The following is a 43,026-nucleotide window of genomic DNA, read 5'->3' as shown; positions in this document are numbered from 1 at the left end:
TTTTTTTCGTCATACAAACCCTTATGTTATACAATCCAACTTTCAATTTACATTAGACCTACAATCAGATTCTTTTCTTTCGTCTCCAAAACCACACGACTGCCAATGCTGCTAATAAAATGACTGTACCGTATAAGATAAGATAGACAGGTCCACTTCGCCCGCCATCACTGGTTTCTCCAAAATCTTCTTTACTTACAACCTTGCCTGCGCCCAGCAATTTCAAGTCATCTCCGGCTTGTTCCACAAGAACATTGCGACTGCACAGATTCGTATGCAGCTTATGATCCAGTTCAGATTGATAAGCATAGATCAGGTAGGACTGATTCTTTTCAAATTGAATACCACATGATTCAGACCCACCGTCACTCGCGATGATTTTCATCTTTTTGGCGTTAACCCCCTTCCATGCCGTATCTACATCAAAGGTATACTCTCTTAACATGCCATCATTCTTCGATTGCTGCGATGGTCCTTTCTTTACCACTTCTCCTGTAAATACAGTTGTGTTTGTCTTCAATCTCTCTTGGACACCACTCTCCACACAACCGCAAGCATACACTTTCTCTCCGGGAAATAGAGCTAACCCCGACGTAACCAACAGTAAGACCAACATGCACATCACCAACCGTTGTTTCATTCCGACCGCTCCCCTCCTACATTCTCTGCTTGAACAAACGTTGTAAAGGTTACATATTTTTATTGCTGCTATAATTATTGTAAAATTATAGCACAATACAAATATCGTTATGTCCAACATACGCAAGGAGCCAACATACGAAATTAACGTTCACGGAGGATCTCAACATTTGATGCACAACTGGAAAAAGAACTTCTCATTCCCGCTGCTCGTTGCAGCGTTATGCATGATCGCTTTTATAAGCATCGCCCTATCCATCAGCGATAACCAGATTCATCGATTTGATGATACGCTGATCGGCTGGATTCAGGGCTTGGAATCCCCCGGCATGACACAATTCATGCAGTTTTTCACCTGGATCGGCAGTGAAATGCCTGTGGTTATCATTACAATCATTGCCATGATTGTGTTATACGTTTGGCTGCGACACAAACGCGAACTACTCTTCCTCGCTTGCGTGCTCGCAGGTTCAACCCTGTTAAATGCATTGCTCAAGTTGGTATTCCAGCGTGCCAGACCTACCATTAACCGGATCATTGAAGTGAGCGGCTATAGCTTCCCCAGTGGGCATTCTATGGCAGCATTTAGCCTATACGGTGGACTGGCCTTTCTAATCTGGAAACATGTACCCACCGTCACCGGACGTGTGCTGATGATTGTTGCCAGCGCCGTATTTATACTGACCATTGGTATAAGTCGTATCTACTTGGGGGTGCATTATCCAAGTGATATCGTAGGCGGATACTTCTTAAGTGGTTGCTGGCTCTCCACATGCATATGGTTTTATCGACGACATTTGGAGCGCATGTCCCAACTGCAAAGCAGAAGGCTGGCCTAGGCGGCCCGCTATTGAACTACACAAAGAAATACCCGGCTTTCCTTAACTGAAGGATAGCCGGGTATTTTTATATTCATATATAGTAGTCCTGAATTCGTTCAGGACCACATGGACCGCTTGTCCCATTTAAGGGAACAGGCGGATCTGGTTTTTTTCACACCAATTTATAACTCTTCACCATTCGATTCAATAACTTTTTTGTACCAGTGGAAACTCTTCTTCGGTGTTCTGCTCAAATCTCCGTTACCGTCGTTGTCCTTGTTGACATGAATGAAGCCATAACGCTTCTTCATCTCTCCAGTGGATGCACTAACCAGGTCGATACATCCCCACATCGTGTAGGCAATCAGATCTACGCCGTCAGCGACCGCTTCTTTCATCTGTTCAATGTGACCTTTCAGATAATCAATGCGATAGTCATCTTGAATGGTGCCATCTTCCTCTACCACATCGACAGCGCCCAGACCGTTCTCAACCACCATCAGTGGAATCTGATAACGATCATACAGATGATTCAGCGTGTAACGCAGTCCTTTTGGATCAATCTGCCAACCCCAGTCGGAAGCTTCGAGATATTGATTTTTGATACCGCCCAGCAGATTACCTTCTGCTCTCTCAAGAGACTCGTCCGCACTTTCAACCAAAGACATATAATAACTGAAGGAATAGAAGTCTACGCAGCCTTCACGCAAGGTCTGCTCGTCTCCCGGTTGCATCTCGATCTGGATACCTTCTTCGGCGAAGAAACGTTTGGCGAATCCAGGATATGCTCCACGAACCTGTACATCACCGCAGATCATATTGGAGATTTGGTCTTTTTTCTGTGCAAGCAACATGTCGTCCGGGTTACATGTGTTTGGATAAGTTGTCATGAAAGCGACCATACAGCCGATCTGGAAATCAGGGTTAATCTCATGTCCCAGCTTCACCGCTTTGGCACTCGCAACGAATTGGTGATGTAATGCCTGGAAACGAGTCTGTGGATCATCCACTCCGTCGACCAGTGTCTCTTTGCCTTCAAACAGAATACCTGCAGCCATATAAGCACCCATCGGCATCGTCAGACAGTTGATTTCGTTGAACGTCAGCCAGTATTTGACCTGATCCTTGTATCGATTAAAGAGGGTTGTACAATAACGGATATAACAGTCGATGACTTCACGGGAAGCCCAGCCATTATACTTCTGTGTCAGACCGAATGGTGTTTCATAATGGGAGATCGTTACGAGCGGCTCAATATTGTACTTTTTCAACTCGGCAAAAACATTATCGTAGAACTGCAATCCCTCTTCGTTTGGCTCCAGATCGTAACCGTTCGGATAGATGCGGGACCAGTTGATGGACATGCGGAACATTTTGAAGCCCATCTCTGCCATCATGGCAATATCTTCTTTGTAATGTCCGTAAAAATCAACCGCTTCATGGCTCGGATAATACGTGCCCTCTTCTAGTACAGGCGTAATCCGGCGTGGAATCGTGTGGGTTCCTCCTGTCATCATGTCAGACGTGCTTGGCCCCTTGCCACCTTGGTTCCATCCACCTTCGAATTGATTGGCAGCCGTTGCGCCACCCCAGTAAAATCCTTCTTTCATTGTCATGACCAGTTCCTCCTTCATATCTCAACAAGACTATGTAACCAGTGTACCACCCATACCCTGACACCTATTGTCATGGTATAATCAGAGCATGGAAAATAACCGATTATTTCGAATGTTGCTTTTGTTATTGGAGAAAAAGAAGGCCACTGCACCCGAACTCGCCCGTATGTTCGAGATTTCTGTACGTACGGTGTACCGCGATATCGATCGGCTAAGCGCTGCGGGCATCCCAGTCTATACCACGACCGGAAAGCATGGCGGTATTCATCTGATGGACAACTATGTCATGGACAAGTCCCTGCTGTCGGAAGAAGACCAGAATGAAATTTTGATGGGACTATACAGCATCAGTGCAATCCCACACCTTAACAGTGCCCATATGCTGCAACGGCTGACCGCCCTGTTTGATCACAAGCTGGATTGGATCGAATTCAATTTCTCGCCATGGGGCAGCATTCCTCTGCAAGAGAGAGAACTGTTCAATCAGGTGAAACAAGCCATATTAACGAATCAACTGATTACGTTTCATTATGTTAATTCGGATGGAGAGAAGAGCATTCCAACGGTGGAACCACAGAAGCTTATTTTCAAAAACAGTACTTGGTACTTCAAAGGGTATATTCATGATGATCCTGACCGGAGAGAATTCGAGACATTTAAGATGAAACGAATTACCCAATTAACTTTTCTAACGAGAAAACACGATCACCCTGTTGATGCGGGGTCAACCTACCCTGAATCAGAAGCAGCTCCTATCCTGACTCCTCTTACAATCTCGTTCTCCAGCAATATTGCATACCGAGTGTATGATTTTTTCGAACCGTCCCTCATTATAAAAGAGCCTGCTGGCAGGCTCCGTGTGTCTCTCGAACTGAATGTAGGGGAATGGCTCTACTCTTTCCTGCTGTCGTTTGGTTCGGAGCTGACCGTAATTGAGCCTGTTCATGTTGGACAGGAATTGCTGAGACGTCATATCCAAGCCGTTGAACATTTGCAGAACGTCATGAACAAACTACCCAACAATGAATGATATAATATAGGCCTATACAACTTTTGATCACAGCTGACTCTCCATCATCCATCAGACCGAAGGAGGTTTATCCATGCAAGACATTAGACGCAACAATGTGGAACGTTTCAAAGGTTTTGGTACGTTATACGATCAGAACCGACCAGCTGCTCCCACTGAAGTGGTGGATATTCTAACGACATATCTTGGCAGCACACCACGCATGGTCGCAGATGTTGGCTGTGGCACCGGCTTATCTTCGTGGATCTGGCTTAATGAAGCTGAACGTATCATCGGCTTTGAACCCAGCGATGACATGAGGTCTGTAGCAGAATCCAAGTGGGAATCTGCCGGGAAGCCGGATAACCTGCGGTTTGTGTCCGGCTTGTCTCACGACCTTGGATTACCAGATGGCAGTGTAGATGTGCTTACCTGCTCCCAATCATTTCACTGGATGGAGCCGCAACCTACACTACGCGAGTTTGCACGTGTACTTCGTACAGGCGGCATATTTGCTGCCTATGATTGTGACTGGCCGCCAATGTTAGACTGGCAGTTAGAACAAGCCTATCTGCAGCTGAATAAGGAAGCAGATCAACGAGCAGCCAGTCTGGCTCCCCAGGATAGTCAGGCACACAAATGGAGCAAGGATGGTCATTTGCAGCAGATTCAGCAGTCCGGGCTGTTCCGATATGTTCGGGAAATCGTATTTCATCACCACGAGACATTCACAGCCGATCGATATGTCAATCTCGCCCTGAGCCAAGGCGGCCTGCAAACGGCGTTGAAGCTCGGAGCGGATGATCTATTAACAGCGGCTGACGAGTTCAGATCGCTGGCTAATCGTGTATTTGACGGAGAATCCAGAAAAGTCCTCTTTTCTTATCGCATGCGCCTCGGTATTGTCTGAAAGTAGTACGTTGCTTGCATCTCTCCTACATACCAAATGCCAAAAGGAGGTCGTACATGTCATGTATATGACGTGTACGACCTCCCTATTGTCTATATCGTCAGGAAGAGAATAAGTCACTTAATTGTCGCTCCTGTACATTCAATGCCAACACCAATTTTGTCGGGTCTTGTCTTAAATAAATGACGTTAATGATATGGCCTTGCTGCACCTGCGGCAGCGCAGATGACAAAATTTCTTTTTGCGTTGTCACATTGAACGTTTCACCGTTCGCCTTTGTTATGCTGAGTTTGAGCTGAAGCTTGATCTTATTACTGCCTCCACTGCCAAGTGGAGTGACATCGAGGATCTTGGCCATCGCTTTTTCGCCTGTTCTTGCAATATCCATCATCTCAGGGGACACTCCTTGTTGTACCATCTTTTCATCCAGCAATTGCTGCATATCCTCCTGTGATAACTGTCCTTTCATATCAAGCCCTACCTTGCGTTCATCCTTCACAGAGACCACTAACGGAATGAAGCTGCCCGGCTGAAACTGTGCCATGGATGTCAGGGGAATAACGGTTTTCATTTCCGTATCGTATTTCTCACGCCCCTTACGCGACACCGTTAGACCCAATCGAACCTCCGGCTGTTCGTTTATATACGTGCCAGTCTGTTGTATGCTCTTAATGACACCCACTGCCGGTAAACCTGTCTTGACTCGACCTACGCCAAAAATATTACTCAAAATCGCAGGAACAAAGATCAACCCGAACCCGGCAAAGATCGCCGGTTTATACCACCAGGCTTCCATGATGATAAACGGATCATCCCACATCTTCTGTGCCAGAAATGGGGAGAACCCCACTCCAAACACAGTTAATACGCCAATGAATCTCAGAAAACCTACCATATGGCCCACCCTCTCTTCATCCTTCTCTTCATATCTCTATCCAAACCTCTAATGATATGTCTGCAATCAGTTGTTATACGTATTGTATAAATGGAGTATCACTGTCCTCCAAGCAAAAACCTTCTAGATGGAAACCAGTCCCATATAGATCAGTTCGGACGGATTCGCTGGATTCTGACCCAATCCCACCCGATCTCCAACTCGTGGAATCTGCATTTTGGACACCAGTGTCTCCAAGGTTCGCTGATACTGGTTACCGTTTGTCTCTGTCACATCCAATACAAGCACAACAATCGGATCAAAGTTGATCAGTTTGCCTGTATCGGTGATTGTCACCACCGTTGCTGTTGCCGTTAATGGAAGCGAACCACCCGCGGCCAATTGTGCCTGTTTTGCCGAATCCAAACTTTGGTTGATCGCCTCCCGATGTTCCTTGGATACGAAACCTTTCATCATCATGCCAGTGAGTCCTTTATTCATCATTTTATCCGCTCTAGCAATTGCATCTTCCTGTTTGTTCTTTTTACCAAACCATCCCATATCAAGCACCTCATTTGTTTTAGTTTTGATTATAGTTAAATTATAAACACGGCAGCTTGTCCTTGAATACCCTTCTGAGGGCATACAAAAAAAACGAAAAATCCGGCAATTGAATTACGGGATGATCGTTTCTTTGGTAAGGAATTATGCTTATTTCGCAAAAAAGATCTGCTAATCCGATTTCCATTTCACCATTGACTGCTATATTTTGTGCCTAAACGTGTTCTGTTAGATATGACTTAGTCACTCATCTACCATCGGATCAAACAAAAAAGGAGCAACCTACACTCATTCCATCACACTCTCTTTACTTCATTATTGTTCGGTATTAATTCATACAGGGTACGAACATCACAACCGATGGAATCGGCGATCGATATGGCAATTTTGAGTGGCATCACTCTTTTGTTTTCAATAAAGTCGTAAACTCGTTCCGGTTTAAAAAGTAAGTCTTTTGCCAACCATTCCGCTGACTTTCCGGATTCCATCAATCGTTCATTCAGTAAGCAATGTCCTAGTTCAAATTTCAAGAAGTGATCCTCCCGTATATGATGATATTTAACTTTAAGCGTGGTCCATTGCAAGCATGAATATACTTCATAAAGCGAGCCGTAACGATGAACCGCCAAGAAAAGGTGCAGAAGTGGCCGATCATAATGTTCAGCTTCTTCCTAGTTTTTATCGGGCTAACGTTTCCCGTTATGCAAGTATTGCGCTACACTTCCACCCAGATCGATTAGATCCGACCATGAAAAGTATTGCTGAAGCACTACTTGAGCAGAGAATAAAGTCAGCCACGTTTTGGATCATATTTCCTTGCTTGTTGCCGCCCCATCATTTAAGGGCACCCATCCAGGCCGATCCTCACTCTATTTTTTGCGTAACAAATATACCAACTTCCGATAATACATGGCTGCTTCCTTGTATTTGCGCTGATCCTCGGATACTACGGCCATCCCCTCATATAACGGTTCAAGTCGCATGACATGCTGTGCGGATTCAAAATAAGGCAGACACGCAAGCGCCTGCTCCATGAAAACTTCGCGTTCTCCATGCGCAAGAGCCAGATGGCTCTGGTAGAAGGTTGCGCTCATCTGCTGGTCCTGTGTTATTGCACATTTCAAGAGTTGATCTACACTCTGCGCGAGCACGCCCCAGTTCTTCCGCGCCAGAGCCACTTCGCATCGATATACATGGATGAGCGGACGCATCGCGAGCTGTGTTTCTTCCGTTTCCTGCTGCAATAGTGACTCAAATCGTTCAATCTCCGCCTGTGCCTGATCCAGTTCACTCGTCATCGTCAGCATGACAATTCGATTGTTGGCAATTGCCGTCACCAGATCTCCCTGATTGCCCGCATATACAAGGTTCGCCTCCGCCATCGTTAATGCCGAAAGGGCCTCCTGAACCAGCCCCATTGCGAAGCAATAGCCACTATATGCCACATATAACCCAGACAACCGATGGAACATCCGCTGATCATAGACATGACGCATTGTAAGCTCGAATACCTGTTTTGCCTCTTCATACTGTTTGACCTGAATGTAGGCTTCCATCTTGATATTTTGCAAAGACAACCAGAATTCACTGCCAGGAAGCGCCAGCTCACTGAGCCTGGTTGCATGAGTTAATACATCCACAAAAGCCATTTTGGAGCGATAATATTGTATTTTATAGAATAAAAGTGCCTTGACTAACGGACGTGGCAGATCAATATCGTCTGGACGACCGTATTTCTCCAGGTAAAAATTGAGGTAGGACGTATGTATATACTCATGAGCCGTTGCATCGTTTAATTGTTGATAATAGACCGCCTTCATCAAGGCCGTTGTCAACTCTATGGTCAACGTGTCATCCCGATCTGCCAGTGCATGCACCGTATCTTCGGATATCGCCGACGCTGGGACCGACATTTGTTCGAAAATAACCTCTGCCCGTTCGAGTGTTTCCTCGTCCTGAGCCGCAGCTTTTAGAATATAGGAAGGGGATACCCCAAGACGCCCGGCGATGGCTTCGGCCAAGTCCTCAGGGAGCGGATAACGATCCGCCAGGATATTGGCAAAGTGGGCCTGCGTGACCAGACCTTCCACAAGGTCTTTACGGGAGATTTGTTTTCTTTTGCTTAGCAGTTCAATGCGTTCCTTCAGCATGGTATCCCTGTCCTTTCTATCCTAACAAGCGAGTACATTCTATTCACATCATCGCAAAATTAGAGATATAACGCCACCCTTCCGGCGAAATCAAACGAAACGGTTTCCGTTTCCGAGGTAATTGTTTTACAATAAGAAAGTATGTGTCAGAGCATTTTATCAAAATGCTGAAACATGAGCTGAATATGAAAGGATGCAAATAAATGATTATTAAACCAAGAACACGTGGTTTTATTTGTACCACTTCCCATCCTGTAGGTTGCGCTGCACAAGTGCAGGAACAGATTGATTATGTGAAATCCCAGCCTGAGCTGAACGGACCGCGTAATGTGCTCGTGATCGGTGCTTCCACCGGATACGGTCTGGCGTCACGCATCGTTTCTGCTTTTGGAGCGGGAGCGAATACAGTCGGCATTTACCGTCCGAGCAGTTCTACAGAAAAACGTACGGCGTCAGCAGGTTGGTACAACTCCGCTGCATTCGAAAAAGCCGCTGAGGAAGCAGGCCTGAAATCGTACAGCATTACAGGTGATGCATTCGCAAACGAAACACGAGACAAAGCCGTTGAACTGATTCGCAGTGAACTCGGTCAAGTGGATCTGGTCGTATACAGCGTAGCCTCCGCACGCCGTACCGATCCGAACACAGGTGAAGTATTCAACTCTGTGCTGAAGCCAATCGGACAATCCTACACGAACAAAACGGTAAACTTCCACACAGGCGAAATCAGCTCTGTTACTCTTGAGCCGGCAACCGAAGAGGAAATTCGTCAGACGGTAACCGTTATGGGTGGAGACGATTGGGAACTATGGATGGATGCCCTGCAACAAGGCGGCGTGCTTGCTGACGATGCAACAACAATCGCTTTTTCCTACATCGGTCCTGAACTTACCCATGCCATTTATCGTGATGGTTCCATCGGTCAAGCCAAGAATCATCTGGAAGCGACTGCGCATAAGCTGAATGATCGTCTGAGCGCCAAAGGTGGACGTGCGTACGTAACTGTAGCCAAAGCGCTAGTGACTCAATCCAGCTCCGCGATTCCAGTCGTGCCGCTGTACATCTCAGCATTGTACAAAGTCATGAAAGAAAAAGGCTTGCACGAAGGCTGCATCGAGCAATTGCAACGTTTGTTCGCTGATCGCCTGTATGCGGGGGGAGAAGTTCCAACCGACGCTGAAGGTCGCATTCGCATTGACGATTGGGAGATGAGAGCTGACGTTCAGGAAGAAGTGGCGAAGCTCTGGAATGAGTTGACCACAGAAAACATCTACGATCTGTCCGATTTGGAAGGTTACCGTCGCGAATTCTTCCAGCTGTTTGGTTTTGAAACCGATGGTGTGGATTATGAAGCAGATGTTGATCCAAACGTTGAAGTACCTCATCTGGTGAACTAAAGAAGTTTTTGCGTGGACGTGAGCTCAGGTTTTCGTTAGAGCTAACTTGCGGATATCATGTTAAAAATATGATTTTAAAATAAATGAAGGAGGGGCTCTCTGGCTCCTCCTTTTTTGTCCTTTTTAGATCCTTTATCCCCTCAACAATTCCATTTTTCCGTATCCATACATTCTTTCGTATATCCCCTAATCAAATCGATTTAAGCAGCTTTTTCAGCTCTTTTGGTACCGTCTTCTCGATAGTAATGGAACGTGCTCCATGCATGGACGCAAAGAATTGAAGTCCCTCCCGAAAATCCGCCATCCATTCCTCCACAGGTGGAGCAGTCTCTTCCATAGATAACAAACGAACGGTAAGTACTCCAGTTTTGCGATCAAGTCGTGGGTCCATACGCCCAATCAACCGATCGCCGTGAAGAATAGGCATGGCATAATAACCGTAGGTTCTTTTCACCTCTGGGGTATAAATCTCCCATTTATAATGAAAATCGAATAAATCAACAATACGTTCTCTTCTCCATAACAGGTTGTCCAGCGGCGGCAGGAAACGGACCGGGCCTGACGGATCATAGTGCGGCTCTTCCCTTTCCATATGCATTAGCAAATCCTCATCTTCAGCACGAATATAATAAGGCGTGGCCACGTCCTCCACCTTAAGCGGGATCATTCGCCCATCTGACACACGGGCAGCAATATCGGCGCGTCGTTCAGCCGCTGTAGATTTCAGCCAACCGAGACGGGGATCACGGGCATCTACGACACGATACGCATAAATGTATTTATCCAGCAGAGCCTGTCTCTGGGCCAACACATCCATGTCTTCTTTCATCGGAAGTCCCTGTTGCTGCAATCCGGATTCGGTGATATGGAAATAACGTTCATTCCCCTGCCTCGCCACCACACGAATTACAGCGGAGTCTAACAGTAAATTCAGAGCAAGTGTGGTATCCTTCGTCTTTGGCACATCCGCACTGTCCCAATAACCACTTACCCGCTCAACAGCACGAAAGGCTCTTGAAGGTAAAGGTCCTTCTTCCTTCAAACGCTGTAACACATGCTGCACTGTTTTCTCCAAACCTTGCAAGGACGGAGCCAGACGCTCCCTTAATCGGGCACGCACAGGTTCAAAGAGAGCATAGTCTTCCATCGGAATGACACAGGCAGCATTTGCAAAATATTCAAACACCTTGTGATCACTCAGCAGCGTATTTAAGCTGTCAGCCGTATAACCAGGATCACGAGCCCCCAACACCAAATGCTGGTTTCCGGTTACAGCAGCCACAGGATCGATCTGCACGCAACCAAGGGAGCGAATCAAACTCAAAACTTGATCGGGTCCCGAAGGTAAGGAAACTGCAGGCCACCGTCCCAGTAAAGCTTGCGTTTGCAGCAAAAAACGCCGAACGTTTTTTTTATTCATGTGCAGCGCTGTTGTCATATGTATAGGTTCTCCCCTTCATTATATGTACAGAATTTATAGCCAATTTATAAGATTGATTCTAACAGTCCACATGATTACTTTCCAACCAAAGAAAGAATCTACCGTCTTACTTATCCAGCAATCCGTTCCTCATAGACAAAATAAAAAGAAGCACCACCATCCTGGATGATCTGCTTCTTGTGTTTGACCTTTTGCAATTTTTCCTGCTTCGTAGGCATGAGCCGTACATGCTGGGATAACGCACCATAATCTCCGTTAACTCTTCGGCTCTGTTCCGAGCACCACTTGCCTGACCGCTCTGCTTTGCGTAATGCTTTTTGTGTTTGTGTACGTGCCATAATGGATCACACACTCCTTTGGTTGATATACACTCAATATATCATGTGCAGCTACGCAAGTGAAGGTGCTTCCTACTGGAATGGGCTATACATCATAAAAAAGCTTCCACCCAAGCACTTAGCGGGATTGTCGCTTTCGCCGGGACTGCCACGTCTCGATTGGTTCGTGATCATCTTCTTCGATCAGTTCCAATGCTTCTTCTACTCTTCTGGCTTTGAATAATAGGATTAATTCCATCAGGTCTTCCCGGTCCAGCAGCTTCACTCCATTAACCGCTGCAAGCGTCCGACAGGCTTCGGTGTAACGAGCGGACGTTAATACAATTGACCGGTCGGCTTCATAATAACGCATGGATGTATATATCTCCTGCACTGCACTCAATCCTACGGGATGGTTCGCACCATATCGCTTTGCTTGTATAACACTTCGTCTGCCGAGTCTATCAACAAACACCAGATCGGCCCCGAAATCCCGGCTACTCGTTGTCTTATGCACCTCATCGTACCCGAGCTCTTCGAATAAATGATAGAGATATAATTCAAATTCCGAACCATCCTCCATCTTGTCGATGTCCTTTATTGTGATCTTACGAGGATTGGCTTCACTTCGGATCCGCTGCCCGCGCCCGATAACTCGCCGAATAATCCAGGCCAGCAGCAACAATATGATGATACATCCGATGACCCATAGGGTCACATTTTCACTCCAGTTCATAGCTATTCTCCTTGTTTCATTTCCTATGTTCTATCCAACGTCTTACGCAGATATGGCTTGTCACCGCACTAAATATATCAGACTTCCACCTTCATCGAAAGAAGATGAATTCCCTGTAACCGTCACACTTCTCCAAACATGGTTATTTCGACAAATCAATGATAAAAGGTTACAGTGTGTTCGGTTGAATTCAGCTTGACTTTAATGGTAAAATTCAACAATCGGTTCTGTTATGAACCGAAGAAGAAAGGTGGTTTATCACTTGCATACATTGACCAAACACAAGTCCAAAACATGGGCTGCCCTCATTCTCAGCGGCATGCTCCTCTTCACCATGAATACAACAGGTTACGCCGCTGCTTCAACCGAATCCATGCCCAAACCGGCGTGGACGTCATCTTCCCTGATGTTATCTGAGGCTAATACAGAGAAAGATGTCCTGATTAAGGGAATCCATGCCGTGCCATCCAAAAATCTTGTATATGTACATGCCTTCCAGCCCGTGACCAAAACAAGCAGCAAAACAACACTCGACTGGCAACTGGACTCTCTCCAAGCATTCGATGTTACAACTGGACAATTGAAGTGGAATACGATATTCCATGAGAAAAGCGGTCCTTATACCACCTACTCCGATTCGGTATATGCCAGCAACGGTACAGCTTATGTGTATATGGAATATTCGGACAAAACCAAAAAATTGTACTCATTCAATACATCCGGTAAAACCAACTGGATCAAAACGGTGAATTCACCTGCAAGCATATCCCTATTGGATAACGATACGCTGATGGTTGCTTCAAGTCAGGGCGTACAATCGAATGGTTCGGTTCGCTCCGCCATCTCGTTATATGACAAAAAGGGCACGCTGATTACCGAAAAGACCATCAACGGCAACGTGCTTAAGGCTGATCATGGTCGAATTGTAGTGGATGCCAGTAAACAAACCAAGGTAGGCAACTTCTGGCAGCAAGCTGCGAATCCAAAAGTGGAGATCTATGATCGTACGATGAATCGTCTGTCCTTCTACCAATTCCCTGCCAATGCGAATACATTAGGGGATGGAGGCGGTGAATCACTGGCCATTCTCGACGATGGTTCCATCATTATGCGTGCCAATTTTGAGAACACAGGTAACCGGCTGATGGGCTTTGGCATCGATGGCAAGCTTGCTTGGGGACGTGCCATTGCTGGTGATGCCTACATTCAGACGGCCGGCAACGGTTATACCGTCTTTACAGGGCAGAAGCTGGAACTGTACACGATGAAAGGCAAAGTGACTGAGCGTACATTCAAGGACGCACAGCCTGCATTGATGCATGTCGACCAGACACAGGATGGTCAGTATCAGCTTGATTTTGCCAAAACAGGATACATTCTTGATCCACAGACGCTGGATGACGTGCATATCTACACTACCAGTGCCTCGGTTCCTTCATTAGAAGGTGTTTCAACCTATGTGGATGATGTCATCTATTCCATGAACGATGAGAAATTGTCCAAATATGTATTAAAGGCTGCTGCAAAATAATGAACAGAGCGCTTCTGTATGACCGTCTAAACGGTTGACAGGGCGCTCTTTTATTTCAAATTCGCCTGGCTCCCCTTACTTGTCATTTCTTCTCATCCTGTTATACTAGTAACGTTCTCTTGCTTCACCCTAATCTTGATAGGCAAAAGGAGCTTAACCTTCCTATGATTATTCAGTTCATTCGATATAGATAACTTGGGGCATAGCCATAAACCTCTTTTTTGAATTTCGTGCAGAGGTTTATTTGTTATGCCCTTTTCTTCAGTTATCCAAATCTGAATGAATGGGGTGTTATTCCATGTCAGTCCATCGCAGAGAACGTAGCGCTGCGCTTATTAATCCATACATCCATATGTTGAACTGTCCCATCTGTCATAGCCCTATGGCAACCATTAACTCAGGGAGCATTCAATGTGTGTCCAGGCATAGCTTTGATTTTGCAAGACAAGGCTATATCAATTTCATGACACGTTTTTTCAAGGGCAACTATGACAAACGTTTATTTACTGCCAAAAGGAATATCTTATCGGAAACCGGTATTTATGCTCCTTTGACCGAAGTACTACGCAGGTGGATCTCACGTTATTCGGTTGACATCAGCTATCCCGTGCATATTCTGGATGCAGGCACAGGAGAGGGAACATTTCTGCAGCAGATTACGCAGAATACTCCAGCCGTTGGCTGGGGCATCGACATTGCCAAAGAAGGCATTGCCATGGCTTCCTCTGCCTACAACCAGCAAATTTGGTTTGTCGGCGATCTGGCATGCAGTCCGTTTGCAGAAGGTCAGCTGGACATCATCCTGAATATATTTTCTCCTTCCAACTATGAAGAGTTTGGACGAATTCTGAAGGATGGGGGATGGATCATCAAAGTCATCCCCCGTGAACGATATTTAATTGAACTAAGAGAAATGCTGTTCCTGAATCGACCTGATCGAGCAGACGGCCGGGAACTTACGCTGGACCGATTCCGCAAACATCATCATCTCATCGCCAGCATTCCGCTGACCTACACGCTGCCCGTCACCGCAAACATGCTGGATTCACTCGTTCATATGACACCACTTTCCTGGCATCGGTCGGGATCATCCCTGGTGAGCATTCAAACTTCCTTGTCGAAGATTACCATTGACGTAGAAATACTGGTAGGAACAATCAGATAACCGTTATGGCTGATTTCAGCCTCCATACAGCCAAAAAGCCGGGCGAGTTCCAACTGGAACTCGCCCGGCTTTTCATGTGATCTGATGCATTATTTCCAGTTCTGCTCGATAAATTCGTCCCGTCCGGATAACGCACGGTCTTCCTTATAATGTTTCTCGTTTTTCTTGTGGTAATCCTGATGATAGTCTTCAGCCGGATAGAACACGACGGCATCCCGAATTTCCGTAACAATCGGTTGAGTGAATCGTCCGCTGGCTGCCAGTTCCTGTTTGGACTGTTCAGCAAGCTCACGTTGACGTTCATTATGCACAAAGATTGCCGTACGGTACTGTGTTCCCCGATCCTGGAACTGACCTCCGTCATCCGTGGGATCAATCTGCGGCCAGTAGAGCTCCAGCAGTCGTTCATAAGGGAATACATCTGGATCAAATGTAATCTCAACCACTTCGACATGACCGGTCTCCCCGGTTTTGACCTGCTCATATGTTGGATTCTCGACGTGACCGCCGGCATAACCCGATATAATGCCATGAATGCCCGGTTGTTCTTCAAACGGTGTAACCATGCACCAGAAACATCCGCCGGCGAATGTAGCTTTTTCCATTCCGTTCATCCCCTCTTATCTAAACTACCTTTTACACTTACCACTCCGATGACAGAACAACCTTCTGATCGCTGTTATCCCCAGATTTTTTATATTTGGCTTTACAAGGAGAAAATCTGGTGATAAAGGCGAGTGTATGCTTTCGAAGCAGCTTTCTGTAAGAAAGCTTTTAGCCCCGCTTCTTCAGGTTATTTCTGTCCTCTACGTTCTCGTGTAAATGTTTAGTCCAATTTATATAGATAGCTATTACGCATATCTTTATATATTTTAAAACAACAAGAGGTTGATTGAAAGCCATGGTTATGGCTCTCAATCAACCTCTTCATTGGTAAAACATTTAGCTGACAACTAATTCAAGAAATATCTTGATTAAGTTACCCGCGACTACGTCCCATCGAACGGAAGATCAAGCTTACGATGGCTACAAGAACGATCGCACCAATCAATGCAGGTACAATGTAGAATCCGCCCATCTCAGGACCCATATCTCCCAAGATTACTCCACCTAACCATCCACCGATGAAACCAGCAATGATGTTACCAATAACACCACCTGGAATGTCACGACCAACGATCAAACCTGCCAACCAACCAATGATACCACCGATAATTAATGACCATAACCAACCCATATCATTCACCTCTAATTAAAGTTTTTGTTGTTGTCTGTCTACTATTAACCGCTACAGAAGCATTTAAACAATTGGCATAAAAATTTTTGCATATTACCTTTTGTCCCCATGCATCTTTCTCTGCAAAAAAAGCCTTAGTCAGGTATGGAAACAGATCGCGTTACTTTCCGGCATCTCACCAGCTCAGGGCTGTGTTATGTACCTCCCGAAAGTCATTGTATGTTAGAGCAGACAAGGTTAGTATCACCAATTGAGGTAGGATTATTTATAAAATTGCGTCATATTATAGGATGGATGGGTCAGGTCAAATCAATAAAAGCCTGCACGGCCCTTTCCTGGCTGCGCCAGCCAAGTATGTTTGTGACTCTTGTCCAGCTCGCCCCGCATCGACTGAATGACTTTCACAATGTCTGTCTGTCCATTCTGATGCCATTCCAGCGCAACGCTCACATACAACTCACCCAGCTGCGCAAGAGAAAACGTGTCGGTCAGACGTGCAGCTTCAATTGTTCCTTCTTCACCAGCAAATATGGTGAAGCCCCGCTGGCGCAAATATTGCAGGCGCAGCGCTTCATCTGGCAGCGGAATTTCGTAAGCTCGGTCAAACCGTCCAGCTCGGTTCATGAGGCCCGGATCTATTTTCTCCGGATAATTCGTTGTCCCTATCAGGAAAATGCCTTCTTTTGACGTAGCTCCATCCAGTGTATTCAGGAAAAAGGAACGGACTTCATCCGGCATCGAATCGATGTCCTCAATGATCAGTACCATCGGTGCCAACCGCTTGGCAGCCTCGAACACTTCACGCACCGATTCACTGTTGGTATACTCCGTAATCTGCCAATACGCGGCCGGGCCCGGGATACTTCCCGCAATGGATTTCACCAACGTGGTCTTACCATTCCCTGGATGCCCATACAATAAAATGCCCCGTTTGTACGGAATATCGTAATCTCTGTAAAAAGAACGATCCGCTTCGAAGAACTGATCCAGTGAGCGGAAAATATCCTGCTTGATCTGTGCCGAGAGAACAACATCCTCTCGTCCCACGGAGCGAGTGATGGATTCCACATGGCGATCGCTGCCATTCCGGGCATCGGTATACACCGTTACTTTTTTCATATTTTGCTGACGTTCCCGTTCCCGGACACTTCCCAGAAATTGCTTCATCTCCTCATCACCGACGGCAAAGACAAAGTCTTCACTGTAGATCCCGTTCTCTCGGAAAAACGGAACCCGCACAAGTGCTACGCCCCATTTCGGATAAGCAAATACGTTATTGCGAATGGAGTAATGCACACCATAAGTGGGTATATCTCCATCATCGTCGTAGTGCAACGTCTGAAGCTCCAGATCCTCGAATATACGGGCTACCAATTCCACTTCGTCACTCCCATTTTGCAGGTCTTCCCGGAGTAACTCCCAGTATTCATTGTTCGGGTCAGAACTGGCATAAAGCTTGTACTCAACTCCATAGCGCTGAAGGAGCGCCTCACTGATTCCACGAATCAGCCTTGAATAGATGGCGTATCCTTCCACTCGAATTCGGGTATCATGTTGTTCGTCATAGGTATAGATCGCCTGGGTTGGATCTGTTTGTTTTTCGTTTATTGTCATTATTTCGCTCCCTTTACCGCTACAAGCGGTTTGCATTTGGCTACAACTTGAGCCAGGCCTGCGCCTGTAACACTGTCTATAATTTCATCTACATTTTTATAAGCCTGAGGTGATTCATCAATAATGGATTCAAGTGAGCGTTGGTTTACCACGATCTCATCTTCTGTACCCACACCCAGTGCCGTAGCAAAATCTTCCACGCTAATCAATCGTTTTGTTGCCGTCCGTGAACGGATGCGACCCGCACCGTGACATATTGAATAATAATTATCAGCACCCTGCGGCTGACCTACCATGATATATGATGCAGTTCCCATGGAACCGGGAATAAGCGCCGGATGCCCTGTTGCCAGATAAGGCTTTGGATTGTCCGGGTGACCTGCTGGCAACGCACGTGTCGCCCCTTTGCGATGCACAAAAACGGAACCTTGGTCTGCATGGGATTCCTCCCAGGCATAGTTGTGCATCAGATCGTATAACGTACGGAATTCACATTTGGAGCCAAACACATCCCGGAATGCTTCGCGAATAGCATACGCAATCAGGTGCCGATTGACAACAGCGTAATTCAATGCAGAATACATCATGTTCACATAATGACGACCTTCCGCATGCTCCAGTGGAGCAAATACCAGTCTGGGATCGGATGTACCCAGGTTAAGCCGCTGCATGACTTTGGCAATCGCTGACGAGCTCGTCTGACTTACATAACCACCCCATGCACGAGAGCCGGAATGAATCATGACCACGATCTGTCCATCATACAATCCCCAAGCTTCAGCGATTTCACGATTCTCTTCAGCGATCTCAATCGCCTGGATCTCGGCAAAATGATTTCCCCCACCCAGTGTTCCGAGCTGACGATGCGAACGATGCCATGTCATATCAGGAACGTGGTTTAACACGTCCTCATCGTAACTGAACTTACTGCTTTCCACATGTGTCATCGCGGTTGATTTTTTCGGTGTATAGCTGTCCGGAACATACTTTTTGGGTAAACCATGCAGTCCTTTACGAACAATATGCTCCAGTCTTATATCCGAGTAATGACCTCGCTGGTTCGCCTCCATCGGCAATACTTTCTCAATGGCCTTGACGAGTTTACGGCGGAGCTTGATGTCTTTCAATTCGTCCTTGTGCAAGTTTGTCATATTCACTCGCATGCCACAGCCGATATCACTGCCCACGATGGAGGGAGAAACGTATCCGCTCTGCGCATCCCACACGGCTGTCGTTCCAATGCATGTACCTACACCGACGTGTACGTCTGGCGTGTAACTCATATAAGAGATTCCCGGAATCTGCAGATTATTGTTTGCCATCTCGAATACCTTGTAATCAAGCGAGGAGAAGAGCTGTTGCGCCGCATATACGGTTAGGTCGCCTGCAGGCAATTTTACTTCATGCCGGTAGCCACCTGCGATTTCATTTGGATTAGTAAATAAATTAAATTCTGTATTCATAAAAGTGTATAATTCCTTCCTGTACGTTCAGCAAATTCGGTTTGCTGATTCATCTGTAAAATAAATATAAAAAAAGCCATAGGCTAGTCGCCCATGACTTCTACTGAATGACAATAACGGAGAACAGAGCAGCATAAACATGCTGTGTGTCTGTCATCCATCGCTAGAATATAAGCGAAGAACGCATATCGATTATAAAAACCGCTAAACGATATGCCTATCCCCTATGTCGACCGTATGAGGCCAATGAAACGATGAGCCGGATATGCTATTGTGTCTACGTTGCGCTCTGTTTGAATCAAATCATAACCAAGCATCATGTCTCTCGGCCTCCCTTCGTTAATGTTAGTCTTATATTAAGGGGACTAGAATTCATGTGTCAACCCTTTTCTTGGAAATTGTACCCTGTTGCATATTGCATATGTAAACAAAACAGGAGATTGTCATAGGACAATCTCCTGTTTTCCAAATAATAATGATGTTGTTAGCGTAACATGATTATTACAATCCTGCTTGTTTTTCCAACTCTTCAACCGGATTTTCGTCTTCTTTTTCAGGAACTTTGGAAGACAGGAACCAACCACATACCGCAATGGTGATCAGTACAATATAGAATCCGAATTTCCAAATTTTATTTTCCGGGAAATGCTCATCCAGAACACCCAATGAAGGGTGCGCGAGTGTAATAACTGCCAGCTTGACCCCTACCCAACCTACGATGACAAAGGCCGCAACTTCAAGTCCTGGACGGGAATGAAGCAATTTTACAAAGTATGAGGCTGCAAAACGCATGATCACAAGCCCGATGAACCCACCGAGGAAGATAACGATAAACTGTCCACCGTCGAGTCCGCCGATTGCAGGCAATCCACTTGGTGGCAACGCCACGGCCAAAGCAACAGCAGCCAGAATGGAATCAACTGCAAATGCGATATCCGCTACTTCGACCTTGAAAACGGTCATCCAGAAACCGGATTGTTTTTTCGGTTTCTTAGGCGTTGAATCAGCTGCTTCATCTGTCTTATTGCGACTACCCAGTATCTTTTTAACGATGTGGTTAATCGAAATGTACAGGAGATACAAGGCACCGATCGCTTGCACCTGCCATACATCGACGAGGAAAGAGATCAGGAACAACGAACCTAAACGGAAAACAAATGCACCCATCAAACCATAGAACAACGCTTTTTTGCGCTTATCTTCAGGCAAGTGTTTAACCATGATTGCGAGTACCAATGCATTATCTGCTGCGAGTAATCCTTCAAGGACCACTAAGACAGCAAGCACCCACCCATATTCTAATAATAATGAAACATCCAACATTGACTCCTCCTTAATATTCTTATGATGTACAAAAAAAAGGACCTTTACCATCACTGGTAAGGTCCTTTTATATCCACAAAAAGAGACCTTTACCGAGCATGAAAACTTGGTAAAGGTCTCGCTAACAACAAAATTGCTGCCAATAAAGCCGGGGATATGATCCCGAATTGACGACTTTACTGTAAAAGCTACTCCCCTTTAACAGGAATATGTAGTTTTAGTTGGAACGGGTTGTTTAACCTGTACTCATCATATTTCATAACGTTAAATAAAGTCAAGCTTTATTTAGTTGACGATACAGCTTACGGAATACGACAACATCGTAGATCATATTCCCCAGTGGAATGAAAGAAACAAAGAACAGCGCAATTGGACGGCGCAGACGCCATTTCTGTGAGGTGTACATAGTCACCATAAATAACAAATACATTAAAAACAAAAAACCGTACAGATTCCCAAACCATGTGACAGCCTGTGGCATAACCCCGGCATCTCTCAACGGAAAAGCAACAAACAGTAGCAACACGTACGAAATGCCCTGCAACCACAACATCAGCCGGAAGCGCCCCAGCGTAGAATGTAACATTATTTTCCTCCTGCTTTTATACATGTAACGAATTCAATTGTTCCCGTACAGTATATCACAAAAGCTGAATATCTCGCTTAATGCCATGCAGCAGATTTTTTCCTGCATACTTATATGGGTGGTTCATCTACCATTTCGCAGGAGCCAAATGCATTAACTTCTCATAAGATATATGACGAAGATTGTTACAGATGTCGGACAAGGAGGAGCCTGATCATGAAAATAGCTATGGTTGCACCCGAGAAATTGCCTTTGCCCGGTAATGGTTCCGTGGAAATCTGTATCCTGGGCATCGCTCGTGAACTAGCCCATCGCCATCAGGTGACCATTATAAGTCGTCAAATGCAAGGTCTCGCCGCCACAGAACAGATCGACGGGATCACCATTCAACGTGTCCCTGCATCGAGTCCTGTCATGTACACCAAAGCAGTCATACGTTTGTTATCCAAACAACCCTATGATGTAATTCAAGTGGATAACAGGCCACGAAGTATGGCTACCATCAAACGAGCTTTTCCACACACTCCCGTTGTACTCTATCTTCATTCGTTAACATTTGCTCAGCCCGGACCTTCCAAACTCACATTAATGAAAAAAGCTGATTGGATTGCCGTCAATAGCAAATCCCTCAGACAAAGGTTAGGCCGCAGATTTCCGTTGGTAAAACACCGGATGAGTGTTATTCCATTGGGTGCAGATCTAAGCCGCTTCAGACCTGTTGAATCCAGCGAAGAACAGATTCATCTGCGTACACAATTTGGAGTAACTAAACCATTCTCTATTCTGTATGTCGGCAGGCTGATCCCTGGAAAAGGTGTAGACGTATTAATTCGTGCGACTGCCCTCCTTCAGCAACAGATGCCTGTTCAACTGGTTGTTGCAGGCAAAGGACCTCCGTATTACATGCGTAAACTTCGTGAACTTGCCCAAAAACAAAAAGTCCATGTTTCCTTCCGTGGTCAGATAAACCATGAGCATATCGATCAGTTGTATCGGGCAGTCGATTGTCTGGTCTGTCCGTCTCAAGAACATGAAGCTTTTGGCCTGGTTAATGTTGAGGCGATGGCTTCAGGATTACCCGTCATTGCTTCGGATAACGGAGGTATTCGTGAGATTATTGAATCAGGTATCAATGGATACCTTGTCACTGCTTATAAGCGTCCCCAACGTTTCACCTCTTACCTGTACAAACTTGCAAGCAATCCCACTTTTGCCGAGATGTTAGGGAAAGCTGGCCGCGACAGCGCAAGGGCACATTTCAGTTGGGCAAGAACAGCCATGCATCTGGAAGCGACCTATACCAGGCTCATCCGTAAATGAGCCTTTCTTCTGTTAGGATGATCAAGCTTTTTCACGAAATTGCCATCCCTTAATCAAAGAATCCATCTGCGGAACAGGGATGTGACTCATCTCAATTAACTCCATAATAACCATATCTCTCATCATGAATCGTACTTTGGCACACGTGAGTTGGTGAAATACATCGTAGAATGCCTTCCCGGTCCAACATCCATGAGGTACGACAAGTGGATCATTAACGATATAACCTACGGCTCCAATCGGGGGAATAACAACCTTAATCGCTTGATGATCGAAACGATTATCTGGATCTTTGACGAGATACACGGTATCCCCCACTTGTAAAACCTGTACTCCATGGTAGTGGTCCATCCCATACATAGCTGCGAATAATTTGGTGCTCATATTACTTGCTCCTTCTCTTGTAATTCTCCATGATTAAATTTTTTACAATGATACATCCGTTTCATAATGTTCCAACCACTCGACAAGTTGCCTGCGTATCTCTCTACGAAACTCACGAGGTTCAAGTACTTCTGCCTCGGGTCCAAATTGATACAACCATTTCAAAAATTCTCTGCTGCTATTCAGTGTCACTTCAAATAACAATCCCCCATCCGACATATTTGTCATTCGCGGGCGAACAAACATTTCTTCTTCTTTTATGTAGGGGGCCACTTTCTCAGAGAATCTTACCTTGAAATGGATATTTTCGTCACCACGGTCAATAGACCATGTGTTCTTCATGTACTGCGTTATGTTGAAATCACCCTTGTCAAAACCGGCATTTGTTCGTGTCACATCCAAAAAACGGCTGATCCGAAACAATCGAACTTTTTGCAGCAAATGGCAGTATCCGATCAAATAAAAACGTTGATCACGTGGAATGAGATAATAGGGATCGATATTCCGGACTGTGATCTCATTTCTTGTCAGCGTATGATATTGAGTACGAATGGTTTGCTGGCTTAGAATAGATTCGATAATGGGAATCAGCAGATTCGGGTCTTTTCCTTCCTCACGATAAGCTGGCGTGCCCATCCGAATAATTCCCGCAATATTCTCTACAATGTCACTGTTTCTTGATTTTAATTTGGTATGAGCCGACATGACCTTATCAAACGCTGAATCGAACTCAGCAGGTAACTTGGAGGTATCAACTACGGACGGAAGCATGGAGAAGACCATCGCTTCCTGTTCAGTAAAATCTAATGGATACATCGCAAACTCACCAATAAATCGGTAACCCTTGCCGTATCCTTCATTCATAATCGGGGCAACCCTATCCAAAATCCGGAGATCACGATAAATCGTGCGTACAGTCGTACCGCATTTCAGCGCCAACTCCTTGGCCGAAATTCCAGGATTTGCTTGTATAGCCTGAAGTATACGCAGCAGACGAATTAATTTCTCTGTCATGTAGTTTCTCCCCTTCGATATTTTATCGGCAAGGAAAACTAGTTCCTTTAGTACAGAACTAAATCTTTAGTCCCAATGTTATTTTTCGCAATTTCACCATTTTTGTATAGTCCAATTGCACTCTTACCCTCTTTTAATATACATTCTCTTACTTGCTTGCGTAAAACATTAACCCAAAAGACCTTAAACCTAAGCCTGAAAGCCTATACAATTTTCTAAAAATAATACAAAAAAAGCCCTGATCTCTACAAAGAGACAAGGCTTTTCTCGGAATTACTGGTTATGCAACTGTAATAATTGATTCATCACATTTGCCATATGCTCACAGAGTTCAGCAATGTCCCCCATCTGGTCTTCATTCACACTGCGGTCAAAATAAACGTGAGCCGTGACGTTATACATGATTGGCTGTTCATCAAAGATATATCGGATGTTCTGGCTCATCCTCTGCTCAGGCCAGCTCTTCTGTAATATCGGACGAATAACCAAGCACTGCTTCTCAGGTTCCTTCACAACCATACTAAACCGTAGTTCCAAGCGGCAACCTGGATTCGCACCAGGCGTCTCCAGGATCTCCGCTGCAAGCTCCTCAAGGGAACTACTTAATACAACTTCCCCTGTTACTTCCGGGCGATCCCTGAGACAGAATTGTAATGTGAACTCTCTGGACATCACCGCCATCTCCAGCCGATCTTTACGTCCCGTAATCTGAATACGTTCGTCAAGGTTATCCATATCATAAAGATAATTCTCAAACCCGACTTTCAGATTGTCATACACCGTTGGATCAAACATTGAAATATACCTACTTTCTAACCCTTTAACATGTATTGTAGTACATTCTCATTTTTCATGCGAACGATGTGCCTATTGAACTCTCTTGCTCGGAAAATAAAAAAAGCCCAGTCACGAGGACTGGGCTTTGGTTAAGCATGAGATCTGGCAAGATCCCTGAGCTTCGCTTATTCTTCTGTAGCTTTTTCTTCAGCTGCCGGTTCAGCTTCCTCAGCAGAAGCTGTTGGCTCTTCCTCAGCCGCTTGTGGCGGCATGACGGACGCGATGATGGACTCAGGTGATGTTATGAGTGTCAAACCTTTATCCAGTTTGATATCCGCAGCAGTCAAGCGATCACCAATGTCCAACCCGCTGACATCCACCTCAATGGACGTTGGCAGATCCGCAGGCAATCCTTCTACTTCCAGCTGTGTCTCCTGTGTCTGGAATACACCGCCAGCTTTCGAGCCGGCCGCTGTTCCCTGGAAGTCGATCGATACACTTACGCTGATCGGTTTGTTCTTGGAAATTTGCAGAAAGTCCACATGCAGCAAACGTCCGTTACGCTCTTGCTGATCCTTGATCAGCACCGGAACCGTTTTACCGCCCTCCACATTCAGGTTGAACATTTCGGAGCGGCCTGTGCGTGCCACTTTCAGCATTTCTTTTTCATCTACATGTATTGAAGCACCTTCAAGTCCCGGGCCGTAAACGACTGCGGGAACTCGTCCGCCCTGTCTTAACAGGCGCAGTGCTGCACCTTTCTTTTCCGTTCTTGGCGTTGCTGTAAGTTGAGCCATTTTTCCGTTGGATTTCATGATTGAACATCCTCCTTCAAGGGATCACTACATTATATTTGTTGGAAAGCGCTGAGGCTTATCTCATAGACCATGATGGTCTTTTTTCCTTTGGCCGAATCGTGGGCCATATCTATATTTACCCCAATGATAGAGGATCTCAAACACGAAACAGGACAATTAATTATTTTTTGGCAAGTTATGCAGCTTACAATCAGACCAAAAAAGCAGTCGGAATCTCTTCCAACTGCTGGTTTAACAAGGTTTTGACGAACTACATTCGACGTTATACATAAAGAAACTATGCGCTATTACGATCCTCTGTTTTTTCGCTTTCACGAATGATCTGCATCTCGTCTGATCCACTACGAACAATAATGTGTACATCCCCGTCTTCAGGTACAATATCCACGTAACGGTCTCCGCACGTATCTTTAGCTTCCCATTCGTTCAATCGAATGATCAATCCCAGGTGATGCAGACCCGGAGCAACGCGGAAGCGGGCTTCGGCGGCATTTCCGACTTGTTCCAGCCGTACTGCTCCGTCTTCCATACCTGTGCCCCATACCCAGACATCCCAACCTTCATAATGCTGGTCTTCACGTTCGTATCGAAGCGTGACCGTTCGCGAAATCTGTTTATGAATCGTCACGGCAAGAGTTGCCCGAATTCCTCCAGCTTCAGCAATAATATGGGTTACTCCAGGTGTCATCGCACGTACGATCCCTGCTGCACTCACCGCTGCAAGTTCTGGATGAGAAGAGCTCCAGCGTACATTCGAATCCTGAAGCGGCTGCCCAAACTGATCAAGGACCAAGGCACGGAAGCGACTGATTCGAGTCATGTACATGACTGGTTCGCCCACAATCTCGATTCGTTCAGCATGACGATAATCCACTTGTAACATACAGCTTGCCGTTATGTCCCCACATTGGACTGTAATCGAAGCTTCCCCTCGTTCCAGTGCATGGATTGTACCATTAGGCTGGATCTGAATAATATCCGGATCAGAAGAAGTCCAGGTAACTGGAGCTTTTTCTACCACATTGCCAATGCTGTCCCGTACGATCGCTCGCAGTTGAGTGGTCTCCTTCGGACTATATACCTGGCGAGGAAAACTAATCTCCACTGTTGATGGTTCAGCGCCTCCAGCATGCTCTGTGTCATACAGTACCATTAAAGACCATCGTTCTACCTGAACAGTACCACGAACAGTCTCGATCACGTCTGTGCCTGCTTGATGATCATTAACTACAACATGCCAGTCCCCTTCCCTCAGGTCGACATGCTGCTCATGTTCCGTTCCGTTATAGATGACCATAATCTGATTCCAGGTGTCCTGATTCGCACCATCCTGAAGTATAAAGGCAACTACATTGCCATCCGCACGAATAACACGAAGGTGATTTCGTACCTGTTCAGCATCAATCATACGAAAAGCGGGATGTGTTCGCCGCAAATGAATAAGACCACGATAGTAGTCGAACACCGGTCTGAACCGTGATTTGTTGGCCCATGTGATGGCGTTCACTGTATCCCCGCTCCGATAACTGTTATGATCACCGGCTTTGGATCTGAGCATCTCATCCCCTGAATGCAGAAACGGAATTCCCTGAGAAGTAAGCAGAATGCCGGAAGACAGTAAAGAACGACGAACCATCTCATGATTCAAAACATCATCTGCATCCACATACCGATATGGATCTGCTGCTTTTACCGCCGACTCAGCACTTCCGCCTCCCACCGGCTGTCCGTCCTTCCATACGGGAAATCCTAATTCATGTCTAAGGTTCATTGTTGTCGCAATTTTATCCCACAGATTGAGATTGTCATGGGCAGTTACATAGTTGACAACTTCCACAGGTGAAGATGTGAAATCATCCAATGCTCCTGCTAATCCCCTAATAAGCTCATATTCCTGCCCTCCGGCACCCGTGACAAACCCTCTGCCACTGCCATCACTATCGCCCTTGATTGCACTGCGAAAATGATCATTAAATACAGCAAATCCCTGACCTCGCTGGGTTCCTTTTAATGTTTTGCGGTCCAAAGGTGAGTCTCCACCCATCCAGGGTTCCCCATAGATCAGAAACGCCGGATCGATCTGCTCCCGCAATTCACGTGTCAATTCATTCATCGTTTCCGTATCAATCAGGGCCATGAGGTCAAATCGAAATCCGTCCACATGATATTCTTCTGCCCAATATCGGAGAGAATCCAAAATATATTTTCGCACCATTGGACGTTCTGTCGCCAATTCATTGCCTACACCAGAACCATTACTGAGAGTACCATCCTCCCGATAACGGTAATAATAGCCTGGTACAATCCGTTCAAAAGGTCCCTCTGCCACGCTATACGTGTGATTATAGACAACATCAAGTACAACGCGAATGCCTTGTCTGTGCAGCGATTGAACGAGTGATTTGAGCTCCCGAATTCGAACTGCAGGATCACGAGGATCTGTCGCATACGAACCTTCGGGAACGTTATAATGCTGGGGATCATATCCCCAGTTGTATGGTGCTCTGACATTTGAACCCACTTCTGTTGCAGCGAGTTCATTCACCGTCTGATAATCCGCCACAGGCAGAAGATGTACATGAGTGACTCCCAGTTCGGCAAGATGGTCTACGCCAATACTATTGCCTGCTCTATCCGTCAGACCGGATGCCGTGAATGCCAGATATTTTCCCTTATACGGAATGTCTGCATGTGGGTCTGAGGAGAAATCACGGACATGCAACTCATATAACACGGCATCAACAGGACGCAGAAAAGCAGGTTTGACATCCAGGTCCCAATCGAATGGATTGGTGGTCTCCGGATCTATAATAGCCGTTCGTTGCCCATTAGCCGTTACCGCTCTGGCATAAGGATCAACAACCACTTCAATCCGCTGATTATCATGGATAATTCGGTACATATAATAATGTCCTGCCCAATCGCCGCTGAGCTTCAGACTCCATATTCCGTCCGCATCGCGCGTCAGAGCATGTTCCTGCCCATTTTCATGATCTTGTACTTTACCATCCTCGTTGTAGTGCCCTTCATCGTCAAAAACCAATATATAAACCCGTTGTGCCGTAGGTGCCCACAATTTAAAAGTACTTGCTGCACGAGTATATGTTAAGCCAAGATCGTTGCCTTCGTAACGAAAAGAAGTCCATTCCGGCATCGTTCCCACCGCCTTTATATCCATTGATTTCGTGTTGTCCCGATGTTACGGAGCGGGACGTGTTTTGTCAACCCGGGGTTGTCTGTACTCATCATATCGGTCCAATTTGCGTATTCAATTAGCAATCGCTTTCAAAATATAGGATATGAAAACAAGCGCCATAGATTGACAGCATTTGTACCTGTCCTGACAAAAAAAGTTTGGAATATACAAGAATAAATTACAGAAGGTCATTTGGTTTCCAAACAAAGCTATACTTAACTACACATTGAGCTGGCGGATGTTCTAGTACTTCCGAGTATAAGAAACTCCTATTATGGTCGAGCCATCCTCTTTAACTCTACAAAAAATCGCCCTTCCGATTGGAAGGGCGACTCATTTTCATTTTTCACCCAAGCTATAGGAAATTGGACATGCCCTTGTAAGCACTCATTCTCTTTCTAGCACACTACATTTCCTTGCCTGGCAAGTAGGGTCGATCAGGAATTGGAATACATCACCGTTATGGATAGCCCGTTCACATTTACCTGTCCGTCCTGTACGGTGCGTATCGTATCAACGCCTGCTTGTCCTTTCTCTACAATTACATCCCATGTTCCTGTGGGAACTGAGATGTCAAGGTTTTCCTTTGCCCCGTTATAGATCACAACAATGCGCTCCCACGAATCGCTGGCTGCTGTACCGTTCAGTTCATAGGCTAGCAGCCCATTGCCATTTTCGATTAGACGAACATGCTTCTCGATCTCTTCCCGTGTACGAAACCGAAATACTGGATGCTCTCGCCGAAGACGGATCAGCCCACGATAATAATCAAATACCGGCTTGAACAGCTGTTTTTGCTCCCAATGTATGGCATTGACTGCGTCCCCACTCTGATGGCTGTTGGCATCCCCATATTTGCTGCGAAGCAGCTCATCTCCAGCCGCGATCAGGGGAACACCCTGGGAGGTTAGAACGATACCATTGGCAAGCAGACAACGCCTAACGGTCTCATTCTCCAGAATGTGTTCCGGATCAATCTGTAGGTAAGGCTTAGCCTTCTCTACTCCCTCTTCCACACTTTCGCAACCACGAATACGTCCATCATCGTTATAGGTGAGGAAATTCAATGTATCGTGGAGTCCTTGTGTACGTGCGACTTTGTCCCACAGGTTGAGATTATCGTGCACCGTTACATAGTTGATCGTCTCGGATGGACCATCCGTAAAATCCTGAATGGCTCCCCGGACGCCAGTCCACAATTCGTCTTCTTTCCCATCCGCCCCCGTCGCAAATCCCGTACCCATTCCATCGCTGTCTCCCTTGATCACTCCGCGGAAATTATCGTTAAACACAGCAAAACCCGCCCCGCGTTGCGTTCCTTTTAGGGTCATATCATCCCCAAGCGGCGAATCCAGTGCGCCCCATGGTTCACCATATAACAATATGGAAGGTGACACTTCGGTGTGTAATTCCGCTGCAAGCTGTTTCATCGTAGTGGTGTCGATCAGGCCCATCAGATCAAAGCGAAAACCGTCCACATGGTACTCCTCTGCCCAGTAGCGGACCGAGTCGATGATAAACTTGCGAACCATGGTGCGTTCAGTAGCCACCTCATTGCCTGTACCTGAACCATTGCTATAGGTTCCATCGGCGTTTTGACGATAGTAGTACCCTGGTACAAGTTTTTCAAAAGAGCTTCCTGCCGTATCAAACGTATGATTATATACCACATCCATAATGACACCTATTCCCTTGTTATGAAGGGCAAGCACCATGGATTTGAACTCACGGATTCGTGTCTCCGGGTCATCTGCACGTGATGCATAGGAACCTTCCGGGACATTATAATGGAGCGGGTCATATCCCCAGTTATAGTTGGAGGCATCCGTCGTATCACCATCTACTCTGGATTCATCCACCGTCACAAAATCAAACACGGGGAGCAAATGCACATGGGTAATCCCGAGTTCAACCAAATGATCAATCCCCAGTGTGTTGCCCTCCGAATCACGCAGACCCGTCTCGGTGAAAGCCATGTATTTGCCTTTATTCGTTATACCAGAGGATGGATGAATGGAAAAATCACGTACATGCAGTTCGTACAAGACTGCATCTACAGGACTGGTCAATTGCGGGCGAATATCCTCACCCCATCCATTCGGATGTGTCTGCTCCATCCTCACAATTACACCCATTTCTCCATTCATGGTCACTGCTCGTGCATAAGGATCTACAGCATGGGTTGAATGTCCATCTTCGAAAGTAGGCTTGTACATGTAACGGTAGCTACTTAAATCACCCTCCAGTTCCAGAACCCAGATGCCTTGTTCTTTCTTTTGCATAGGTAACGTCTGCTGTTTCCGTTGATTGGGCTCTTCCTCCGGGGTTCCCCCTGTCAAAGGTGGATACAAAAGTAGTTCCATCTGAGCAGCTAACGGTGACCAAACCTTGAAGTGACAGGTTTGTGCTTCTAAGGTGACACCTAAATCTCTTCCTTTGTATGTATCTTCTGAAATCAATAGTTCCTGCTTATCCTCTTCAATCATGTGTGTTGTTCCCCTCTCGTTGAGAAAATTGATGAACATGGATGGTACGAGTGCTCCTTACCCTTTATACCCGTTCTGCTGCCCAACCATAATCCGAATTACACAAAAGAAGACAAACGTCATGTAGATTCACATTACGCCTGCCTTCTTTATGGGTAAACGATATCTCTCTAATGCGGTACCTGGGATTGGAAATCATTCCGGCTGGATTGATCCGCGTGGTACAAAACCACGTCCCCATCTTTCATCGGCCAGCTTCTTCCCTGACCATCTACCGGGCTGTTATCGAAACCTTCCATTTGCCACTGATTCATCAACGGTGCATGAATATATTGCAGATGCGGTGCATTCGTATTGCCACTGCGCAAAGTTTCGATGTTGAAGTTCACTACAATGTAACCGTCCCTCAGAAATACCGTTGCCTTGTCATCCAAACGATTTTGTCTGGCAAGCGATTCGAGATCGGTTCCTTTGGGCACTGCATATACATCCGCTGGCAAGCTATATTCCCCATACCAGCGCTGAATCGCTGCATTCGCCCGATCCACATTAACACTGGAGGGAATATCTGTTTTTGGGCCAATGAGTGTACGGATCTGTGAAGGAAGAATCATCCAGGCATAACGACCTATCCACGTTTTATGATGAGAGGTCTGATCCACAAATCGAACCATATGTTCGGCCAATGTACCCTGATTGCGTTCCTCCTCCGACAGTTCATAAGTATACTGATAACGTGCTGTATCACCTAACTCCGTAACGGGGACATTCCGCAACCGTGAGTTCAGGACAACAAAGCGTTTTTCTAAATCTTGTGCCGATCCGATACGAATGAGTCGTTCCTGTCCTCGATGGTAGTACAAATCCACTTCTTGCCGGGTGGTGCCATCTTTACTCACAAAAGAGAACGTCGGCGTGATTCGGATACCATCCTGTTTCCCAAACATATTACCCTTGGTCTTCAGATCAAACTTGAAATGGTAACCCGTCTTCACTGCAGCATTTCGGAAACCCTGTACCGGATGACTGCCTGGACGAATAGGCAGGACATAGGGAGCCAAATTACCTCGGGGATACCCGTCGATACTGTTTCCACCGGTCCAGTAGCTCACACCCGTTGGTTCGGGGCTGCCCACCCGCTTGCGGAATACATTCTCCCAGTTGTAGTCTGAAATGTCGGTGATGTGAAAATCATACAACCGTCCGATAACCTCTACAGCAACGGTATCTGCTGCGGCATGATGGGTCAGATTTGTGTTGGCATCCTGTTGTTCTGTAAAGTTTACAGGTGCATTTTCGGCAATATTACGAAACTCAATCTGGTAATTTCCTTCATCTACCCATACAGGAAGATAAAAAGGGGTGTCCAACTGATTTACCGGAATATCCACCCATGTCATGGCCGGAATAAATTGGCTTTTGGCAGCATTATAAACATCGAATGGAAAACGAACCTGTTTGATCCGGAAATATTTCGAATAATCATGGTTTCCATACCCAGGATAACTTGCTACATCCAGATGCTGCCCTGAGGTTGGGATTCGTACAATAAACGGACGCTCTAAAATAAGTGCAGCTCTGGTCGGATCAGGCGTGGTCTTCTGGTTATGCGGCTGATCATCTGACACCCAGGCATAGTTTACAACTGGAGTATGTACTGTCACCGAATTAATGCCCAGAATGGGGAACTTCTGATCCTGCCCTCCGATAACATTGCCAGGGAGCAGTCCATACGTAATCTCACCCGTGGTTGGCTGGTTAGCTTTGTTCATCAATGTGTTTTTGATGGTCAGACGGTTTTGGTACAGAACATCTTCTTCGATCATGCCAGGCTGCGGGATCGCCCCAGGTCTTGGAGCGGTTTTCTCCAATGGGGCAGGATCCATAATTGTCGCTCCATTAAAGGTCACCTTGTCGTTATTAACAGTGTTCTCTCTAACCTTCGCTTCAGCTTCAGATTGAAACAATGACGTTTCATCCGGCGTAGGCGGTTCAGTGGAACCACCCGGAACCCCTCTGATGCCAAGATCAATTTCTTGACATGGCGCAGGTTTCACATGATTGGTAACCGCAGTATCCATAGCAGATTGCAGAGTCGGCGGTGTATATGCATTGGGCATCAGGGTCACGGTGTCACCATAACCGCCTAGTGCATAGTTAGATACTTTGGCCTCATTTAACTTGTATACTTCCAGGTTATCGATCTGCCAATAGCTATATGTCCTTGTTACTTGCATGGTTTTATCCCCAGGGACGTCAAGTTCTCTGGGCTCAGGAGGTGTTCCTGGATCCCCCTCACCACTAGACGCTCTTCCCGGAATCGTCCAGGTTTTATGATAAACCCTTTTCACAGGAACCGTGTAAGTCACCGTTCCTGTCATGTTAACCCAACGGTGCTGAAACAGATATTCCTTGGCCAAGACATTGGCATAGAGATCTTCCGAAGTCGGAATACCACGGGTAACATCGAACTTCTCAGATCCCCGATCATCTGCCTTCAACACACCTCGAAGAGATGGGTCTATAACCGATGCTTCGATAACCGTGCCTCTACTCGGCGGGCTGATGGTCACAGGGCAAGCGTTCGCAGGGTCGCCCCCCGGATCGCCATCATTACCACCTCCTCCATTATTGGTGCAGTCCTTCACCTCAAGCACCTGAGTCCCTTGTTCATCCAGTTGCTGAGCAGAATCAAGAAAATGAGCTTTTATGGTAGTGCTACCCACGATCCCTTTTGTCGTGATTTTTCCATCTGCACCGATTGTTGCCACAGCCGGATTTGAACTCTGCCACGTCAATTTAGGATGAGCCGTCAGTTTATGCACAGAGCGATCCGGTTTGGTTAGAACTGCTTCTGCCTGTAGAGGTGTCGTATTGGCTTTACAAGCATTCGGCAGATTCACCACGAGTCCTGGCTCAGACGTGACGGTTATGGTGGCGGTATCCGAGATCAGATATGTACCATTGTTCCAGATTGCACGCACAGTGACCGTGCCAGGACTTTCGGCCTTTAACATCCCTGTTTTGAGCTCTATACTCGCAATTGTCTCGTCAGAAGAAAACCATTTGATCTCTGCTTCTCTTCGGGATACGTCGATGCCCCCATTAAAATCTGTTTCGCCATAATGTCTTGTGCTAATATTGGCTTTCATTTGCTTTGTTTGTCCAATAGTCAAAACCGAATCCGGTGTTACATCGATTTCTTTTTCTTCAACCAGATCGCCTTCCCAAATGATGTCCATTGGTGTATGGTAGGCTACTATTTGCTTGAGACAACCTTGATTTGTTCTACCACCATTCTCATAATCATTCCACTCAGTTACTTGATGTGAGCCCCCTGTTTTGGTAATGATCTTTACGACAGTACTACCTTCTCTTATAACCGTAGTACCAACCCCAGTATAGAATAACTGCTTCACGCTTGTTTGATAATCTACACTCTTAATACGAACATTTTCTACCATTCGCTGTGTAATTCTTTGAGATTGAAACTCTGGCCAATGTTCAGCGGGCCACCTGGAAAAGTCCACTTCGTTAGGTATTTCTTTCTCAGCTGGGTACGGTCTAGAACATGAATTACTATTAAGGTTATCCGAGAAAGTTGGTCCGTTAGTGTGATCTGCCCTGAAGCTACCATTATCAAGCTGATACCAATAAACACCCGGATTCGCTACCCTTTCTAACGACTGTATTGTATTTGATATTTCTTGTTTCTTGGGTCCATACGAATCCGAGCTCGCAGCTTCTATAGGCGATGATAAATTCAAACATAGTATATTAATAAGAAAAATTAAGATAACAATTAGGGATTTCTTCTCACCATGGACCTGCAAAAATACTTCACCACCATTTAGTACTACTTACATATTCTGAATTTGTAGTACATTTTCACTTTTTTCATTAAAGATATATGCCCCACTTTTCCCTACTAAAACGGATGTGATCCAAAATCTCTTCTTCACATCTTTTTTTATCAAATCTCTCGAACTTTCCGGAATAGTAACTAACCCGTTCTTAGAGGTGTGCTTAAGATCCAATCGATTAAATTGTAAAAAACCACTATATAGGCCGCCATTGAAGGTGATTAAGTTGGATTTATCAATTTTGGATGTAAAAGATATATCTGCAAAAGCCATATAATTACCTTTGAATAGATGTGTTTCTGGACCAATAAATAATGGTGCATAGATACCTTTTACTTTACCTTGGGTAACATCCACGACGATATATCTATGGAGTGTAACTACACCAGATTTATTGGATAAATTAATTTCTTCTTTTGATATATCACTTACTTTAACTGAATTCTTCGTATACCTATAATCACTAATCGTCGTTAGATTCGTCCCTGTCGTGCCGACCTCTCTCATCTCATTCAGATCACTATACTTCCCGGCATCTGTGCCCTCCACGTCCATATAACGCAGTAAAATGGCCGATACTTCTGCACGAGTGGTGGAATCCGCGGGTTTTAATGTGCCATCCTGGAATCCACCGACAATGCCTGTCCCACGGACAAGGGCAAGATACGGAGTCTGCTCGGCACGAATGGTGCCGCGGTTCACTTCCGGTGTGGGAAGCAGCGTATTTTTGGTATCGTTAAAAGCATCCTGGAAGCTGGCTCCGGACTTGATCAGTCCATTTGCAATCCATTTCATCATCTCGTAACGCGTTAGCTCCGCATTTGGATTGAACCCTTTGGCGTAATCGCCAGCGTTAATGAATCCTTGTCCTACAAGCTGGCTAACCGCCGCTTCAGACCAATGTCCCTTGAGATCGGAAAACGGGTTTTGCCCCTCTACCTTCTCCGGTCCAGTCGCACGTGCAAGTATGGTCGCATATTCCCCACGCGTGATTTTGCCATTAGGACGAAACGTTCCATCCTGGTATCCAGAGATCAAGTTTTTTTCATACGCTTTGGCAATTGTTGCTTGAGCCCAGTGGCCCTTGATATCTTTGAACTTGCTAAGGGCAGTGTCACTTATTCCCGATGCAGCATTCGCTGTTGACGTTAAATGTACGGGGTCAACGGGTAATAGTGTTGCTGCCAATAATGCTGTTGTCACCAACCCGACGATCCAACCGTTCCGTTTTTTCTTCTTCTCATGTCCTTCAATCTGCTTCTTCAATCTACTCACGCTCCTATGTACCTTAGTATGGGGATGCTTTACTTGGTCAACCTAGTCACTTCTCTTCATAACCAAAACCTAAATTTGCCATAATAATCAATATTCTACCATGTTGTACTAGGCTATTGGTATTATTTTTCGTCCATCCCCATCACTTCAAGGCGTGCAACTCTCCTTCCATAGACCCACTTCATTCGCCTAAAACACAAAAAAAGGCCATGAATCCGCAGATTCATAGCCTTATGCTTTAAGGGTGTGGTCTTTCTTATGATATTGGAAAATGAACTCACTCATAGGATAAACCATATCATTCCATTTGATCAACCTTTTTTTATTTCAGCCAGCTTTATTTCCCGTTTAATTCCTGGTAGGATGCTTCCAGTTCCGTGATCAATTGATCACCACCGGCTTTTCTCCAGCTTGCGATTTCCTGCTCCCAACCTGCATCATCGATTTTACCCATAATGTACTTGGTCTGTGCATCCCAGATCATCTGATCCAGCTCCTGACCACGCTCGGTATAGATCGCAGAAGACAATGTGAGTGCCGGATTGGCAATGGCATACTGCTCATTCTCACGCGCCATCTTTGTACCTTTCATGCCAATCGGAACATCGACCAGTTCAGGTACATTATAACCTTCAATGCTTAACAAATTATCCCGATATGGCTTCACTTCACGCTGATAAGCGTCAAAATCCTTAAGTTCGGTTTTGCCATCCGCAGTCTTGGTGTAGTGCACATCGAGCAATCCACGTAGCTGCAACGTGCTCAATTCCTCATCCATCAACTGATCCAGGAACGTAAGAACCTGCTTCAATTGCTCTTCGTCCGTAACGGATGCCTTCGGGATAACAAGCATTCCGTAGTTTCCTGGCTCCCCGGCGATACGAATGCCGTCGGTTCCCTGGAACGGAGCCACATCAATCTCTCCATCCGGAGCATTAGGAGCAAGACGTTGCTGAGAGGACTTTCCGTTCTGGGCCACACCGTTCAGCTTCATGCCAACCAGGCCGGAATCCATTTTTTTGTCCGCATCAGAAGGGTCCAGGGCAGGGAAATCACTATTAATCAGTCCCTCGTTGAACAGTCGCTTGAAGAGTTTCATTGTGTCCACATATTGAGTGGTCAAGAACTCCGGGGTCAGTTTCCCAGCATCATCCACACCCCATTTGTTGACACCGCCAATACTTACAGCAATCCGCGTCAGTGGGGAAGAGACACCCTCATTATACTTTTTGAAAAGCAGTGCACCGTACGTATCTTCCTTACCATTCCCGTCAGGGTCATCCTTGCGAATGGAGCGCATCACTTCATACCAGTCATCCAGCGTTTTTGGTATATCCAGCTTCAATGTATCAAACCAGTCCTTGCGATATACGATCGCAGTCCGTCCAATATCCCGGAAGTTCGGAATACCGTAGACTTTGCCTTCAATTTTGATATTGTTAAAATAAGCTTCGGATTGAGCAGAAAGATTCTTATAATCCTTCAAGTATGGCCCCAGTTCCCAGAACAGTCCCGTTTTGGCGGCATTAAATGTTGTCGGTACATAATTCACACGCATAATGGTAGGCATCTCTCCTGAAGCAACCATAACATTCACTTTATCATCAAAAGCAGACTGCGGAATCCACTGTACATTGACATCCGTATTGGTATATTCCTCAATCTTCTGTTCAATCCCATTCTCCTTGGCCGGTATATCACCTACCTGCATTAAAGAGATGGAAATGGGAAGTTTACCTTCCCCTGCAGCAGGCGCTTTTTCTCCCCCGCAACCTGCAAGCAATCCAGCGGACATTGCACCAATTACAACGATTCCGCCTAAACGGGACATTGGACCTTTTGGACTCATGAACCATCTCTCCTTTTGGATAGCCAAATTGTTCAGCAATCTTGCCTCATTTCACTCCAACCAACCATGTATGCGCTATCATAAATGATCTAAAGAAAAGAACCAGCACTACGCCAGTTCAATCTCCACTCCTGCCAAAATGAACGGAGCGACCGATTTCGGATCATTGATCCGAATGGACTCGGTCACATAATACTCGTAGGACCCGTCACGATACGGGCTTCCTCCAAGACCGGCTCCGCCGTTACACTGCGTCAAGGACAGCACGCCTTCACGATCCGTTTGCAGCAGATGCTGTAGCAGACCCTGATACCCTTTTTCCGCAACCACTTTGAACTTGCCACTCAGATATCCTTTACGCACACCTTTGGCCAATGCATAGACAAACATTGAGGTGCCGGAAGCCTCCAGATAGTTCCGCTCTCGTCCCGGCTGATCCAGCAGATGTGGCCATAGTCCGGTCTGTTGATCCTGCACATGCACTAAGGCGTTTGCAACCCGTTCGAAGATACCCACGATCTGCCCGCGCTGCGGATGATCTACCGGCAGATGATCCAATGTATCCACAACCGCCATCACATACCAGCCCATCGCACGACTCCAGACATGTGGAGAACATCCCGTCTCCCCCGAACTCCAACGCTGCTCTTTGCTCTCATCCCAGGCATGGTACAAAAGACCACTACGCGGATCACGTGTACGTTGCTCCACCAGCAAGAGCTGTAGAGCCGCCTTATCGAACCACTTCTCTTCACCCGTCACCGCGCCATACTGGGTCAGATACGGAGTAGCCATGTACAATCCATCCAGCCACATCTGGAAAGGGTAAATCTTTTTGTGCCAGAACCCGCCTTCACTCGTATGTGGCTGTCCCTTAAGCTGAGTCATCAGCAACTCCGCAGCTTTTTGATACTTTTCTTCACCCGTTTTCTCATGCAGCAGGAACAGTGATTTTCCCTGATTGATCTGATCCAGGTTATATTCCTCAACCATATAGGAACGAATCGAGCCATCTTCCTGAACAAAATGATCCATTAGCTCACGGATGTAGTCAAAATACTTTTGCTCCCCGGTGTGCGTGTACAGCTCCTCCAGTGCTTTCAGCAAGCAGCCGTTTTCATAATGCCACGTGGAGTACAGCTCATGGTTTCGATAACTTTCCATGAATTGCTGTGCCATGCGCACGGATGTGAATTGCATTGTTTCCTTCATGATCAAACCTCCGCTTCTGGCTCTTTATTGAGCCTGTTTTTTGTAATCTTCGGCATATTCCTCACGAATCTTGTTTCCACCCGCATTGCCCCAATTCTCGATTTCCTTTTCCCAGCCACTTCGATCGATCTTGCCCATGATGTATTTGGTCTGCGCATCGGCAATCACCTGATCCAGATCCGCACCACGGTCACCATACGTTGGAGAATATAACGTCAGCGCAGGGTTTGGCACAGCGTGCTCCGCAAGTTCCTTGGCAAGTGCCGTACCTTTTTCACCCAGTTCGGTATCCTTCAATTTCGGTACGTTGTATCCTTCGACATAAGGAAGGTTGTCACGGTAAGGCTTCACTTCACGCTGGAATGCATCGAAGTCACTCATCTCCACCTGATCTTCGCCCACTTTGGTGTAATGTTTGTCTTCCATACCACGCATCAACAGGGTCGCCATCTCAGGGTCCATCAGTTTATCCAGGAAGGAGAGAAGGTTTTTGAGTTCTTCTTCAGATTTCACCGTTGATTTAGGAAATGCCAGAATTCCTGAATTACCCGTCTGTCCTGCAACACGATCTCCGTTCGGTCCAAGCAAACCAGCGATGTCTACCACACCATCCGGATTGTTTTTGGACAGACGCTCTTGCTGACTTTTTCCGTTCTGGGCGACACCAACACGGATACCCACAACACCGGAATCATACTTTTTCTCCGCTTCCGTAGAGTCGAATACGGCAAAGTCCTGGTTCAGCAGTTTCTCGTCATACAAACGTTTCAGCAGATCCAGTACCTGCATATATTCCGGTGTCATGAATTCTGGCGTGAAGCTGCCATCCTCCTCGACCTTCCACTTGTTAGGTGCACCAAAACTTACGCCAAGGCGCGTCGTGAAGGAATATTGGTCCTCATTATATTTTTTGAAAAGCATCAGTCCAAACGTATTATCCTGACCATCTCCATCCGGATCGGAGGTTGCCAGTGTTTTAATCGTCTCATACCATTCATCCGGTGTGGTTGGCACCTTAAGATTCAGCTTCTCGAACCAGTCCTTGCGATAGATCACTGTAGCCCGCGCAATATCCGAGAATACAGGAACCCCATAGATTTTGCCTTCTACCTTGATGTTGTCAAAAAAACGCTCATTCTGTGCCGACAGATTTTTGTAGTCTTTCAGCAATGGGCCCACTTCCCAGAACACGTCATTACGCATCGCGCTGGTCACCGTTGGGTTATATTGCACCTTCACAATTTTCGGCATATCACTTGAAGCGATCATCACGTTAATTTTGTCATTGTAGGCCGAAGCCGGAATCCACTGGATATCCAGTTTGGTATTGGTATACGCTTCAATCTTTTGTTGAACTTCATTGCCTTTGCTTGGCACATCACCCACCTGCGCAATGGCTATGGACACATTTTGTACGCCACCCTCGGCAGCCTGACCTTCGTCTGATCCGCATCCTGCCAGCAAACCTGTCACCAGTGCCAGTGTGCTTAAGACAGCTACGGCTTTCTTTTTTGTTGCTTTCATAACATGAAAACCTCCCTTTTTTTATGCAGTCGTAGTGAACTGACTTTGAACCATGTGACGACTCAACCTTTCACCGAACCCAGCATCACTCCTTTTGCAAAGTGCTTTTGCAGGAATGGGTATACCAGCATAATCGGGATTGTGGAGAATACGATAACCGCCATGCGAATGGTAAGCGGCTGGATCTCGGTCTCTTCGATACTTGTGTCTCCGATTCGGCTCTGTGCCAGAATGACAATCTCACGCAGCCAGACTTGGACAGGCCACTTCTCACTATCGTTGATATAGATAACAGCGCTGAAAAAACTGTTCCAGTGGGCCACCGCGTAAAAGAGTGAAAATGTCGCCATCGCTGGCATGGACAAAGGCAGGACAATCCGGAACAATACGCCGACATCGTTACATCCATCAATTTTGGCTGCATCCTCCAGTTCATCGGGAATGGCCTGGAAGAAGTTTTTCAGTACAATCAAGTTAAATGCACTAATAGCAGTAGGTAACATCAGCGACCATAACGTATCCGTCAGGTGCAAAGATTTCACGACAAAGTATGTTGGAATCATCCCGCCACTGAAGAGCATCGTGAACAATACACCGAGCAAAATGGGCTGGCGTCCACGCAAATATCTTCTGGAGAGCGGATACGCCATAAGTGACGTAAACAGCAGGTTAATGAAGGTTCCGATCACGGTAATATAGACCGATACACCCAGACTGCGAATCAAGGTATCTGTAGAGAAAATGTAACGGTACGCAGCCAGAGAGAACTCTTTTGGAAAAAGAATGAATCCTCCCTTAGCCACTTCATGTGGACTGGTAAACGAGACAGCCAAAATATAAATGAACGGGATGACCGTCACGATACCAATCAACAGCAGCAAGCCGTGATTGAGAAAATCAAAGATCCGGTTGCCCCACGTTTTATCCTGTTGCATTTTAATGTTCACTCCTGTCTGGTGAAGAACGTCTGCTCCCGAGGGTTAGTAGACGCCTTCCTCCCCGAATTTTTTGGCCAGCGTATTGGCACCAAGAACAAGCGCCAGCCCAACGACCGATTTGAACAACCCGACAGCCGCACTATAACTGTACTGTGCCTGGGTAAGACCCTTCGTGTACACGTAGGTATCAAATACCTCGCCCACATCCCGGTTTGTCGGAGTCAGCATCAGGAAGATCTGTTCAAAGCCTGTATCCAGGAAATTGCCCAGACGCAGAATGAGCAAAATGACGATTGTACTGCGAATGGCCGGCAACGTAATGTGCCAGGTTTGGCGCCACCGATTGGCGCCATCAATCCGGGCAGCCTCATAGAGCTGTGTATCAACACCGGATAGTGCTGCCAGGAAGATAATTGTGCCCCAACCGACTTCTTTCCAGATGGATTGTCCGACAATCATCGTACGGAACCAACCTGGTTCAAGCAGGAACGCCACTTTTTGTCCAGTCAGGTTATAGAGTAATTCATTAATCGCACCACCCTCGGTTGTGAACAGCATGTAGAACACACCGACAACAACAACCCAGGAAACAAAGTGTGGAACATAGACAAGCGTTTGTACAAATCGTTTGAACCGTTCACGGCGGACCTCATTCATCATAAGTGCCAGTACAATCGGCAGTGGGAAAAAGAACACAATGTTATAAATGGCAAGCAAAAACGTATTTCGAAACAATGTCCAGAACTGTGGTTCTCCAAAGAAACGCTGGAAATGTTTGAACCCTACCCAGTCACTTCCCAAGATGCCCTTGTAAGGCGTGTAATCCTGAAAAGCCATCGTGATGCCATACATGGGTATGTATTTGAAGATAACAAAGTAAAGCACACCCGGTATTAACATGATATAGAGCCACCGGTTTTTGATAATGTCCCTCCACAGCAGGTTTTTGTCACTGCGGGTAGCGGGCCGTGTTCGAGCCG

At 46.1% G+C, this 43,026-nt stretch carries 35 protein-coding genes and 1 pseudogene (1 of these 36 cut by a window edge); 8 read left to right on the top strand and 28 right to left on the bottom strand.

Annotation, left to right across the window (positions count from 1 at the left end; all coding sequences use genetic code 11):
• Positions 1-64 precede the first annotated feature (64 nt).
• On the bottom strand, positions 65-640 hold the full coding sequence (locus FE296_RS07695) for a hypothetical protein (RefSeq protein WP_190945079.1): 576 nt from the start codon (positions 638-640) through the stop codon (positions 65-67).
• A gap of 172 nt (positions 641-812) precedes the next feature.
• On the opposite strand from FE296_RS07695, the gene FE296_RS07690 reads away from it, so the two are divergent.
• On the top strand, positions 813-1,478 hold the full coding sequence (locus FE296_RS07690; RefSeq protein WP_150364650.1) for a phosphatase PAP2 family protein: 666 nt from the start codon (positions 813-815) through the stop codon (positions 1,476-1,478).
• A gap of 164 nt (positions 1,479-1,642) precedes the next feature.
• On the opposite strand, the gene FE296_RS07685 is transcribed toward FE296_RS07690, so the two are convergent.
• Positions 1,643-3,076 (bottom strand): glycoside hydrolase family 1 protein, encoded by a 1,434-nt coding sequence (locus FE296_RS07685; RefSeq protein ID WP_150364642.1) that lies wholly within the window; start codon positions 3,074-3,076, stop codon positions 1,643-1,645.
• 88 nt (positions 3,077-3,164) lie between these two features.
• Here FE296_RS07685 and FE296_RS07680 point away from each other — a divergent pair, with 88 nt between their 5' ends.
• On the top strand, positions 3,165-4,106 hold the full coding sequence (locus FE296_RS07680) for a helix-turn-helix transcriptional regulator (RefSeq protein ID WP_223868803.1): 942 nt from the start codon (positions 3,165-3,167) through the stop codon (positions 4,104-4,106).
• 73 nt (positions 4,107-4,179) lie between these two features.
• A complete protein-coding gene (locus tag FE296_RS07675; RefSeq protein ID WP_124115679.1) occupies positions 4,180-4,995 on the top strand; it encodes a class I SAM-dependent methyltransferase in 816 nt (271 codons plus the stop codon).
• 100 nt (positions 4,996-5,095) lie between these two features.
• Here FE296_RS07675 and FE296_RS07670 read toward each other — a convergent pair whose 3' ends face one another.
• From FE296_RS07670 to FE296_RS07660, 3 genes are all read right to left on the bottom strand, one after another.
• Positions 5,096-5,890: a hypothetical protein gene (locus FE296_RS07670; protein ID WP_150364648.1), complete on the bottom strand. Its 795-nt coding sequence runs from the start codon at positions 5,888-5,890 to the stop codon at positions 5,096-5,098.
• 123 nt (positions 5,891-6,013) lie between these two features.
• Positions 6,014-6,430: a hypothetical protein gene (locus FE296_RS07665; protein WP_150364641.1), complete on the bottom strand. Its 417-nt coding sequence runs from the start codon at positions 6,428-6,430 to the stop codon at positions 6,014-6,016.
• Positions 6,431-6,726: 296 nt separating this feature from the next.
• Positions 6,727-6,960, bottom strand: coding sequence for an XRE family transcriptional regulator (locus FE296_RS07660; RefSeq protein WP_150364640.1), 234 nt, complete (start codon positions 6,958-6,960; stop codon positions 6,727-6,729).
• Positions 6,961-7,139: 179 nt separating this feature from the next.
• On the opposite strand from FE296_RS07660, the pseudogene FE296_RS34210 reads away from it, so the two are divergent.
• A pseudogene (locus tag FE296_RS34210) lies at positions 7,140-7,232 on the top strand (DUF3626 domain-containing protein); the annotation flags it as partial.
• A gap of 67 nt (positions 7,233-7,299) precedes the next feature.
• Here FE296_RS34210 and FE296_RS07650 read toward each other — a convergent pair.
• Positions 7,300-8,580, bottom strand: coding sequence for an XRE family transcriptional regulator (locus tag FE296_RS07650; RefSeq protein WP_150364639.1), 1,281 nt, complete (start codon positions 8,578-8,580; stop codon positions 7,300-7,302).
• Between the two features lie 203 nt (positions 8,581-8,783).
• Between FE296_RS07650 and fabV the strand changes: the two genes are divergently transcribed.
• Positions 8,784-9,977, top strand: a complete 1,194-nt coding sequence (gene fabV, locus FE296_RS07645; RefSeq protein ID WP_150364638.1) for an enoyl-ACP reductase FabV — start codon at positions 8,784-8,786, stop codon at positions 9,975-9,977.
• A 190-nt stretch (positions 9,978-10,167) separates the two neighbouring features.
• Here the strand turns inward: fabV and FE296_RS07640 are convergent, their stop codons facing one another.
• The 3 genes from FE296_RS07640 to FE296_RS07630 all read right to left on the bottom strand — a co-directional run bounded on the left by FE296_RS07640 (position 10,168) and on the right by FE296_RS07630 (position 12,471).
• Complete coding sequence (locus FE296_RS07640; RefSeq protein ID WP_223868802.1) at positions 10,168-11,415, bottom strand: DNA glycosylase AlkZ-like family protein; 1,248 nt, start codon at positions 11,413-11,415, stop codon at positions 10,168-10,170.
• A gap of 113 nt (positions 11,416-11,528) precedes the next feature.
• Complete coding sequence (locus tag FE296_RS07635) at positions 11,529-11,756, bottom strand: hypothetical protein (RefSeq protein WP_124115668.1); 228 nt, start codon at positions 11,754-11,756, stop codon at positions 11,529-11,531.
• Positions 11,757-11,874: 118 nt separating this feature from the next.
• Entirely contained in the window at positions 11,875-12,471 is a 597-nt protein-coding gene (locus FE296_RS07630; RefSeq protein WP_036617077.1) for a restriction endonuclease, read from the bottom strand.
• Positions 12,472-12,733: 262 nt separating this feature from the next.
• Here FE296_RS07630 and FE296_RS07625 point away from each other — a divergent pair, with 262 nt between their 5' ends.
• On the top strand, positions 12,734-14,002 hold the full coding sequence (locus FE296_RS07625) for a hypothetical protein (RefSeq protein WP_150364637.1): 1,269 nt from the start codon (positions 12,734-12,736) through the stop codon (positions 14,000-14,002).
• 283 nt (positions 14,003-14,285) lie between these two features.
• Positions 14,286-15,167: a putative RNA methyltransferase gene (locus FE296_RS07620; protein WP_124115666.1), complete on the top strand. Its 882-nt coding sequence runs from the start codon at positions 14,286-14,288 to the stop codon at positions 15,165-15,167.
• Positions 15,168-15,256: 89 nt separating this feature from the next.
• On the opposite strand, the gene msrA is transcribed toward FE296_RS07620, so the two are convergent.
• The 6 genes from msrA to FE296_RS07590 form a co-directional block, all read right to left on the bottom strand.
• Entirely contained in the window at positions 15,257-15,772 is a 516-nt protein-coding gene (msrA, locus tag FE296_RS07615) for a peptide-methionine (S)-S-oxide reductase MsrA (RefSeq protein WP_124115665.1), read from the bottom strand.
• A gap of 374 nt (positions 15,773-16,146) precedes the next feature.
• Positions 16,147-16,404 (bottom strand): GlsB/YeaQ/YmgE family stress response membrane protein, encoded by a 258-nt coding sequence (locus FE296_RS07610; RefSeq protein WP_017686880.1) that lies wholly within the window; start codon positions 16,402-16,404, stop codon positions 16,147-16,149.
• A gap of 309 nt (positions 16,405-16,713) precedes the next feature.
• Positions 16,714-18,018, bottom strand: coding sequence for an ATP-binding protein (locus FE296_RS07605; RefSeq protein WP_124115664.1), 1,305 nt, complete (start codon positions 18,016-18,018; stop codon positions 16,714-16,716).
• The gene (locus tag FE296_RS07600; protein ID WP_223868801.1) at positions 18,018-19,481 is read right to left on the bottom strand and encodes an RtcB family protein; all 1,464 of its coding nucleotides are present in this window, start codon (positions 19,479-19,481) and stop codon (positions 18,018-18,020) included. The genes FE296_RS07605 and FE296_RS07600 overlap by 1 nt, the downstream gene beginning before the upstream one ends.
• A gap of 501 nt (positions 19,482-19,982) precedes the next feature.
• On the bottom strand, positions 19,983-20,801 hold the full coding sequence (locus FE296_RS07595; protein ID WP_076212577.1) for a TerC family protein: 819 nt from the start codon (positions 20,799-20,801) through the stop codon (positions 19,983-19,985).
• 277 nt (positions 20,802-21,078) lie between these two features.
• Positions 21,079-21,390: a DUF3817 domain-containing protein gene (locus FE296_RS07590; protein ID WP_036617062.1), complete on the bottom strand. Its 312-nt coding sequence runs from the start codon at positions 21,388-21,390 to the stop codon at positions 21,079-21,081.
• 216 nt (positions 21,391-21,606) lie between these two features.
• On the opposite strand from FE296_RS07590, the gene FE296_RS07585 reads away from it, so the two are divergent.
• Positions 21,607-22,710: a glycosyltransferase family 4 protein gene (locus FE296_RS07585; protein WP_150364636.1), complete on the top strand. Its 1,104-nt coding sequence runs from the start codon at positions 21,607-21,609 to the stop codon at positions 22,708-22,710.
• A 21-nt stretch (positions 22,711-22,731) separates the two neighbouring features.
• Here FE296_RS07585 and FE296_RS07580 read toward each other — a convergent pair whose 3' ends face one another.
• From FE296_RS07580 to FE296_RS07520, 13 genes are all read right to left on the bottom strand, one after another.
• A complete protein-coding gene (locus FE296_RS07580; RefSeq protein WP_150364635.1) occupies positions 22,732-23,094 on the bottom strand; it encodes an HIRAN domain-containing protein in 363 nt (120 codons plus the stop codon).
• Positions 23,095-23,136: 42 nt separating this feature from the next.
• Positions 23,137-24,108, bottom strand: coding sequence for a helix-turn-helix transcriptional regulator (locus FE296_RS07575; protein WP_150364634.1), 972 nt, complete (start codon positions 24,106-24,108; stop codon positions 23,137-23,139).
• 273 nt (positions 24,109-24,381) lie between these two features.
• Positions 24,382-24,903 carry a hypothetical protein gene (locus FE296_RS07570; protein WP_150364633.1) on the bottom strand — a complete coding sequence of 174 codons (522 nt, stop codon included), beginning with the start codon at positions 24,901-24,903 and terminating at the stop codon, positions 24,382-24,384.
• Positions 24,904-25,070: 167 nt separating this feature from the next.
• On the bottom strand, positions 25,071-25,700 hold the full coding sequence (locus tag FE296_RS07565; protein WP_076212356.1) for a 50S ribosomal protein L25: 630 nt from the start codon (positions 25,698-25,700) through the stop codon (positions 25,071-25,073).
• A gap of 280 nt (positions 25,701-25,980) precedes the next feature.
• Positions 25,981-28,857, bottom strand: a complete 2,877-nt coding sequence (gene pulA / locus FE296_RS07560) for a type I pullulanase (RefSeq protein WP_150364632.1) — start codon at positions 28,855-28,857, stop codon at positions 25,981-25,983.
• A 479-nt stretch (positions 28,858-29,336) separates the two neighbouring features.
• Entirely contained in the window at positions 29,337-31,385 is a 2,049-nt protein-coding gene (pulA, locus tag FE296_RS07555; RefSeq protein ID WP_150364631.1) for a type I pullulanase, read from the bottom strand.
• 170 nt (positions 31,386-31,555) lie between these two features.
• A complete protein-coding gene (locus FE296_RS07550) occupies positions 31,556-34,849 on the bottom strand; it encodes a DUF5704 domain-containing protein (RefSeq protein ID WP_223868800.1) in 3,294 nt (1,097 codons plus the stop codon).
• A gap of 396 nt (positions 34,850-35,245) precedes the next feature.
• Positions 35,246-36,514 carry an S-layer homology domain-containing protein gene (locus tag FE296_RS07545; RefSeq protein ID WP_150364629.1) on the bottom strand — a complete coding sequence of 423 codons (1,269 nt, stop codon included), beginning with the start codon at positions 36,512-36,514 and terminating at the stop codon, positions 35,246-35,248.
• 346 nt (positions 36,515-36,860) lie between these two features.
• The gene (locus tag FE296_RS07540) at positions 36,861-38,372 is read right to left on the bottom strand and encodes an extracellular solute-binding protein (RefSeq protein WP_150364628.1); all 1,512 of its coding nucleotides are present in this window, start codon (positions 38,370-38,372) and stop codon (positions 36,861-36,863) included.
• 108 nt (positions 38,373-38,480) lie between these two features.
• A complete protein-coding gene (locus FE296_RS07535) occupies positions 38,481-39,584 on the bottom strand; it encodes a glycoside hydrolase family 88/105 protein (RefSeq protein ID WP_150364627.1) in 1,104 nt (367 codons plus the stop codon).
• Positions 39,585-39,608: 24 nt separating this feature from the next.
• The gene (locus tag FE296_RS07530; RefSeq protein WP_124115653.1) at positions 39,609-41,108 is read right to left on the bottom strand and encodes an extracellular solute-binding protein; all 1,500 of its coding nucleotides are present in this window, start codon (positions 41,106-41,108) and stop codon (positions 39,609-39,611) included.
• Positions 41,109-41,170: 62 nt separating this feature from the next.
• Entirely contained in the window at positions 41,171-42,043 is an 873-nt protein-coding gene (locus FE296_RS07525) for a carbohydrate ABC transporter permease (protein WP_124115652.1), read from the bottom strand.
• 45 nt (positions 42,044-42,088) lie between these two features.
• Positions 42,089-43,026, bottom strand: partial view of an ABC transporter permease gene (locus tag FE296_RS07520; RefSeq protein ID WP_017686861.1) — the 3' portion only. 16 nt of this gene lie beyond the right edge of the window; 938 of the gene's 954 nt are visible here — the last part of the coding sequence; its start codon lies off the right edge, out of view; the stop codon is at positions 42,089-42,091.

Origin of the sequence: Paenibacillus sp. UASWS1643 (genome assembly GCF_008693195.1) — a bacterium.
GTDB lineage: Bacteria > Bacillota > Bacilli > Paenibacillales > Paenibacillaceae > Paenibacillus > Paenibacillus amylolyticus_B.
This window is presented reverse-complemented; position numbering and strand designations above follow the sequence as displayed.

Coding starts and splice junctions, on each gene's coding strand:
- FE296_RS07695 (WP_190945079.1), bottom strand. CDS start 640: ATGAAACAACGGTTGGTGATGTGCATGTTGGTCTTACTGTTGGTTACG.
- FE296_RS07690 (WP_150364650.1), top strand. CDS start 813: ATGCACAACTGGAAAAAGAACTTCTCATTCCCGCTGCTCGTTGCAGCG.
- FE296_RS07685 (WP_150364642.1), bottom strand. CDS start 3,076: ATGACAATGAAAGAAGGATTTTACTGGGGTGGCGCAACGGCTGCCAAT.
- FE296_RS07680 (WP_223868803.1), top strand. CDS start 3,165: ATGGAAAATAACCGATTATTTCGAATGTTGCTTTTGTTATTGGAGAAA.
- FE296_RS07675 (WP_124115679.1), top strand. CDS start 4,180: ATGCAAGACATTAGACGCAACAATGTGGAACGTTTCAAAGGTTTTGGT.
- FE296_RS07670 (WP_150364648.1), bottom strand. CDS start 5,890: ATGGTAGGTTTTCTGAGATTCATTGGCGTATTAACTGTGTTTGGAGTG.
- FE296_RS07665 (WP_150364641.1), bottom strand. CDS start 6,430: ATGGGATGGTTTGGTAAAAAGAACAAACAGGAAGATGCAATTGCTAGA.
- FE296_RS07650 (WP_150364639.1), bottom strand. CDS start 8,580: ATGCTGAAGGAACGCATTGAACTGCTAAGCAAAAGAAAACAAATCTCC.
- fabV (WP_150364638.1), top strand. CDS start 8,784: ATGATTATTAAACCAAGAACACGTGGTTTTATTTGTACCACTTCCCAT.
- FE296_RS07640 (WP_223868802.1), bottom strand. CDS start 11,415: ATGACAACAGCGCTGCACATGAATAAAAAAAACGTTCGGCGTTTTTTG.
- FE296_RS07635 (WP_124115668.1), bottom strand. CDS start 11,756: ATGGCACGTACACAAACACAAAAAGCATTACGCAAAGCAGAGCGGTCA.
- FE296_RS07630 (WP_036617077.1), bottom strand. CDS start 12,471: ATGAACTGGAGTGAAAATGTGACCCTATGGGTCATCGGATGTATCATC.
- FE296_RS07620 (WP_124115666.1), top strand. CDS start 14,286: ATGGGGTGTTATTCCATGTCAGTCCATCGCAGAGAACGTAGCGCTGCG.
- msrA (WP_124115665.1), bottom strand. CDS start 15,772: ATGGAAAAAGCTACATTCGCCGGCGGATGTTTCTGGTGCATGGTTACA.
- FE296_RS07610 (WP_017686880.1), bottom strand. CDS start 16,404: ATGGGTTGGTTATGGTCATTAATTATCGGTGGTATCATTGGTTGGTTG.
- FE296_RS07605 (WP_124115664.1), bottom strand. CDS start 18,018: ATGACAATAAACGAAAAACAAACAGATCCAACCCAGGCGATCTATACC.
- FE296_RS07600 (WP_223868801.1), bottom strand. CDS start 19,481: ATGAATACAGAATTTAATTTATTTACTAATCCAAATGAAATCGCAGGT.
- FE296_RS07590 (WP_036617062.1), bottom strand. CDS start 21,390: ATGTTACATTCTACGCTGGGGCGCTTCCGGCTGATGTTGTGGTTGCAG.
- FE296_RS07585 (WP_150364636.1), top strand. CDS start 21,607: ATGAAAATAGCTATGGTTGCACCCGAGAAATTGCCTTTGCCCGGTAAT.
- FE296_RS07580 (WP_150364635.1), bottom strand. CDS start 23,094: ATGAGCACCAAATTATTCGCAGCTATGTATGGGATGGACCACTACCAT.
- FE296_RS07575 (WP_150364634.1), bottom strand. CDS start 24,108: ATGACAGAGAAATTAATTCGTCTGCTGCGTATACTTCAGGCTATACAA.
- FE296_RS07570 (WP_150364633.1), bottom strand. CDS start 24,903: ATGTTTGATCCAACGGTGTATGACAATCTGAAAGTCGGGTTTGAGAAT.
- FE296_RS07565 (WP_076212356.1), bottom strand. CDS start 25,700: ATGAAATCCAACGGAAAAATGGCTCAACTTACAGCAACGCCAAGAACG.
- pulA (WP_150364632.1), bottom strand. CDS start 28,857: ATGCCGGAATGGACTTCTTTTCGTTACGAAGGCAACGATCTTGGCTTA.
- pulA (WP_150364631.1), bottom strand. CDS start 31,385: ATGATTGAAGAGGATAAGCAGGAACTATTGATTTCAGAAGATACATAC.
- FE296_RS07550 (WP_223868800.1), bottom strand. CDS start 34,849: ATGGTAGAAAATGTTCGTATTAAGAGTGTAGATTATCAAACAAGCGTG.
- FE296_RS07540 (WP_150364628.1), bottom strand. CDS start 38,372: ATGAGTCCAAAAGGTCCAATGTCCCGTTTAGGCGGAATCGTTGTAATT.
- FE296_RS07535 (WP_150364627.1), bottom strand. CDS start 39,584: ATGAAGGAAACAATGCAATTCACATCCGTGCGCATGGCACAGCAATTC.
- FE296_RS07530 (WP_124115653.1), bottom strand. CDS start 41,108: ATGAAAGCAACAAAAAAGAAAGCCGTAGCTGTCTTAAGCACACTGGCA.
- FE296_RS07525 (WP_124115652.1), bottom strand. CDS start 42,043: ATGCAACAGGATAAAACGTGGGGCAACCGGATCTTTGATTTTCTCAAT.